The sequence below is a fragment of the Accumulibacter sp. genome (assembly GCF_023806625.1).
Lineage (GTDB): Bacteria > Pseudomonadota > Gammaproteobacteria > Burkholderiales > Rhodocyclaceae > Accumulibacter.
Genome location: NZ_JAMTDX010000072.1, coordinates 7,687 through 65,357 on the forward strand (window position 1 = coordinate 7,687; position 57,671 = coordinate 65,357).

The following is a 57,671-nucleotide window of genomic DNA, read 5'->3' on the forward strand; positions in this document are numbered from 1 at the left end:
TCAATCCCGGCTGGAACGACTCGGCCTACGACTTTACCGGAGTCAACGCCTTGCTGAACATCCCGCACACGGCCAGCTCGGCGATCGTTCGCTTCTTCGCCAGCGGCGCCGGCTGGCAGGGCGGCGCCCCGCTGGTGAACGGCGTGGGCGGCGGCGACGAGTCGTTCGGTCTGGACCAGATCACGATCAGCATCAACACCGCCGACCAGGTTCCGGAACCCGGCACGCTGGCGCTGCTCGGGCTTGGTCTCGCCACGCTCGCAGCGCGCCGGCGCAGCGCGAAGGCCTGAGCTCCGCCGCAGAGCGGTCCCGCCTGGCGCCTTTGCCGGAGCCAGGCGACCGACCCGCGAGGCACTGGCGAGTCGATGCCGCTTGCCGGAATCCCCGGGTCGGTCGGCCTGAAGAGCCCGTCAGGCGGGCGACGGCGCTCCGCCTGACGGTCCTTCGGCCAAGCGGAGCACGATCCCCTCGTCGGGTCCGAGTTGCAACCGGTCGACCACGACCGCTTCCTCGGGCAGACGGCAGGTGGTCGACAGGAGAATCCGCGAGTCACCGAGGCCCCGCGGCAGCGTCAGGCGACGCGTGCCGCCGGCAAAGTTGAGAACGACCAGCAGGCGACTCTCGCCATCGCTGCGCAGATACGCGTAGACGTCGTCGGCAACGGCGTCGATCGACCGATAGGCACCGACGCCGAGCGCCGGCTCGGACCGACGCAGCGCGGTCAGTGCCCGGAAGAAGCTCAAGATCGATTGGGGATCCGCCGACTCGGCAGCGACATTGACCGTCCGGTGGTCGCCCGCGACCGGCAGCCAGGGGAGTACGCCGGCTGCGGCGAAACCCGCGTTCGCCGACGAGTCCCACTGCATCGGCGTGCGTTCGGGGTCGCGGCCGAGAAGGTGGGCGATCTGCGGCTGGTTGATCGCCACCGGGTCACGCCAGCACTCGCGCGGCAGCGCCACGTCGCGCAGGCCGATTTCGTCGCCGTAATAGCAGGTCGGCGTACCGCGCAGCGTCAGCAGCAGCATCGTGGCGACGCGCGCCTGCGCCAGGCCGACGCGCGTCGCCAGCCGATGCTGGTCGTGATTGCCGAGCACCCAGTTCGGCCAGGCACCGGGCGGCAGCGCCGCCTCGTAGGCGTCCACCTTCGCCCTGACCTCCCCGGCCTGCCAGGGAGTCGAGATCAGCTGGAAGTTGAACGGCAGATGGCACTCGGGAGCTTCCGGGCCGCCATAGAAGCGCATCAGTTCGGCATTCGGCAGATAGACCTCGCCGACCATCATCCGCGCGTCGCGCGAATCGAGCAGCGCGCGCATCCGGCGGATCAGCCCGTGTACTTCGGGCAGGTTGCCAGTGTGAATGTGTCTCAGGCTGGCGTACTGGCGCACGCCATCCCAGGCGGGATTCGGCGGCTCATCGCGAAAGAGCGGATCCTTGAGGAGCAGCGAGATCACGTCGACGCGGAAGCCATCGACGCCGCGGTCGAGCCAGAAGCGCATCACCTCGAGCAGCGCTTCGAACACCTCGGGGTTGCGGTAGTTGAGCTCGGGCTGCTGGCGGGCGAACTGGTGCATGTAGTACTGGCCGCGGCGCTCGTCGAAGGTCCACGCCGGACCGCCGAAATGGCTCAGCCAGTTGTTCGGCAGTCCTCCCCCGGGCGCCGGATCGCGCCAGATGTACCAGTCGCTCTTCGCATTGTCGCCGTCGCGGCGGCTCTCGACGAACCACGGATGCTCGTCCGAGGTGTGGTTCGGGACGAGGTCGACGATCAGGCGCATTCCTCGCCGATGGATCTCGACGAGCAGTTCGTTGAAGTCGGCCATCGTCCCGAAGCGCGGATCGATCGCACAGTAGTCGGCGACGTCGTAACCGAAGTCGTGCATCGGGGACGGGTAGATCGGCGACAGCCAGATCGCGCCGACGTTGAGGCTGGTGAGGTAGTCGACGCGAGAAAGGATGCCGCGCAGGTCGCCGACTCCGTCGCCGTTGCTGTCCTGGAACGAACGCGGGTAGATCTGGTAGATGATCTCACGCTGCCACCAGGCGTACGCTCGGCTCATCGCCGGGATCCTTCTTCGGCTTGCCCGCTCCCGCTGCCAACGACGTCCATCAGGGGCAGCGCCCGCCCCGGCTGCCCCAACCTGAAGCGCTCCCGGCCGCGCTGGCGATTTCCCGCGAGCCGCTCAGCGGCGATTCGAGCCGCCGAGGATCGAGCCAAGAACGCCACGGATGATCTCGCGCCCGACCTGCGAACCAATCGCCCGGGCGGCGCTCTTGGCCGCCGTTTCGAGGACCGAATCGCCCCGCCCGACGCGCCGCTCCCCGCCGCCACCACCGAGCAGGTCTCCCAGCGAGCCTAGCCATCCGCCGCCGGTTGCCTCCCGAGTCGGCGCGCCGGCTCCCGGCTGGCTGCCAGCGGGGTGCGCGGCGGCCGGTGCTCCCTTGAGCCGCTCGTACGCCGATTCGCGATCGACGGCGGCCTCGTAATGCCCGTAGATCGGCGAACTGCGGATCACTGCCTGCCTCTCCTCGGCGGTCTGCGGTCCGATTCGCGAACTCGGTGGCAGGATCGAGGCACGCTCGACGACCGTCGGCCGGCCCTTTTCGTCGAGGAAAGAGACCAGCGCCTCGCCGACGCCGAGTTCGGTGATCGCCGCCTCCGCGTCGAACTTCGGGTTGGCGCGCAGCGTCTGCGCAGCCGCCTTGACCGCCTTCTGGTCGCGCGGGGTGAACGCGCGCAGCGCATGCTGGACGCGATTGCCGAGCTGCCCGAGCACGGTGTCGGGAATGTCCAGAGGGTTCTGGGTGACGAAATAGATCCCGACGCCCTTCGAGCGGATCAGCCGGACGACCTGCTCGATTTTTTCGAGCAGCGCGGGCGGCGCCTCGTTGAACAGCAGGTGGGCCTCGTCGAAGAAGAAGACGAGCTTCGGCTTGTCCAGGTCGCCGACCTCCGGCAGCTGCTCGAAGAGTTCCGAGAGCAGCCAGAGCAGGAAGGTCGAGTACAGGCGCGGCAGGCCCATCAGCTTCTCGCCGGCCAGGATGTTGACCACCCCCCTGCCCTCGTCGGTCTGCATCAGGTCGGCCATGTCGAGCATCGGTTCGCCGAAGAAGATCTCCCCACCCTGCTCGCCGAGGGTCAGCAGACCGCGCTGGATCGCCCCGATCGACGCCGCCGAAACGTTGCCGTACTCGGTCGTGAAGCTCCGGGCGTTCTCACCGACGTACTGGATCATCGCCCGCAGATCCTTGAGGTCGAGCAGCAGCAGCCCATTGTCGTCGGCAATCCGGAAGACCAGTTGCAGCACCCCCGCCTGCGTCTCGTTGAGGTTGAGCAGTCGGGCGAGCAGCACCGGACCCATGTCCGAGATCGTCGCGCGTACCGGGTGACCCTGGGCGCCGAAGACGTCCCAGAAGACGACCGGACACTTCGCCGGCGCGAAATCGTGTACGCCGAGCGCCTCGAGGCGCTGCTGCAGCTTCGGCGTCAGCGTACCGGGAGCGGCGAGCCCCGAGAGGTCGCCCTTGACGTCGGCCATGAACACCGGAACGCCGATCGCCGAGAAACGCTCGGCGAGAAGCTGCAAGGTGACCGTCTTGCCGGTTCCGGTCGCCCCGGCGATCAGCCCATGCCGGTTAGCGAGCGCCGGCAGCAAGGCGAGTTCGACGTCTTCATGTCTGGCGATCACGAGCGGTTCGACCATCTTCGACTCCGGGAAACGGCAAAGGGCAGAAACGGACGAAATGTTACAATGCGCGGCTCGATTATCGACCATCCGGGGCGAATTTTGTTTCCCCGCGGGTCGGCTTGGCAGGCAGAGCAACGACGAGAGGCAGAGCATGGCAGGACACTCGAAATGGGCAAACATCCAGCACCGCAAGGGCAAGCAGGATGAGAAGCGCGGCTTATCCTTCTCCAAGGTCGCCCGGGAAATCACCGTCGCGGCGAAGGCCGGCGGCGGCGACCCTTCGTTCAACCCGCGCCTGCGCCTGGCGATCGATCGGGCCAAGGGCGTCAACATGCCCAAGGACAAGATCGACAACGCGATCAAGAAGGGAACCGGCGAACTCGAAGGCGTCGATTACGTCGAGGTCCGCTACGAGGGCTATGGCATCGGGGGGGCGGCGGTGATCGTCGACTGCCTGACCGACAACCGCACGCGGACGGTCGCCGACGTCCGCCACGCGTTCAACAAGTACGGCGGAAACCTCGGCACCGACGGCTGTGTCGCCTTCCAGTTCCGGCATTGCGGGCAGATCGTCTTCGCCCCCGGGATCGACGAGGCCGCGCTGATCGACGCGGCGATAGAGGCCGGCGCCGACGACGTGCTGGCCAACGACGACGGCTCGGTCGAAGTAATCACCGCGCCGAACGACTACATGACGGTCAAGGAAGCGCTCGAGGCCGCCGGATTCCGGAGCGAGTTCGGGGCGGTGACGATGAAGCCCGAAAACGAGACGCCGCTGACCGGAGACGACGCCCAGCGGATGCAGAAGCTGATCGACGTACTCGAAGGTCTCGACGACGTCCAGGAAGTCCATACGAGCGCGGTGTTCGATGACTGACGCCGGGGCTGATCGCTTGTCGGAATTCTTTACAGGGCTGGGCGCGCGGCCCTCGTCAATGCCCTGCAAAAGGTTGTTCTCCAAGGCCTTTTCTTTCCTGGCACGCGACGTGCTTGGTGGTCTGAAACAGGTGCCGCCGGAACGACGATCGATGGTCGCCACGGGCCTGCTGAAACTGAACCTGGAGACCCTGACATGCTCAAGACGATCAAGCAAAGCCTGGCTGCTGTCATGACCGTCGGACTGGCCGCTTCGGCAGCCGCGACGACGATCGGCGTTCCCGGAACGGCCGACCCATGGCTCGCCGGAATGCCGAACGGTTCGACGGCGTCGTCCGGAGATGTTGCCCCGGGACAGTCGCCGGCCCTGGTCACGGGACTGTCTTTTGCCGCCGGAGATCTGCTCGTCTTCTCGGCGTCTGGATCGACCGATCACTGCACCTCGGGAGGCTGCGGACTCGCCGGCGCCGAAGGCGATGCGAACGAAGGACCGACCGGCCACAGCGGGGGCGCCGAGAACGGCATCGGCAACGTCGTCTCGCCGATCGACGCGCTGATCGGCGTGTTCCTCGACGGCTCGCAACCGAGCCTGACAGCGGCGCCCTCGACGGTCCTCGACTTCAGCACCGCCTTGGCACGGGATTTCGCCTCGCTGGCCCCCCTGCTCAAGCAACCGTTCTTCATCGGCGACGGCCGGCGCAACGACGGCGTCACGGTCCAGACCTTTGCCGTCCCGACCGGAGCCACCCGGCTCTATCTGGGTACGATGGATGGTTACGGCTGGTACAACAATGTCGGCAGCCTGACGGTCAGCGTGGACATCCAGAATGCGGTTCCCGAACCGGCGACCCTGCCAATCGTTGCCGCCTCGGTGCTCGGACTCCTGCTCAGGCGACGTCGCCCGCTCGCCGGCTAGGGAATCTTCGCAGCGCCGCCCACTTCGTTGGCCGGCGCGTCGCCTCGCCCGCAGCCGCCAAGCGCAGCCCCGGTTCCGGCACGCGCGACTCCCCGGCGTCGCGCGTGCCCAGGATTGCTCCACCCCGCGGCAGCGTGCGCCGGCACGGCATTTGGGGGATAATGCGTCCTCGACGAATTCGCAGCACAGGACGCCCCCATGGAAGCCGAACAGATCAACGCCATCGAAAACCGCCTGGCCGACCTTGCGGGGCGCGCCGCCGCATTGCGGAGGTATCTTTGACTACGATCAGAAGGCTGATCAGCTAAAGACCGTCGCCCGCGAGCTGGAAGACCCGAAGGTCTGGGACGACGCCGAGCGCGCGCAGGAACTCGGCCGGCAAAGGCGATCGCTCGAGAACGTCGTCCTGACCCTCGATCGCGTCGGCAATTCTCTGAGCGACTCCGGCGAACTCTTCGCGATGGCCCGTGAAGAGGACGACGACGAGACGCTCGCCGCGCTCGCCGGCGACCTCGACGACACCGACAAGGAACTCGCCGCGCTCGAGTTCCGCCGGATGTTCAACAATCCAGCCGACCCGCTGAACTGCTTCCTCGACATCCAGGCCGGTGCCGGCGGCACCGAAGCACAGGACTGGGCAGCGATGCTGCTGCGCATGTACCTGCGCTACGCCGAGCGCAAGGGCTTCTCCGTCGAAGTGCTCGAGGAGTCCGAGGGCGAGGTCGCCGGCATCAAGACGGCGAGCGTCAAGATCTCCGGGGACTACGCGTACGGGATGCTGCGCTCCGAAACCGGCGTCCATCGCCTGGTCCGCAAGTCGCCGTTCGACTCGAACGCGCGGCGGCACACGAGCTTCTGCTCGGTTCAGGCGTACCCCGAGATCGACGACTCGTTCGAGGTCGAGATCAACCCGGGCGACCTGCGCATCGACACCTATCGAGCTTCGGGCGCCGGCGGCCAGCACATCAACAAGACCGACTCGGCCGTGCGCATCACCCACCTGCCGACGAACATCGTCGTCCAGTGCCAGAACGACCGCTCGCAGCACCGCAACCGCGCCGAAGCGATGGCCATGCTCAAGTCGCGGATCTACGAAGCCGAGATGCGCAAGCGCCAGGCCGAACAGCAGAAGCTCGAGGACGCCAAGTCGGACATCGGCTGGGGTCACCAGATCCGTTCCTACGTCCTCGATCAGTCGCGGATCAAGGACCTGCGCACCAACGTCGAGATCGGCAACACCCAGGCCGTGCTCGACGGCGACCTCGACCCGTTCATCGAAGCCAGCCTCAAGCAGGGTGTCTGAGCACCCTAGGCCGTTCCCGCCCGCGCAGAGTTCGTCGAAAAGTCCCCGATCATGTCAGACAGAGAAAACCAGTTCGAATCGTCAGCCGTGCAGGACGAGAACCACATCATCGCCGAACGCCGGGCCAAACTCGCCGAGTGGCGGCGGAGCGGCCAGGCGTATCCCAACGACTTCGCCCGCCAGAACACCGCAGGCAAGATCGCCGACCTCTACGACGCCAGGACGCGCGACGAACTCGCCGATTCGCCGGTCGAAGTGAGCGTCGCCGGGCGAATCATGCTCAAGCGGGTGATGGGCAAGGCTTCGTTCATCACCATCCAGGACCTCTCGGGCAGACTGCAGGTCTATGTCAGCCGCGATCAGGTCGACGAGACGACGTACGACGCGTTCAGGCGCTGGGACATCGGCGACATCGTCGGCGCGGTCGGGACGCTCTTTCGCACGCGCACCGACGAGCTGACCGTCCGGTGCACGGAAATCCGCCTGCTCGCCAAGTCGCTGCGCCCGCTGCCGGAGAAGTTCCACGGGCTGACCGACCAGGAACAGAAGTACCGGATGCGCTACCTCGACCTGATCACCAACGAGCAGACGCGGTTCACCTTCGCCGTGCGCAGCCGGATCGTCCAGTCGATACGCAGCCACATGGTCGCCCACGGCTTCCTCGAGGTCGAGACGCCGATGATGCACCCGATCCCCGGCGGAGCGACGGCACGGCCCTTCGCGACGCACCACAACGCGCTGGACATGAACCTGTTCCTGCGCATCGCCCCCGAGCTGTACCTCAAACGACTCGTCGTCGGCGGTCTCGAAAAGGTCTTCGAGATCAACCGCAACTTCCGCAACGAGGGAATCAGCCCGCGGCACAACCCCGAATTCACGATGATGGAGTTCTACGAGGCGTACTCGGACTACCGCCAGTTGATGGACTTCACCGAAGGACTGATCCGCCACAGCGCCCGCGAGGCGCTGGCCAGCGAGTGCTTCGAATACCAGGGGCGTACGCTCGACCTCGGCCGGCCGTTCGCCCGGCTGACGATCGTCGAGGCGATCCGGCGTTCCCACCCGGGCTATGGCGTCGCCCAGCTCGGCGACCCCGAGTGGCTGCGCGACAGGCTGCGCGCGCTGGCCGTCGATCCTCCGCACGGTGCCGGCCTCGGAGCCCTGCAACTGCTGCTCTTCGAGGAGACGACCGAGGCCGACCTCTGGGACCCGACGTTCATCGTCGATTACCCGGCCGAGGTCAGCCCGCTCGCGCGACGCAGTGACCGCGATCCCGAAATCGCCGAGCGCTTCGAGCTGTACATCGCCGGACGCGAGATCGCCAACGGCTTCTCGGAGCTCAACGACCCTGAGGACCAGGCTGCGCGCTTCCTCGAACAGGCCAGGGCCAAGGAGGCCGGGGACGAGGAGGCGATGTACTACGACGCCGACTACCTCCGCGCGCTCGAATACGGCCTGCCGCCGACCGGCGGCTGCGGCATCGGCATCGACCGGCTGGTCATGCTGCTCACTGACTCGCCGAACATCCGCGACGTGATCCTCTTCCCGCAGATGCGGCCGGAGTAAGCGGCAGCCGGCGCAGGCGCTTCGATGGACCGCCGGGCGATCGTCGTCGGTGCCGGACTCGCCGGGACCGCCGCTGCCGCGGCACTCGCCGCGCGCGGCTGGCGAATTTCGCTGATCGACGCCGAGCCAGGACCGGGCCAGGGCGCCTCGGGCAACCGTGCGGGCGTCCTCCGGCCGCTGCCCTCGGTCGACGACAACCGGCTCGCCCGGCTGACCCGGGCGGCCTTTCGCCAGGCCGTCGATCACCTGCACGCGCTGGCGCGAAGCGGCGCGCCCGTGCGCTGGCAGCAGACCGGCGTGCTCCACCTGGCGCGCGACGCGCGCCACGAGGCGACCCAGCAGCGCGTCGTCGCCGAACAGCGCCCAGCCCCGGGCGAGTTCTGCTTCGTCGACCGCGAGCCGGCCAGCCGTCTGACCGGCTGGCCGGTGAGCAGCGGCGGCTGGTGGTTTCCGGGTGGCGGCTGGGTCGATCCGGCCTCGCTCTGCCGCGCGAACCTCGCGCGGCACGCATCGGCGATCGCCACCCACTTTTCCCGACCGGTCGACACGATCGCCTTCGACGCCGGTCTCTGGCGGGCCTGTGATGCCGCCGGGCAGCCGATCGGCGAAGCGCCGGTGCTGGTCCTCGCCAACGCGGCCGCTGCGCGGCGCTTCGCCGTCGCCAGCCATCTGCCGCTGCGCGAGGCGCGCGGACAGGTCACGCACCTGCCCGCCGCACCTGGCTCGCCCCCCCCAATCGTCGTCTGCCGGCTCGGCTACGTCACGCCACCGGTCGACGACCTGCGCTGCGCCGGCGCAACCTTCGCGATAGGCGACCGCGATTCCGGGCTGCGTGAAGCCGATCAGCGCGAGAACCTCGCCCGGCTGGAGCTGATGCTTCCGGGGTTCAGGAGCGACGTCGACCCTGATCGCCTCGGCGGCCGGGTCGGCTTCCGTCCGCTCTCGCCCGACCGGCTGCCGATGATCGGACAGATCGCCGACGCTCGGGAAGCCACCGCCGGCAGGCCGGCGCGCACGCTCGACCAATTGCCGCGCGTTCCCGGCCTGTACGTCGTCGACGGTTTCGGCGCCCGGGGCATCGTCTGGTCGGCGCTCGCCGGCGAGCTGCTCGCCTGCCAGATCACGGGCGAACGCCTCCCGCTGGCCGACGAACTCGTCGCCGCCGTCGACCCCGGCCGCTTCGTCCTGCGCCCAAGGCCGGTACCACCAGGAGGCCAGAATGGAAGGAAGACTTGCGGGAACTGAGAGCCTTTTTCGCCGGCCCGTCCTTAGCACCGCTGGTACCCCGCGGACTATCGAGCGCCGGACCCCGCCAGCAGCGGTTGGCAATTCGGCTGCCACGCGCGCGAGGCACTCGTCGACCGCGTACGCTCTCCCTGGCCCGACGGGGCTCAGCACCGTCCGGCCCGCGAGCACTGCGATGACCGCCACGGAATCGAGGCACCTCAAAGCCCGGCCATGATTCGCTACCCCTCTCGCAGATTCTCCAGCCCGGAACGCATTGGCCTTTGCCCGCAGTGCTCTGCCCGTCGGCCATGCCCAGAGCGAGCCGGATGCGCATCTGCGACGCAACGGGGATTCTCGGGTTCACGGAGTCTCCAAGAGAATCCTGGCAGTCCTTAGCAGATCCTGGCGCTGGCCACTGTCCAGCCTTCCAATGACCAGGATCAGCTCGGCCAGCGTCTCGTCGGACGTGTAAAGATACCCAACGGGTACGCCCAGAACCTCGGCGAGACGCTCTGCGGTGGCGAAATCCGGATGGTGCTTGCCTCGTTCGTACTGATTCACTCGCGCGCTCGCCGAATACTCGTCTATTTTGGCCATGACGCCCAGCTGCATCTGCGTCAGCCCCGAACGCACCCGCGCTGCCCTGAGGCGAGAGCCAAACACGGAAGCGTTGGACATAAAGCAAACATTTTGAAGAGCCAGCTAAGAGAATCTGAGTTTTCTGTTGACCGCGAATTAAGGAGTTCTTAGTATCTAGCCCACGCTGATCCCGGCCTAGGGGGGCCGGACACGGCGAGACCAACCATCACGGAGGATTCGATGAAGACGTTCTTGCTGGGCGCGCTCGTTGTAGCCGTCGGTGGCCTGTCGGCATGCGCCTCGCGTTACGCCGACGCGCCTGCCCCAACGCGATTCGCGAATGCGACGCAGCAGAAAGTTCAGGCGGCAAGCCACTGGCAGATGATCGCCGAGCACGTAGCCGGGCAGCTCAACCGTGATCTGAGCGCGAAGCTGAACGGTCGCTCGCTTTTCGTTCCTCAGCCGGGTGGAGAACAACCCTTCGTCGAAGGATTCAGGGAACTGCTGATCACGGCTCTGGTTGCACAGGGACTTCCGGTGGCGATCGATCCGCGCGGCGCTCTGGCGGTGGACGTCCGCTACTCGATCTACCGGTTCCGGCCTGACCGACTGAAGGATACGTACTACTTTGGCGAAGCGACCGCGCTCGCGGCGGGCCTTTGGGCCGTAGGTGGAGTCGTCGCCGCAACAGCCAACGCGTCCCCGCCGGGAGTGGCCGTCGGCGCCACGCTGCTGACCGTGGCCGCCGCAGCCGACGGTTTTGGCTGGGCATGGACCGAAGCTCATGGCTCAGGGAAGTATGCGTCGGGCCCGGCTCCCCGATCGGAGATTCTGCTGACTGCGACGGTTGCCGATGGCGGCCGTATCGTCAGCCGGGCGAGCAACATCTATTACACGGCTGACGAAGACGATGCCCTGTACTGGAACCGGGCATCGTCAGCCTACTCGGGCGGAGGCCTGGTTTCGGTAGTCGGCGATTGTGGCGGAGGGAGAACGACGTGCGGCCGGTGACATTTCCCCTGTTGGTTCTTTCAGCCGTCCTGCTGACTGCTTGCGAGACCACCTCGAGGAGTTCTTCCTATCAGGCGACGCAGTCTCCCGAGCCGACCTATGAACAGGCGCAGAACAGCGCTTTCAATGCCGCCAACTACAATGCGGTAGCGGAGCTCATGCGGCGCTATCAGGTCCCAGTTTCGGCAAACAATCTGCCTGGCGCTGGGGGAGCTGGAGCGCCCCTGATCGTCACCACACTGGTCAACATTGATCAGCTGGAACAGTCGTCGACGTTTGGCCGACTGATTTCTGAGCAGATTTCCTCGCGCCTCGCGCAGATGGGTTATGGCGTTGTGGAGTTGAAAGTTCGCAACGGCGTGTATATGAAGCGCAACGAGGGTGAGTTCATGCTGACCCGAGAGATCAAGGAGGTTGCTTCAGCGCACCGTGCGCAGGCCGTGATCGTCGGCACCTACGCCGAGAGCTCGACGCTGATCTACGTCAGCCTCAAAGTCGTCGATCCTGGCCGGAGCATGATTCTCGCGGCCTACGACTACGCGCTGCCGATGGACAAGCAGGTTCGTAGCCTCCTCAGGAAATCGCCGCAATGAGCTCAGGCTTGGCCGTGCGCCCGGAGAGCGTCTCGGGGAATCTGTTCAGTTGCGGCACGGATCGAAATAGTCGCCGACCTCGGTACCTATAGCCCACCATCGACTGCTCCGCAATGCGTTTCGGAGAAGGTCTCAGACCTTCTCGGCAACCGGGCTACGGACGAGAACTCCCGCTGCCTGACCGGACGCATCGGGACTGATAAGCGCGCCCGCCCGGGGCTCTGCGGGCCGTAAGTATGAGCCCGAGACCCGAGGGCAACGTCAAGCGTTGCATTCGCCCGAGTGTCGGCGCGTGACCCGCAAGCGCAGCGGTCGCTGGTCCGCGCATACAAGCGACCGTCACCACGGCCCGGCCGTAGCCGGGTCAGCGCTCGGGGATCGGAATCGCCGTCTTGTTGATCACGCGGCGCAGGACGAAGCTCGAATGGACTCCGGTCACCCCGCGGATTCCGGTGATGCGATTGAGCAGCAGATCCTGATACGCGTCCATGTCCCTGACGATCACCTTGAGCTGGTAGTCGGCGGCCTGCCCGGTGATCAGCAGACACTCCATGACCTCGGGGATCTCGCCGATCGCGGCCTCGAGCTGGCTGAAGCGCTCGGGAGTGTGCTGGTCCATCGAGATCTGGATCAGCGCCATCAGCGACAGGCCGAGCGGCTTCGGATCGACGAGCGCGCGGTAGCCGATGATCAGCCCGGCCTCCTCGAGCACGCGCACCCGCCGCAGGCACGGTGAAGGCGACAGGCCGATGCGCTCGGCGAGTTCCTGATTGCTGATCCGGCCGTCCTTCTGCAGTTCCCTGAGGATCTGGCGGTCGTAGCGGTCGAGCTGCATGGGTGCGCACCCTTGTCCAGGGAAAAAGCAGATTATGCTGTTTCAACATGATCCTGCGCAAGATCATCGCTCAACACCGTCGTTCGGCGGTCGACAACGCAAGCACCTGCCGGACCATTGCCGGTACCATGGACTCATTGCAAACACCCGACCACTCTCAGGAGAGCACAGCGATGTTGAAAGACCCTTCGACCAAGTATCGAGCGTTCCCGGCCGTCGGGCTCGTCGACCGGCAGTGGCCCAGCCGCACGATCGGCGCAGCGCCGATCTGGATGAGTACCGACCTGCGCGACGGCAATCAGGCACTCTTCGAGCCGATGAACGCCGAACGCAAGCTGCGCCTGTTCCACACGCTCTGCGAGATCGGCTTCAAGGAAATCGAGGTCGCCTTCCCGTCGGCGTCGAAAACCGATTTCGACTTCGTCCGCGAACTGATCGACGGGCGCCACATCCCCGACGACGTGACCATCGAGGTGCTGACCCAGGCGCGCGAGCACCTGATCCGGCGCACGATCGAGTCGCTCGCCGGCGCCCGCCGGGCGATCGTCCACGTCTACAACGCCACCTCCCGACCGTTCCGCGAGCACGTTTTCGGAATGAGCAAAGCCGAGGTCATCGACATGGCCGTCGCCGCGGTCAGACTGATCCGTGAGCTGACCGCCGAGCACCCGGAAACCCGGTGGGTACTCGAGTACAGCCCCGAGACCTTCACGGCCACCGAACTCGACTTCGCCCTTGAAGTCTGCGACGCGGTGACCGCAGCGTGGGGAGCGACTCCCGACGACAAGGTGATCCTCAACCTGCCGACGACCGTCGAAGTGACGACGCCGAACGTCTACGCCGACCAGATCGAATGGATGCATCGGCGTCTCGCGCGCCGCGACAGCGTGATCCTCAGCATCCATCCGCACAACGACCGCGGAACGGCCGTCGCCTCGGCTGAGCTCGCTCTGATGGCCGGGGCCGAGCGCGTCGAAGGCTGCCTGTTCGGCAACGGCGAGCGCACCGGCAACGTCGACCTGGTCACCCTGGCGCTGAATCTGTACACCCAGGGCATCTCGCCCAGCCTCGATTTCTCGGACATCAACGCCGTCGCGCGGACCGTCGAACACTGCAGCCGACTGCCGATCCACCCGCGCCATCCGTATGTCGGCGACCTCGTGTTCACCGCTTTTTCGGGTTCGCACCAAGACGCGATCCGCAAGGGCCTTGCGGTGCAGCCGGCCGACGGACCGTGGAGCGTCCCGTACCTGCCGATCGACCCGGCCGACGTCGGGCGCAGCTACGATTCGGTGATCCGCGTCAACAGCCAGTCCGGGAAGGGAGGAATCGCCTTCCTGCTCGAGTCCGAATACGGGGTCGTCCTGCCTCGCCGCCTGCAGGTCGAGTTCTCGAGAGCCGTTCAGGAGCACACCGACACGCACGGCGGGGAAATGACCGCCGCCGAGATCTGGCAGCTCTTCGCGCGCACCTATCTCGAGATCGACAGGCCGATCCGCTACCTCGAGCACCACCTGTACGAGCACGGCGCGGCGCAGGGGATTCGCCTGAAGCTCGAGATCGGCGGCCGGGTCCATCTGCTGAGCGGTGAAGGGAACGGCCCGATCGACGCCACGGTCCATGCCCTGCGCGGCATCGGACTGATCGTCGAAGTGCGCAGCTACGAAGAGCGGTCGATGGCCGGCCGCGGCAGCGACGCCAGCGCGTGTGCGTTCCTCGAACTGGCCAGCGCGGGCCACGCCGGAGAATGTTACGGCGTGGGAATCGACGGCAACATCGTCACCGCCTCGGTTCGCGCGCTGATCAACGGCGTCAATCGACTGCCGATGGTCGCCATCGACGACCTCGACGTCCAGGCCGCCTGACGGGAAGCGAGCTCGCTGCCGTTGGCCAGCGGCTCGCACCCCTCCGACGCCGGCGGTCGGGAATGCTAAGATGCGCGCTTCGCCGCACCGTCCCAACCCGCTACGGAGACCCCAGATGAAGCTCGAGACCCTCGCTGTCCACGCCGGCTACAGCCCGGAACCGACGACCAAGGCAGTGGCCGTGCCGATCTATCAGACGACCTCGTATTCGTTCGACAGCACCCAGCACGGAGCCGACCTCTTCGACCTCAAGGTCGCCGGCAACATCTACACCCGGATCATGAACCCGACCCAGGACGTGCTCGAAAAGCGCGTGGCGGCGATGGAGGGCGGCGTCGGCGGACTCGCGCTGGCTTCGGGGCAGGCGGCGATCACCTACGCGATCATGACCATCGCCGAAGCCGGCGACAACGTCGTCTCGGCCTCGACGCTCTATGGCGGAACCTACAACCTGTTCGCGCACACACTGCCCCAGTACGGAATCGAGGTCCGCTTCGCCAATCATGCCGATCCTTCGAGCTTCGAACGGCTGATCAACGGCAAGACCAAGGCGCTGTACTGCGAGTCGGTCGGCAACCCGCTCGGCAACGTCACCGACTTCGAGGAGCTCGCCGCGATCGCCCACCGCCACGGCGTCCCGTTGATCGTCGACAACACGGTGCCGTCGCCCTATCTCTGCCGACCCTTCGAGCACGGCGCGGACATCGTCGTGCATTCACTGACCAAGTACATCGGAGGTCACGGCAACTCGATCGGCGGGATGATCGTCGATAGCGGGCGTTTTCCGTGGGCCGAGCACAAGCTCAAGTTCCGGCGGCTCAACGAGCCCGACGTCTCGTATCACGGCGTGGTGTATACGGAAGCGCTCGGCCCCGCCGCGTACATCGGACGCGCGCGCGTCGTGCCGCTGCGCAACATGGGCGCGGCGATCTCGCCGCTGAACAGCTTCCTGATCCTTCAGGGGCTCGAGACTCTGCCGCTGCGCATGGACCGCATCTGCGCAAACAGCGAAGCAGTCGCCGCCTACCTCAAGGGTCATCCGAAGGTCGCCTGGGTCAGTTACGCCGGCCTGCCCGAACACCCCGACCACGCGCTCGTCGAAAAGTACATGGGCGGCAAGGCTTCCGGAATCCTCACCTTTGGCGTCAAGGGCTCCGACTGTAGCGGCGTCGAGTCCGGCGCGCGCTTCCAGGATGCCCTGCAGCTATTCACCCGCCTGGTCAACATCGGCGACGCGAAGTCGCTCGCCTGCCATCCGGCGTCGACGACGCACCGCCAGCTCGCGCCGGCCGAACTCGCCAAGGCCGGTGTCTCCGAGGAAATGATCCGCCTGTCGATCGGCATCGAGCATATCGACGACCTGATCGCCGATCTCGAACAGGCGCTGGCCGCCGCCTGAACTCCCGGCCAGCGGGCGGGAGCCGCTGCTCGGTCAGACGCTTCCGCCGCCCCGGGCGCCTCCCGGGAACAACTGCGGGGCGCCGGGCCCGCCGAGGGGTTCCCTGAACGGCTCAGGGCAGTTCGTCGACCCTCAGCCAGACGCTCCGGGAATCGCTGCTCTGCGCGCGCAACGACGAGAGATTGCCCGAGCTGCCGAACTGGCTGCTCTGGCTGCTGCCGCCGAGCTCGATCCACTGGCCGAGCCGCCCGGTGATCGTCGTCACCAGGCGCTGCGTGCTGGCGCTGCCGTATCCCTGGTCGCCCGGGGTATCGAACTGCGGGCTGATCTCGAGCGTCACCCGATCGCCCGAGACGCGCGGCGCGGCGTAGAAGCCCTGGCCCAGATCGCGATAGACGATACCCTCGCTGACCACTGCCCCCTGTGGTCCGTAGGCGACCTGGCGCAGCGCGACGGGCAGCGACTGGCCGATCTGAATCGACGCACGCCCGCCTTCGATCACCTGCACCCTTTGCGTGCCGCCGATCGCCTGGCGTCCCTGCCAGTCACCGCCCTGCGCCGTGACCACCGACGCACCGCGCCGGATTTCGATCCTGTTTCCCCCGGCCATTCCCCCTGGCGGCTGCGCCACGCGTCCCTCTTGCTCGATGACGACCCTCCCCGAGAGTTCGGCCCCCTGCTCTGCTGCCCGAACGTCGCGGTTCTGGCTGACGAGAATCAGTAGGCGCCTCGGTGGCGTATCGATCGCTGCCAGCGCCTGCCTGATCTGCTCGCGGTTGCGCCGTGAAGCGCGCACGATCAGCTGGTCGTTCATCCCCGAGAGCGCGCCGCCGGGCTCGAGCAACGGCTGCAACGCCGGCAGCACCTGGTCGAGCGTGCGGTGGCGAAGCGCGATGACCTCGATCTCCTGCTCGGCGAAGCCGGCCAGCGGAAAAGCCACGAGCAGCGCCAGCAGCCAGCGCCGCACCGCCGACACCGCCGGTCGGGCGACTTCCCTGCACGGGGCAGGCAGCGACATGCCTGCGCCGTGGCCTAGGAGAGGTGCGGCAGGCCGAGGTACTCGCGGGAGCGCATCTCGGTCAGTCGACTCGCCGTGCGGAAGAACTCGCTGGCCTGCGTCCCCTGCGTATACAGCGCATCGGGAGCACAATCGGCAGTGGCGATCAGCTTGACCTTGTGGTCGTAGAGGATGTCGACCAGCCAGGTGAAGCGACGCGCCTCCGAAGCCATGCTCGGCGACATCCGCGGAATCGCCGAGAGCAGGATCGTGTGGTAACCGCGCGCGAGTTCGAGGTAGTCGTTCTGCGACCGCGGCCCGCCACACAGCGACCTGAAGTCGAACCAGATGACTCCGTGGCCACGGCGCCGGGTGGGAATTTCGCGACCGAGAATCTCCACGCTGCCGCCACTGTCTCCTTCGCTGCCGTCGATTCTGCCGAAGTACTCGGCCATCTTGAGCTCGGCGGCGGCGTCGGCAGGGTAGTGGAAAATCTCCACCTGTTCGAGCGCACGCAGCCGGTAGTCGACGCCGGCGTCGATTTCGAGCACGTCGAGGCGCGACTTGAGCAGGGCGATCGTCGGCAGGAAGTTCTCGCGCTGCAAGCCGTGCGGATAGAGCCCGTCCGGCGGGTAATTCGAGGTCATCACGAAGATCACCCCGCGCTTGAACAGCGCATCGAGCAGGCGACCGAGGATCATCGCGTCGGCGATGTCGGAGACGTGAAACTCGTCGAAGCAGAGCAGGCGCACTTCGCTGGCGATGCGCTCGGCGACGCGCAACAGCGGGTCGCTCTCGCCCTTGAGCTCGTTGAGCTGCCGGTGCACGCCGTGCATGAAGGCGTGGAAGTGGATCCGCCGCTTGCGCCGATACGGTACCGCGTCGAAGAAGCAGTCCATCAGGAAGCTCTTGCCGCGCCCGACGCCGCCCCAGAAGTAGACGCCCCGCGGCAGTTCGGGCGGCGCGAAGACCCGTCGCAGCGCGTTGCGCCGCCCGACCTTGAACGAGAGCAGGTCGTAGTAGAGCCGCTGCAGCCGCTCGGCGGCGGCCCGCTGCGCAGGATCCGCCCGGAACTTGCGCACCGCGAGCATCCGCTCGTAGGCTTCGATCATTCCCCGCTCGGGGACTTTCAGGACTCGGTGAGGCATCGGCGTCTATCCGCTAGCCAGGCAGCCGGCTGGCCCGGGGTCGTTCGACGGTGCGCCAGGCCGACACCCGTCCGCACGCCGGGGCCACCTCGCACAGCTCCGCCATTCTAAACCATCGCCGGCGAAGCGTCAGACCGCCGCGCCGGCCAGTGCCTCGGGCAGCGGTACGAGCTCGACGCCAAGCGCTTCGAGCGCGGCGCGAACGGCAGTCGCGACGGCGAGCGCCCGCGGCCCGTCGCCATGGACGCAGATGCTCTGGAACGTCGTCCGGATCCGCCGGCCGCTGACGCTGACCAGGCCGCCCGTCTCGAGCATGCGCTCGACCTGCGCGACGCACTCGGCGACGTCGTCGAGGACGGCACCGGCCTGACCTCGCGGAAGCAACTGGCCGCCATCGTCGTACGCGCGGTCGGCGAAGACCTCGGCGGCGACCGCCAGGCCGGCGTCCTCTCCGGCGATCGCCAGTTGCGACATCGCCGGCGCGAGCAGGATCAGCGACCGGTCGAAACTGCCGATCGCGGCGACCACGCACGCGGCCAGCGCCGCGTCGCGGCAGGCCATGTTGCTCAGCGCGCCGTGCGGCTTGACGTGCGTCAGCCTGGCGCCCTCGGCCTGCGCGATTCCGGCGAGAGCGCCGATCTGGTAGAGGAGCATCGCTTCGAGTTCGGCGGGAGGGATATGCATCGCCCGCCGCCCAAAGCCCTGCAGGTCGGGGAACGACGGATGCGCGCCGACGCTGACCCCGGCAGCGAGCGCGTCGCGAACCGTCCGCCGCATGACCAGCGGGTCTCCGGCATGAAAGCCGCAGGCGATGTTCGCCGTGCCGACGACGCGCAGCAGTTCGGCGTCGCAGCCCATCTGCCAGGCGCCAAAGCTTTCGCCGAGGTCGACGTTGAGGTTGATCCTTCGCGGCTTCATGGCTGCTCCTGCGCAGCGCCGCGTGCGCCGCCAGCCCGCCCCGGGCAGGCATCGACGACCCCGCTGATCAGATTGGCCCCGCCGTAGAGCGCCTGGAGGTCGGCTTCTCCGCGGTGGGGGAGTTCGACGATCGCACTGATCGCCGCGCGCAGCGCCGCCTCGCGAGCGCGCGCCAGATTCTCGGCAGCCGAAACGGCGACGGCCGTAAAGCGAACCGTCTGACCCGGCGCCAAGACTGCGAGCCGTGGCAGATCGGCCGAAATCACCGTGGCGATCTTCGGGTAGCCGCCGATCGTCTGGCCGTCGGCAAGCAGGACGATCGGCAGCCCGTGGCCGGGAACCTGGATCGACCCGGGCACCGTCGCGTCCGAGACGATCTCCGCGCCCTTCCCCGCGGCGTGCCTGAGCCGCGGACCTTCGAGACGGAGGCCCATCCGGTCGGCATCGCCCGAAACCCGATACGCGGTGTCGAGGAAGCGGGCCAGCGACCGTCGCTCGAAGTGGTCGTCCTGCGGACCGAGGACGACGCGAATCGGCTCCGCTTCGCTTTCCGGCGCTGCCGCGAGCCGGCGTTCGCTGCCGTCGATCAGTGCACCCGGGATGCGGTCTCCGGGACCGAGCAGCTGGCCGTCGAGGCCCCCGAGCGCAGCCCGCGGACAGGTCGAGGCGCTACCCAGGCGGCGCGGCACGTCGATCCCGGCGAGCGCCAGATAGCCGACGCGCGCACCGGAGAGCATCACGCAGCGCAGCGTCTCGCCCGGTGCCAGCGTCAGGCTGCGCCACGACGGCAGGCGACGCCGGCTGCCGGTGCCACCGACCTCGGCCGAGAGCCTGCCGGCCAGCGCCACCTGAAGCGGCTCGCCGAGCGCCCTGACGACGAGCCCGCCGCCGATCATCTCGATCGCCGGACAGTCTTCGGCATTGCCGAGCAGCGCGTTGGCCAGTCGCAGCCAGCCCGGCTCGAGCGCGCCGGACCTCGGCACGCCGATCCGCCGCAGGCCCGGCCGGCCGAGATCCTGCAGCGAAGCCCAGGCTCCCGGATGGACGATTTCCAGCAGGCCAGCAGTGCGAGAACTCACCGCCGCCTGCCTGCGGCGCCGGCGGCCCGGAACTCGCGCTCGAGTCGATCGATGCTCTGACCATCGCCGATCCGGGTGATCAGTGAATGGTACTCGCCGACCCCGACGGCACGAAAACGGACGCGGTCACCGGGCTGCAAGAGCGCCGCCCGCGCCCAGTCAGCCGAGAACAGCGGAACCGGGCAGCGTCCGATCAGGTGCCAGCCGCCGGGGCTGTCCCACGGATAGATCCCGGTCAAGGCGCCCGCCGTCGCTACGCTGCCGGCCGGAACGCGCACGCGCGGCTCGACGCGGCGTGGCCGCGCGAGTCGCGTGGACAGGTCGCCCATGAACGGGAAGCCGGGCAGGAAGCCGATCAGGTGGACCTCGTAAGCGACTCCCGAGTGCAGTTCGACGACCTCGGCCGGCGTCAGACCGCAGTGCTCCGCGAGGTCAGCGAGGTCGGGCCCGGCCTCGGGCAGCTGGTCGCCGTAGCACACCGGGAACTCCCACAGCGCGCCCTGCCGCGCGACGGCTGACGCCGCCTGCTCGAGCGCCGAGCGGATCAACGGCTCGAGCGCCGAGCGGCTGGTACGCAGCGGATCGTAGATCACGGTCAGTGAGCGAAAGGTCGGCACGGTTTCGACGACGCCGGCCAGCCGGCCAGCGGCGACGCGCTGCGCCAGGATCTCTTCGGCGGCAGCCACGCGGGCGAGCAGGCGCCGGTCGACCGTCTCGCCGAACTCGATGGTCAGCGCCGTATCGCCCGCGTCGAGCAGCCGGAAGTCCATCGGCATTGTCCGGACGGGTCCGCCGCAGGCAGCAGTCGCGCCGGCGTCAGTCACGCGACGCGTCGGCCCAGCAGTTCGGCGTCTCGTAGAGCCGCACGCGCTCGAGCCGCAACCGGTTCCCGTAGGTATCGCGGTAGACGCCGTCGAGAATCCGGAAGGCCTCCCTGGCGAGGTTTTCGGCCGTCGGAACGCAGTCGAGGACGACCGTCCGGTGCTCCGGCAGCGAGGCCAGGAAACGGACGACCGGCAGATCGCCCGCATGCACGAGAAAGGCGTGATCCCAGGCGTCGACGAGGTGCTGCCTGGCCAGCGCGCGGACTTCCGCAAAGTCCATCACCATGCCGTTCGCGGCGTCGCCGGGTCGGCTGATGATCTCTCCGGCCAGCGTGATCTCGATCGCGTAGCGGTGTCCGTGCAGGTGGCGGCACTGACTCCGGTGATCGGGAATCCGGTGTCCGGCGTCGAACTCTAGGCGACGGGTAATGAGCATCGTCGGGACGGGCGACTGGGGCCGCTGATTATAGCATCGGCACCCGCCGCACCTGCGGCGCGGCTCCGGCCGGCCTGCCGTCGTTTCAGGCCTCGGCCAGGCGCTCGTATTCGGCGATCACCTGCGCCCCGAGGAGGATCACCGTCGCCGCGATCTCCAGGCTGAACAGCGCGACGACCGCGGTGGCCAGTGGCCCGTAAACGACACTCGCCTTGGACAGCGTGGAAAAGAACCAGACCAGCACGTGGCGGATCACCTCCCAGATCGCAGTCGCCGTGAACCCGCCGAACAGCGCATGGCGAAGCTGCAGATGGCCGACCGGCATGACCAGATAGATCGCCGTCAGGATCAGGCCCTCGGCGCCGAGGCCGAGCAGGTAGAGCAATTCACCCGAGAAGCCGCGCAGCGACCATTCGTAGCCGAAGACGACGACGCTCTCGCGGGTGATCGCCTCGAGGGCGATCGAGGCGATCGTCACGCCGAGCAGCGCGACTCCGAGCAGCAGGACGAAACAGTAGGGGAGCAGCGCCGAGGTCAGAAAGTGGCGTTGCTGGGTCTCGGCGCGGTGCGCGAAGATCACTGCCATCGCCTTTTCGAGCACCGAAAAGGCCAGCGAGCTGAAGAAGAGCATCGTCGCCAGCAACACCGCGCCGACCGCCGTCCGGTTCTCGAGGAACACCGATATCTCGCGCAGGAAGGTCGCCGACTGGCTCGGCACCAGCCATTCGAGATAGCGCTCGATCGTCGCCAGCAGTTCCGCTTCGCTGACCAGGTGCGAGAGCGCGACCACCGACAGGATCAGCAGCGGAACGACCGAGAGCAGCGCGTAATAGGCGATCGCCGCGGCGAGCAGCAGACCCTGATTCCTGCTGAAGCTGCGCAGCGTCTGCAGGGCAAAGGCGGCCGGGTGCTTGATGACCCGCTCGGTCGACGGGCTGATGACGCGCATGCTGGACGAGAATGGTCTGACTGAGGCCTGTTGCCGGGGCGGGCGAGCCGGAACGTCCGGCAGTATGCCTCATTCCCGGCCAGCCCGTCAGCCCCGACCGCCTCCGCCCCCGGAAGGTGCAGGCGACTGGCGACGCAGGCTGCCGCAGATCGACTACACTCGACCCCCGAAAGGAGTCCAGGCGATGAGCAACCGGGATCTCGAGATCATCGAACGCAGGGTCTGCTACCAGGGCTTTTACCGGCTCGAGAGCCTGCGCCTGAGTCACCGCCTGTTTGGCGGCGGAATGAGCCCGCCGATCGTCCGCGAGGTGATCGAGAAAAGCGACGTCGCCGCCGTTCTGCTCTACGACCCGGCACGCGATGAAGTGGTGATGATCGAACAGTTCCGCGTCGGTGCCCGCTCCGACCCGCGCGGCCCGTGGCTGATCGAGGTCGTCGCCGGGCTTATCGAAACCGGTGAGACACCCGAAGACGTGGCCCGGCGCGAAGCGATCGAGGAGGCAGGGTGCACGGTCAGCGAACTCCTGCCGATAAGCACCTTCTATACCAGCCCGGCGAAGACCTCGCAGCGCATCCATCTCTTCCTCGGCAGGACCGACAGCGCTGGCGCCGGAGGGATCCACGGACTCGCCGAAGAGGGGGAGGACATCCGCGTCCTCTGCCTGCCCGCCGAAGAGGCGCTGGCCCTCGTCGAACAGGGACGAGCCGATTCGGCGTGGCCGCTGATCGCGCTGCTCTGGTTTGCCGGTCACCGCGAACGGACTCGGCAGCTCTGGCTCGGGACGGCCGCGTCGCCCGCCGGCTAGGCCGGAATCAGAACCTCCCGACGCCGCCGCGGGCGAGTTCGGTGATCAGCCCCGCGGCGGCGAGCTCGCAGAGATCGACGACGCGATCGAAGCCCGACTCGGCGCCGTAATAGGGATCCGGGATATCGGTGAGCCCAAGCCCGGCGGCGTAGGGCAGGAAAAGGGCGAGCTTCGGCCGATGCGCTTCGGCCGAGCGACGACGCAGATCGGCGAGATTCGACTCGTCCATCGCCAGGATCCGGTCGAAGCGTTCGAAATCGGTGTCCGAGACGGCCCGGGCGCGCAGCCTCGACAGGTCGTAGCCGCGCCTCGCCGCGACGCGGCGCGCCCGTGGGTCGGGTGCCTCGCCGGCGTGATAGTGGCCGTGCGTGCCGGCCGAGTCGAAAGCGAACAGCGACGAGAGACCCTGACGCTGCGCCATCGTCCGGGTGACGACCTCGGCGATTGGCGACCGACAGATGTTGCCCATGCACACGAAGAGGATCCGGACCATGCCGACGGCGCTCTGTGGCCTGCGCTGACGCTCACTCGGCGACACCGGCGCCTCCGGCTGGAAACAGTTCGTCGACGAAACCGAAGCGCGTGAAGTCGCGGATGCGCATCGGGTAGAGGATGCCGTCGAGGTGGTCGCATTCGTGCTGCACGACCCGCGCGTGGAAGCCGGCTACCGTGCGCTCGATCGGCTGGCCGAGGGCATCGCGGCCGACGTAGTGCACCCGGCTCCAGCGTGGGACCCAGCCACGCAGGCCGGGAACCGACAGGCAGCCCTCCCAGCCCTCCTCGGTCTCCGGCGAGAGCGGCGAGAGGCGCGGGTTGATCAGCACCGTGCGCGGAACGACCTCGGCGTCGGGATAGCGCGGATTGCCCTCGACGGCGAAGATCACCACGCGCAGATCGACGCCGATCTGCGGCGCGGCGAGCCCGGCACCCGCGAGATCGCGCATCGTGTCCTCCATGTCGGCGATCAGCGCGTCGAGTTCCGGCGTGTCGAAGTGCTCGACTTCCCTCGCCCTGCGCCACAGGCGCGGGTCCCCCATGCGCAGCACCGGCCTAATCATCGCCGGTCACCAGCGCTTCGATGATCGCCCGGACGCGCCCCATCGCGGCATCGAGGACGGCGTGGATGTCGTCGATGCGGATCGCCTGGCGGCTGCCACCCCGACCGGCGGCACGGTTGGCGACGACGTTGATCGCCGCGTAAGGAAGCGCCAGCTCCCTGGCCAGCGCGGCTTCGGGCATCCCGGTCATGCCGACGACGTCGGCGCCCTCGCGTTCGAGTCGGTCGATCTCCGCCGCCGTCTCGAGTCGCGGCCCCTGGGTCGCCGCGTAGACCGCCGAATCGCTGACTGCCAGACCGAGCGTTGCGGCGACCTGGCCGATCCTGCTGCGCAGACGCTGGTCGTAGGGCTCGGTGAAATCGACATGCGCGACGGGCCGCTCCGGCCACTCGTGGTAGGTCGACTCGCGTCCCCAGGTGTAGTCGATGATCTGGTGCGGAATGACCAGATCGCCGGGCTCGAGGTCCGCCCGGATGCTGCCGACGGCAGCGACGGCGACGATGCCCGCCGGCGCACAGCCGGCAATCGCCCAGAGGTTCGCCCGGTAATTCACCTGATGCGGCGGGATGCGGTGCTCGTCTCCGTGTCGCGCGAGGAAGACGGCCGGCCGGCCGGCGATCCGGCCGAAGGTCAGCGCCGCCGATGGCTCCCCGTACGGGGTTTCGGGCAGCTGTCGGTGCGACACCTCGAGACTGTCCAGGCGGGAGAGCCCGCTACCACCGATGATCGCCAACATCCCCCGCTCCCTCAATTCTCGCGCAGCGCATAGATCGCCGGCAGGTTGCGCCACGCGCCGCGAACGTCCATCCCGTAACCGAAGAGAAAGCGGTCGGGTACCGTCAGGGCGACGAAATCGGCCTCGATCGGTTTCTTCCTGCCGATCATCTTGTCGGCGAGAACCGCCGTGTAGCAGGCCCGCGCGCCGCGCTGCAGCAGGCGGTCGCGGATCGCGGCGAGCGTCAGCCCTTCGTCGAGGATGTCGTCGACGAGCAGAACCGTCCGCCCGGCGACCGGGAGCATCGGCTCGACGCGCCACGAGATCTCGCCGCCGGCCGTCCGCTGGCCGTAACGGCTGACCTGGACGTAGTCGAAATCGAGCGGGAAGGTGAGCAGGGTCATCAGCTGACCGGCAAGCGGCAGGCCGCCGTTCATCACGCAGAGCAACAGCGGGTTGCTCTCGCGCAGCCGCTCGCTGATCTCGCGCGCGACGCGGCCGACCGCCGCGGCGACCGTCTCCGCCGAGTGGATCATGTCGGCCGCCGCGAGGATGGCCAGCGACTGTCTCGGGTCGGTCATCGCTGTGGACGCCCCGCCCGGCGCGCCGCGCTGGCCGGCACCGGCCGCGCCCGCGTGGTCGACCGGTGCACCGGGTGCGGCCTCATCGGCGAAGCTCCCCGGTGGCCAGCAGCTCGCGCAGCTGCGCCTCGTCGATCACCGGGACGCCGAGGGCGAGCGCCTTGTCGAGCTTGCTCCCTGGATCGCTGCCGGCGACCACGTAGTCGGTCTTCTTCGACGCCGCGGCGCTCACCCGGCCGCCAGCTGCCTCGATCCGCTGCTTCGCTGCATCGCGACCGATCGTCGGCAGCGTTCCGGTGAGCACGAAGGTCCGGCCGGCCACCGCTCCGCCGGGTCGAGCTTGCGGCTCGCCTTCCGCCCAGCTCACGCCAGCGGCGCGCAACTGGGCGATCACCTCGAGGTTGTGCGGCTCGCTGCAGAACTGACGAATCGACTCGGCGACGACGGGGCCGACGTCGGGAACGTGCCGCAGCTCGTCGTCGCCAGCAGCCAGCAGCCGGTCGAGGCTGCCGAAATGGCCCGCCAGGTCGCGCGCCGTCGCTTCACCAACGTTGCGGATGCCGAGCGCGTAGATGAAGCGCGTGAGCGTCGTCTGCTTGCTCCGCTCGATGGCCATCAGCAGGTTGCCGGCCGACTTCTCGGCGAGGCGCTCGAGCTGCACCAGCGCCACCAGACCGAGCCGGTAGAGGTCGGCCGGCGTGCGCACGATCCGGCCGTCGACGAGCTGTTCGACGAGCCTGTCACCGAGGCCCTCGATGTCCATCGCCCGTCGCGACGCAAAATGCAGCAGCGCCTGCTTGCGCTGCGCCGGGCAGTAGAGGCCGCCGCTGCAGCGCGCCACCGCCTCGTCGGCGTTGCGCACGACCCTCGAACCGCAGACCGGGCAGTTCGCCGGCATCGTGAACTCGCGCGCGCCATCCGGCCGGCGGTCGGCGAGCACGCCGACGACCTCGGGGATCACGTCGCCGGCCCGACGGACGACCACCGTGTCGCCGATGCGCACGTCCTTGCGGCGGATCTCGTCCTCGTTGTGCAGCGTCGCGCTGGTCACCGTCACGCCACCGACGAAGACCGGCGCGAGGCGCGCGACCGGAGTCAGCGCGCCAGTCCGCCCGACCTGCAGCGAAATGTCGAGCAGTCCGGTGATCGCTTCCTCGGCCGGAAACTTGTGGGCGATCGCAAAGCGCGGAGCGCGCGAGACGAAGCCCAGGCGCTCCTGTCCAGCGAGGTCGTCGAGCTTGTAGACGACGCCGTCGATGTCGTAAGGCAGCGACTCGCGCATCTGACCGATTTCCGCGTAGTAAGCGAGCAGCCCACCGAGGCCGCTGACCCGGCGCCGTTCGGAGGCGGTCGCGAAGCCCCACTCGACCAGCCGGTCGAGCAGCTCCGAATGCATCGCCGGCAGGGCCGCGCGGGAGACCGCGCCGACGCCGTAGGCGATGAAACGCAGCGGCCGTGCCGCGGTCACCCGCGGGTCGAGCTGGCGCAGGCTGCCGGCAGCGGCATTGCGCGGGTTGACGAACTCCCTTTCGCCCCTGTCGCGCTGGCGGGCGTTCAGCGTCTCGAAATCGCGGCGCCAGAGCATCACCTCGCCGCGCACTTCGAGGCGCGACGGCCAGCCCGCTCCGCGCAGATGCAGCGGCACGCTGCGCAGCGTGCGCAGGTTGGCGGTCACGTCTTCGCCGGTGAAGCCGTCACCGCGCGTCGCGCCGCGGGTCAGCCGGCCTTCCTCGTAGAGTAGGCTGACCGCCAGCCCGTCGAACTTCGGCTCGGCCGAGTATTCGACTCCCTGCCGGCCGTCGAGCGCTTCGCGGACACGCCGGTCGAAAGCCTCGACCTCACCGTCGGAAAAGGCATTGTTCAGCGAGAGCATCGGCAGCGCATGGGTCACCGGAGCGAAGTCGGCGAGCGGTGCGGCGCCGACCCGCTGCGTCGGCGAATCCTCGGTGAGCAGCTCGGGATGTTCGGCCTCGATCTGCTGCAGCTCGCGAAACAGCCGGTCGTACTCGGCATCGCTGATCGAGGGCGCGTCGAGTACGTAGTAACGGTAGTTGTGCTGCTCGATCTCGGCGCGCAAGGCCGAAGCGCGATCGGCCGGAGTCATCGCCCGTACGATGCTCTTTCAGGCAAACAGGCGCTGCGCCAGCGCCCGGCCCGCCGGCAGGTGCCGCAAGGCCATCGACGCCTGGAACTGCGCCACCTGGCGGCGGATCGGCTCGATCGCCGCGTCGGACAGCGGACGGCGGTTGTCGTCGACGACCGCACCGTGCAGCGCGTCGGCGAAGCGCCGCGCCTGCTCGACCATCTGGATGAGCACGCGATCACCGTTGCCGACCCGGGGCACGTCGAGCAGGAAGGTCACCCCGTGGGTCGCCAGGCTGCGCATCGTCTCGGTCGAAAAAGGCTGGTCTTCCTGATTGAGGAGCACATAGAGGACGTTGCCTTCGTCGTCGCAGCGCGCGAAGCGCCCTTCCCCGTCGAGAACCATGCCGGCCGACTCGGCCAGGCCGCGCAGCTTGGTTCCCGCGAAGACCTGTCCCTGGCTGACCACGTTGATGCCGATCTGGATATCGACGCCGGCGCAGAACTCGTCGAGTTCGGCGGCCATCGCCAGCGCCGGTTCGCGCAGGGGCAGCTCGACGACCCCGAGCAGTTCATCGGCGAGTTCCTGCATCGCCACGTGAAAGACCGACAGGTCACCGTCACGAACCGGACCCTTGCGGTCGACGAGCTGCAGGCCGACGCGAATGTGCCGATACGCACAGTCGCTGTCCTCGGCGATCGGCTCCCACTCGTGCGACTCCTCATTGAAACCGATCCAGTTGACCGGTTTGCCGAGCCGGGCAATCGCCGCCCGCTGCGCCTCGAAGATCTGGTACGCTCCCGCGGACTCGGACAGTTCGATCGCCGCGATGTAGTCGATCGCCGGCGACAGCAGGTACAGCGGCGCCGTTCCGGACCTCGGGTCCGGCCGCTCTTCGCCGCCCGGTTTCCGCGCCGGCTCGCGCCTGGCCGACTGAGAAACGACCGGCCTTTCGGCTGGCGACTGGAATGGCGGGGTCTGCAGGGTCGCCGCCGTCTCGCCTTCTGCGCCGTCCTCTGCGAAGTCTGCCTCGCCACGCAGCAAGGGTTCGACGCGCTGCTCACCCGGGCGCCTGGCCGCGCCGCCAACGGCCGAGCGCGCCCCGGCGTCGCCGGGCGACTCGTCAGCCGCGGCACCGCTGTCGAACCCGTCGTCGAGCAGGACGTCGGTCTGCCTCGAGCTGAGCAGTTCGTCCGCCAGCTTGCGATGCCGGCGCTCCTGCCACTTGTTGTAGATCACGACGCCGATCACTGCGGCGGCGCCGAGGCCGATCATCCCCATCTGCAAATCGGTCATCCTGATTCCTAAACGAGTTGCTCGCGCATGCGTAGCGCTTCTTCCATGTCGACTTCGACGATCCGCGACACTCCGGACTCCTGCATCGTCACGCCGACGAGCTGTTGCGCCATCTCCATGGTGATCTTGTTGTGGCTGATGAACACGAACTGCGTATTGGCCGACATCCGCCGGACCATGTCGCAGAAGCGTTCGGTATTCGTATCGTCGAGCGGCGCGTCGACTTCGTCAAGCAGGCAGAAGGGCGCCGGATTGAGCTGGAACATCGAAAAGACCAGGGCAATCGCGCTCAACGCCTTCTCTCCGCCGGAAAGCAGCTGAATCGTCGAGTTCTTTTTGCCCGGCGGCTGCGCCATGACCTGCACGCCGGCGTCGAGGATCTCGTCGCCGGTCATGATCAGGCGCGCCTCCCCGCCGCCGAACAGCGAGGGAAACAGCTCGCCGAAGTGGCGGTTTACCGAATCGTACGTACTCTGCAACAGGTCACGCGTCTCGCGATCGATGCGCCGGATCGCGTTCTCGAGCGTCTCCATCGCCTGCGTCAGATCCTCTGACTGCTCGTCGAGGTAGCCCTTGCGCTCACGGGCCGCATCGAGCTCGTCGAGCGCCGCGAGGTTGACCGCGCCGAGCGCATCGATCGACCTCTGCAGCGCAGCAATCGCGTTCTGCAGACCGCCCGGGCGCGTCGCTCCGAGTTCGGCGGCGAGGCTCTGCTCGTCGGCACCGACCGCGGCGAGCTGAGCGGCAAACTGCTCGAAGCCGAGCAACGCCGCCTGCTCCTTGAGCCGCAGTTCGCCGATCCGCTCGCGCAACGGTTCGAGGCTCTGCTCGACGACCAGACGCTGCTCGTCGAGCGTGCGCAGACCAGCCGCCGCTGCTTCGAGTGCGTCGCGCGCCTCGGCCAGCGCGTGCTCGGCGGCGACGCGCTGCGCCAGCGCAGCCTGCAGCCTCGGCTCGAGGTCTTCGGCCTGGAGCGCCAAGGCGTGCTCCTCGCAGCGCGCCAGCTCGTCAGCGATCCGCTCGAGTTGCTGGCTGGCCAGAGTGCGGTTGCCGGCCAGTTCGTGCAGCTTGTTCCGGCATTCGCGCTGCGAGAACTCGGCCTCGCGCAGCGCGCGTTCCGCGCCGCTCGCCTGTTCGCGTTCGCCGCGCAACTCGCGCTCCGCCTCCTCGTGCTGCTCGCGCAGCGAAAGCATGACGCCGCGCAGTTCGCCCAGCTGGAGGTCGATCGCTTCGATCGCCTCTTCGGCGATGACCAGACGCTCCCTTTCGGCTTCCTGCTCGGCGACCATTTCGGCGAGGCTTTCGTCGATCTGTGCCTGCCGCTCGCGGAAGCGCTCCTGCGCCTGGGCCAGCTTGAGCGCCTCGACTTGCAGACCATGAGCCCTGTCCTGGAGTTCGCCGACGCGCTGCCGGGAATCGTGCACCGCGCGCTGGGCGTCGGCCAGTTGCTGCTCGGTCGCCGCAAGGCTCTGCTGGGCGTGCGCGACGGTCGCCTCGCGCTCGGCGATCACGCCGACCAGCGAGTCGATTTCGCGCTGGCGCTCGAGCAGTCCGTGCGCGCTGCTGTCCGGCGCGAAGAAAGTGATGCTCTGCCGCGTGACGATGTCGCCTCCAGGCGTCACACAGCATCCGCCGGAAGGCAAGTGCCGGCGCCGGGCGAGCGCAGTCGAGAGATCCGGGGCGGTGAACACGGATTCGAGCCATTCGGCGACGACCGAGGCCCACTGGGGGTGAGCGCAACGGATGCGCGCGAGCAACCGCTCGGCTCCGGCCGGCGTCGCTCCGGCCGGCGTCTCTCCGGCCGCCCCAGCGGCTTCGGCAATCAGCAGCGTCAATCGCGCCCCCGGCCGCTCGCGACTCCACGCGGCGTCGGCTGCCGCTGCGGGCAGCGCCGCCAGCCTCTCACGGAGCAGTGCTTCGACCGCGTCTTCCCAGCCTGCCTCGACGTGCAGCGACCGCCACAGCGGCTGCGCGTCATCGAGCCGGTGCCGGCGCAGCCAGTCGCCGAGTTTGCCGTCGTTCTGCAGGCGCTGCTGCAGCTGCTGCAGCGCCAGGCGCCGGGCATTGGCCTCGGCGCGCTCCTTCTGTGCGTGCTGGACTTCCGCGAGCACTTCCCGCCGCCGCTGCTCGAGACGTGGCAGCTCATCCTGCAGGCGCTTCTGGCTCGCCTGAGCCTCGCCGATGCGCATGCGGAGTTCGCCGAGTTCCTCGTGCCGGTCGGCCAGAGCGGCCGCGTCGGGAACCGGCATCGCCTGGCGCTCGTGCGCCAGGCGATCCTTGCGGCTGACGATGATCTGCAGCGAACGCTGGGCATGCCCGCGGTTGGCCTGCTCGACGTGCAGACGCTGTTCGGAACGGGCGATCTCCGCGCGCTGACGATTGAGCGCTTCGAGCGCCTTGGCGTGTCGGTCCTCGGCGAGCGGCAGGCGCTCCTGGCGGGCTTCCCAGCGCAGCCTTCCGTCCTCGACGCGAGCATCGGCGAGCGCCTGCAACTCCAGCCAGCGCTCCTCGTCGGCGGACAGCCTCGTCGCCTGCGCCTGCCAGTGCGCCTGGTCGTCGGCGAGTTGGGCCAGCCGAGTCTCGTACTCGCGACGCGACTCTCGGCGATGGCGGATCTCGGCCTCGAGTCGCGCGACTTCGGCGTTCGCCGTGAACAGCGCGGCCTGCGCCGAATGCACGCCGTCGCTCGCCGAAAAGTGCGCCTCGCGAGCTTCCTCGACGACCCGCTCGAGGTGACGCAAGCGCGCGTTGCTCGCCTCCAGGTCGGCGCTGGCCTGTCCGACCTCGCTGGCCAGCCGATCAGCTTCGCTGCGCGCCTCGTTGCGCCGGATCAGCCAGAGCAGCTGCTGTTTGCGCGCGAGCTGGTCGCTATACTCGCGATACTGCCGAGCGACGCCGGCCTGTTCCTCGAGGCGCTCCATCTGCGCGGCGAGTTCGAGGCGGATGTCCTCGACGCGAGCCAGGTTCTCGCGCGTGTCGGCCAGCCGGTTCTCGGTCTCCTTGCGCCTTTCCTTGTAGCGGGTCACCCCGGCGGCCTCCTCGAGGAATACCCGCAGTTCGTCGGGACGCGCCTCGATGATCCGCGAGATCGTCCCCTGGCCGATGATCGCGTAGGCCCGCGGGCCGAGACCGGTGCCGAGGAAGAGATCGGTCACGTCCTTCCGCCGGACGTGGAGGTTGTTGATGTAGTACTCGGACTGGCCGTTGCGGGTAAGCAACCGCCTGACCGAGAGTTCGCCGTACTGCGACCATTGGCCGCCGAGCCGGCCGAGCGAGTTGTCGAAGACCAGTTCGACCGAGGCCCGCGAGACCGGCTTGCGCGTCCCCGAGCCGTTGAAGATCACGTCCTGCATCGACTCTCCGCGCAGTTCGGAGGCCTTCGACTCGCCGAGCACCCAGCGAACCGAATCGATCACGTTCGACTTGCCGCAGCCGTTCGGACCGACGACGCCGACGAGCTGACCGGGAAAGGCGAGCGTCGTCGGATCGACGAAGGACTTGAAGCCGGCGAGTTTGAGCTTGGTCAGGCGCATGAGCACGATAGCGGCAGGGCGAGCCGCGCCCGGAGAGAAGCCGGGCGGTTTCCGCATGGACGACCCGCCCCACTGCCCGGAACCGGCCGACGCCAACCCGAGCCGCGGAATGCGGCCATCGCGAATTATAATATCATCCTCGTCGCAGGCTTCGCCCGTCAGAGAATACCCTTGAAAAATCAATGAGCACCACGCCGTCCACGAGGCTCGACACGTTCCCCAACCCGGCGCCGCACCGGGATTTCCACATTCACATGGAGATTCCCGAGTTCACCTGCCTGTGCCCGAAGACCGGACAACCCGATTTTGCCACGCTGCTCCTCGACTACATTCCCGAGGCGACGTGCATCGAACTGAAGAGCCTCAAGCTGTACATCTGGTCCTTCCGTGACGTAGGCTGCTTCCACGAAGACGTCACCAACCGCATCCTCGACGAACTCGCTGCAGCGACCCGGCCCCGCTACATGCGCCTCACCGCCCGGTTCTACGTGCGCGGCGGCATCTACACCACGGTCGTCGCCGAGCATCGCCAGGAAGGCTGGACACCGGCTCCGGCGGTCGACCTCGGCGCATTTCCGCACCAAAAAACCGGGACAGACCACGTTTTCTGATAGACTGATCGCTCTCCGCGGCCCGTTCGACACCTCGACCATGCCCCGCCGTGCGCGCATCGCGCCCCCCGGCTTTCCGTTGCACATCATTCAACGCGGCAATAACCGTCAGGCGTGTTTTCGTGCCGACGAGGACCGCAGCCGCTACCTGAGCTGGTTTGGCGAATGCGCCGAGAGGGCCGGTTGCCGGATCCACGCCTTCGTGCTGATGAACAACCACGTTCATCTGCTTTGCTCGGCTGACGCTGCACAGGCCCCGGCACAACTCATGAAGGCGGTTGCCCAACGCTATGCCCAGTACTTCAACCGGCGCTACGATCGCAGCGGAACGCTCTGGGAGGGCCGCTTCCGGTCCTGTGTCGTGCAGACCGAGCGCTACCTCCTCGTCTGCCAGCGGTACATCGAGTTGAATCCGGTCCGTGCCGGCCTGGTCACCAACCCCGCCGATTACCGCTGGTCGAGCTATCGTGCGAACGCTCTCGGCGAGACAAGTGACCTCCTGACACCCCACGAGACTTATCTGGCGCTCGGCGCAGACGGTCCGAATCGACGAAGCGCCTATCGGGAGTTGTTCCGCGACGAGTTGGGTGCGGCGATCGTCGATGAGATCCGCAAGGCGACCAATGGCAACTACGCGCTCGGCGACGCAAGCTTCACCAACGAAATCGTTCGCGCGACCGGACACCGGGCGACACCAGGCACGCCCGGGCGACCGCGCAAGGTCGACCAACCCGAACCTGGCGGACCCGGCTGAAAAATAGGGACAGACCCCGTTTTTTTAAAAAAACGGGGTCTGTCCCCATTTTTCGATGCACACTGTCTTCGCTTATAATCGCGCTACGTCAAGAGACGCAGAAGGCCGTGAATCCTTTTCTCCGCAAGCTGCAGCCCTACCCTTTCGAGAAGCTGCGTCGGCTATTTGCCGGGGTGATTCCATCCGCGGGGCAGCGCGAGATTCGACTGTCGATAGGCGAGCCGCAACACGCCACTCCGGCAGTGATCAGCGACGCGTTGACTGCCGCGATCGGCGGTCTGGCGACCTATCCGGCGACACTCGGCAGCCCGGAGTTGCGGCTGGCCATCGCCGGCTGGCTCGAGCGGCGCTACGGTCTCGAGGGGATCGACCCCGATACCGAGATCCTCCCGGTCAATGGCTCGCGCGAAGCTCTGTTCGCGTTCGCCCAGACGGTCGTCGATCCGTCGCGCGGCGATTCCCCGCTGGTCGTCAGCCCGAATCCGTTCTACCAGATCTACGAAGGCGCGGCTTTCCTCGCCGGAGCCGAACCGCGCTTCCTCAACACTCTGCCCGAAAACGACTTCCGCCTCGATCTGTCGGCGCTCGACGAGTCCGAATGGCAGCGCGTCCAGTTGCTCTACGTCTGCTCGCCGGGAAACCCGACCGGCAAGGTCCTGACGCTCGACGACTGGCGGGAGATCTTCGCGCTGGCCGATCGCCACGGCTTCGCGATCGCCTCTGACGAGTGCTACTCGGAGATCTACCCCGACGAGGCCGCGCCCCCGCTCGGCTGTCTGCAGGCCGCTCGGCTCCTCGGCCGCGACTTTGAGCGCCTGGTGATGTTCTCGAGTCTGTCGAAGCGATCGAACGTCCCGGGGATGCGCTCGGGTTTCGTCGCCGGCGACGCGCGGATCCTCGCCTCGTTCCTGCTCTACCGGACCTATCACGGCAGCGCGATGAACCCGGCGGTGCAGGCAGCGAGCGTCGCCGCCTGGAACGACGAAGCGCACGTGATCGACAATCGCCGGCAGTATCGCGCGAAGTTCACCGCGGTGATCGACCGCCTTGCCGAAGTGCTGCCGGTGACCCAACCCGACGCCGGCTTCTATCTCTGGGTCAGAACGCCGATCAGCGACACCGATTTCGCGCGCCGGCTGCTCGCCGAGAGCAACGTCGTCGTCCTGCCGGGCAGTTACCTCGCGCGCACGGCACAGGGCGTCAACCCCGGCGCCGGCTTCGTACGCATAGCGCTCGTCGCACCGCTCGCCGACTGTCTCGAGGCAGCCGGAAGAATCCGTTCCTTCAGCTCAGCACTCCAGGAAAGACAGGCATGAAAGCCATTCAGCAGATCATCGACGAGGCATGGGAAGACCGGGCTTCGCTGCAACCCGGAAAGGTTTCGGCAACGGTCAATGAGGCCGTCGCCGAGGTTCTCGCTCAGCTCGACGAGGGCAGGCTGCGCGTCGCCGAGCAGATCGATGGCCAGTGGTTCACCCATCAGTGGCTCAAGAAAGCCGTCCTGCTGTCGTTCCGGATCCACGACAACCGTCTGATCGATGGCGGCGAGATGCGCTATTTCGACAAGGTTCCAGGCAAGTTCGCCGACTACGACGGCGAGCGATTCGCCCGCGGCGGCTTTCGCGTCGTCCCGCCGGCAGCCGTGCGACGCGGCGCGTTCATCGCCCGCAACGTCGTGCTGATGCCCTCGTACGTCAACATCGGCGCCTACGTCGACGAGGGAACGATGGTCGACACCTGGGCGACCGTCGGCTCGTGCGCACAGATCGGCAGGAATGTCCATCTTTCGGGTGGCGTGGGCATCGGCGGCGTACTCGAACCGTTGCAGGCCAACCCGACGATCATCGAGGACGACTGCTTCATCGGGGCACGCTCCGAAGTCGTCGAAGGGGTCATCGTCGGCGCGGGGTCGGTGCTCTCGATGGGCGTATACATCGGCCAATCGACGAAGATCCTCGATCGCGAGACCGGCGAGATCAGTTACGGGCGGATTCCTCCGGGGTCGGTCGTCGTCTCCGGCAACCTGCCGGCCGCGGATGGCCGCTACAGTCTGTACTGCGCGGTGATCGTCAAGAAGGTCGACGCCAGGACGCGGGCCAAGACGAGCATCAACGACCTGCTGCGCGGAGACTGAAAGCTTGTCAGGCAATCGTCACGAGGAGGCAACACCGCAGATCGGTTGCTGCAGCTCCATCCGCGAGTTCTGACCGGTCGTTCCGTCGGGAACCCGCGACGGCCCCCGGTACCTTTCACCATCCGGCGGAGAGAACATGGTCCTCGACAAACTCTTTCAGGCGATGGCCGACCGGCAGGCGTCGGACATCTTCATCTGCGCCGGCGCACCGATTCACATCAAGATTCTCGGCCAGGTGATGCCGATCAATCAGCAGGTCATGGACCGGGCGATGATCGAGAAGATCGCCCACGAGCTGCTGAGCCCCGAGCAGATGGACGCCTTCATCTCCGGCAAGGAAATGAACCTGTCGTACGGCGTCGCCAATCTCGGCAACTTCCGGATCAACCTCTTCCGCCAGCGGGCGTCGGTCTCGATCGTCGTGCGCTATGTGATGGGCAACATCCCCGCGCTCGATTCACTCGGCCTGCCAGCGGTGCTCGCCGACCTGGTCATGGAAAGAAGAGGGCTGATCCTGATCGTCGGCTCGACAGGCTCAGGCAAGTCGACGACGCTCGCCTCGATGCTCGATTACCGGAACGAGAACTGCACCGGGCACATTCTGACCATCGAGGATCCGATCGAGTACCTGTTCCGGCACAAGAAATCGATCGTCAATCAGCGCGAGATCGGCATGGACACGCTTGGCTGGGAGAATGCGCTGAAGAACGCGATGCGCCAGGCTCCCGACTGCATCCTGATCGGCGAGATCCGCGACCGCGAGACGATGCAGGCGGCGATCGCCTACGCGCAGACCGGCCACCTCTGCCTCGGCACGTTGCACGCGAACAACAGCTACCATGCGCTGAACCGGATGATCAACTTCTTTCCGATCGAGAGCCGCAACGCGCTGTACATGGACCTCTCGGTCAGCCTCAAGGCGATCGTTTCGCAGCGGCTGGTCAAGAAGAAGGACGGCAAGCGCGCCCCGGCCGCCGAAGTGCTGCTGAACAGCTACCACGTCCAGGAACTCATCGAGCAAGGCGACATCCCGGCGCTCAAGGAGGCGATGGAGCAGAGCCTCGCCCCCGGTTCGAGGACCTTCGAGCAGGACCTCTACCGCCTCTATCGCGCCGACGTCATCACCCTCGAGGAAGCGCTGCTCAACGCCGACTCGCCGACCAACCTGTCGTGGCTGATCAACAACAAGCAGGCGCCGCTCGCACCGGCTCCTTCCGAAAAGCCCCACGACGCCGTCTACGACCTCGTCGCGTCGAACCCCGGCGGCCCCTCGTACAAGGAATTCACGATCAGCCTTGAAGACAGCGCCGAAAAATGAATCGCCTGCGGCCGGCGCGATCGATCGCGTCGACTTGCTGGCCAGCGATCCCACTCTCGCGCTGGCCGGGCAACTCGTCTCGCGGCCCTCGATCACCCCGGACGATGCCGGCTGCCAGACGATCATCGCCGAGCGCCTGCAGGCGATCGGCTTCGTCGCTGAGCGCTTCGACCGTGGCGGGGTGAGCAATCTCTGGCTCCGCCGCGGCAGCGGCCGCCCGCTGCTCTGCCTCGCCGGGCACACCGACGTCGTGCCGAGTGGCCCGCGCGACGAATGGCTCAGCGACCCGTTCGTTCCCCAATGCCGCAACGGCCTGCTCTACGGGCGCGGTTCGGCGGACATGAAAGGCTCGCTGGCCGCTTTCGTGACCGCGATCGAAGCGTTCGTCGCCGCACGACCCGCGCATCGCGGGTCGATCGCCCTGCTGCTGACCGCCGACGAGGAAGGCGAGGCGATCGACGGCACGGTGACGGTCACCGAGGCGCTGCACGAGCGCGGCCAACGGATCGACTACTGCATCGTCGGCGAACCGACCGCGACGCACCGCCTCGGCGACACGATCAAGAACGGCCGGCGTGGCTCGCTCTCGGGCCGGCTGACGGTTCGCGGAATCCAGGGCCACGTCGCCTACCCGCATCTGGCGCGCAACCCCGTCCATCTCGTCGCTCCGGCGATCACGACGCTGGCGACGACGACCTGGGACGAGGGCGACGCCTGTTTCCCTCCGACGACCTGGCAGATCTCGAACATCCACGCCGGCACCGGCGCCGGCAACGTCATCCCGGGTAGCGTGGTCATCGACTTCAACTTCCGTTTCGGCACCGCGAACACCCCCGAAGCGCTGCAGCGCAGGCTCAGCACGCTGCTCGACGATCACCGGCTCGACCACGAGATCGTCTGGACGCTTGGCGCACGGCCTTTCCTGACCGCCGAGGGCACCCTGGTCGGCGCGGCCCGACGCGCGATCCGTGACGAGTTGGGCATCGAGACCGAGCTGTCGACGACTGGCGGCACCTCGGATGGCCGCTTCATCGCCGCAGTCTGCGACGAGGTCGTCGAGATCGGCCCGGTCAATGCGACGATCCACAAGGTCAATGAATGCGTCGAGGTCGCCGCGCTGACACAGCTCTCGGGAATCTACCGGCGAATTCTCGAACAACTGCTGCCCGCCGATGTCTGACGCGGCCCGCGACGAACTGCTCACGCTGCGCGACCTGCTGCGCTTCGCGGTCAGTCGCTTCGGCGAGGCGCAACTGTTCTTCGGCCATGGATCCGACAATGCCTGGGACGAAGCCGCGTACCTGCTGCTGCACGGCCTGCACCTGCCGCTCGACCGGCTCGAACCCTTCCTCGACGCCAGACTGACGAGCAGCGAGCGCGCCAGGTTGCTGGCGATCATCGAGCGCCGGGTCGGCGAGCGCCTGCCCGCGGCGTACCTGACTCAGGAAGCCTGGCTCGGCGACTACCGCTTCCACGTCGATCAACGGGTGATCGTTCCGCGCTCGTTCATCGCCGAGTTGCTCCGCGAGCAGTTCGCCCCGTGGATCGACGACCCTGAAGCGGTCGGCGCCGTCCTCGACCTGTGCACCGGCTCGGGGTGCCTGGCGATCATCGCCGCGCACGCTTTCCCCCGGGCGATCGTCGATGCCGTCGACGTCTCGCCCGACGCGCTTGCCGTCGCCCGGCGAAACGTCGCCGAGCACGAGCTCGCCGGGCGCGTCCACCTCTGCGAAGGCGACCTCTTCGAGCCGCTCGGCCGCCGCCGTTACGACCTGATCGTCGCCAATCCGCCGTATGTCGCCGCCGATTCGCTGGCCGCATTGCCCGCCGAGTACCGGCACGAGCCGCGGCTCGCGCTGGCTGGCGGCGAGGACGGTCTCGAGGTGACCCGCGCGATCCTCGCCGGCGCACGCCGGCACCTGACCACGAAAGGCCTGCTCGTCGTCGAGATCGGCCACAACCGGGAGGCTCTCGAGGCGGCCTTTCCGGATCTCGCGTTCACCTGGCTCGAGACGAGCGCCGGCGACCAGTACGTCTTCCTGCTCCACCGCGACGACCTGCCGTGAGCCGCAGCCCCCGGCATCGGAAGACCTGGGGCCTGCTCGCGCGGCTCCTGCTGGTCATCGCGCTGCTCCCCGGCTGCCGCCAATCGACTCGCCACGCGCCGCTGCCCGAAGGCAGCACGGTGCTCGCCTTCGGCGACAGCATCACCTGGGGCACCGGCGCGGAACCCGGAGAGGACTACCCGAGCCGGCTCGCAGCGGGGAGCGGCTGGCGGGTGGTCAACGCGGGGATTCCCGGAGACACCGCCGAACGGGCTCGCGGCCGGATCGCCGAGACGCTGGCGGTGACCCGCCCCGCGCTCGTGCTCGTCGAACTCGGCGGCAACGACTTCCTCGGACGACGACCCGAGGCCGCGGTCAAGGACGACCTGCGGCAGATCGTCGCTGCGATCCGGCAGAGCGGAGCGCAGGTCGTGCTGATCGCCGTTCCCCGCTTCTCGGTCGTCGGAGTGATCAGCGGCAGGCTGCCCGATTCGCCGATCTACGCCGAACTGGCCGGCGAGGAGAAGCTCCTGGTCATCGAAGCCCTGCTCGGCAGGATCCTCGCCGACGCCGAGCTGCGCGCCGACCCGATCCACCCGAACGCCCTCGGCTACCGGAAGATGGCCGAGGGCATCGCCAACGAGCTCGGCCGCGTCGGCCTGCTCGTCAGGCGCTGAACCGCCCCGCCGCACCAGTCGGCGGGGATCCCCCTTCCCAGCCTGGAGTTGCCGATGAATCCCGAGACCCCGGCGAGAATCCATCGCCAAGACTACACGCCACCCGCGTTCCTCGTCGACGAGGTCGATCTCGACGTGCACTTCCTCGCCGGTGAGGTTCGCGTCAACAGCCGGCTGGCGATCCGCCGCAACCCGGCGGTGCGCTCCGCCGAGCCATTGCGCCTCGATGGCCATGGCCTCGAGACGATCGGCGTCGCGCTCGACGGCGTGCCGCTCGCGCGCGACGGCTACCGGTGCACCGACTCGCTGCTGACCATCGACGCCGTACCCGAGCGCTTCACGCTGGCCACCGAGGTGCGCGTCGATGCCGATCACAACACCAGTCTGACCGGCCTGTACCGGGCGAAGGACGGCTATTTCACGCAGTGCGAAGCGCAGGGCTTCCGGCGGATCACCTGGTTTCCCGATCGCCCCGACGTCATGTCGCGCTACGTCGTGACGATCCACGCCGAGCGGGCCAGCCTGCCTGTCCTGCTCGCCAACGGCAACCCGACCGGGAGCGGCAGCGAAGGCGCCGACCGGCACTGGGCGCGCTGGGAGGATCCCTTCCCCAAGCCCTGCTACCTGTTCGCGCTCGTCGCCGCACGGCTCGAAGTGCTCCGCGACCAGCTGACCACCGGTAGCGGCCGGCGCGTCGAGCTGTCGGTCCATGTCGAGCCCGGCAAGCTCGACCAGTGCGCGCACGCGATGGACGCGCTGAAGCGCGCGATGCGCTGGGACGAGCAGGTCTTCGGACTCGAATGCGACCTCGACCACTACATGATCGTCGCCGTCGGCGACTTCAACATGGGGGCGATGGAGAACAAGGGCCTGAACGTCTTCAACACGAAGTACGTGCTTGCCCGTGCCGACACGGCGACCGACGGCGATTACCAGAGCATCGACCGCGTCGTCGCCCACGAATACTTCCACAACTGGACCGGCAATCGCGTGACCTGCCGCGACTGGTTCCAGCTCTCGCTCAAGGAAGGGCTGACCGTCTTCCGCGACCAGGAATTCGGAGCCGACCAGCACAGCCGGGCGGTCACCCGGATTCGCGAGGTGCGCGACCTGCGCGCGACCCAGTTTCCCGAGGACGCGGGCCCGATGGCGCACCCGGTGCGCCCCGACTCGTACATCGAGATCAACAACTTCTACACCAGCACCGTGTACGAAAAGGGCGCCGAGGTGGTGCGGATGATCCGCACGCTGATCGGCCGCGACGCGTTCCGGCGCGGCATGGACCTCTACTTCGCGCGCCATGACGGTCAGGCGGTGACCTGCGACGACTTCTTGGAGGCGATGGCCGACGCCTCGGGAGTCGATCTCGTGCAGTTCAGCCGCTGGTACGACCGCCCCGGAACGCCGCATCTGCGCGCCCGCGGCGAGTACTCACCGGAAACGCGGCGCTACCTGCTGGTGCTCGCGCAGTCGCGACCGTCCGACCCCGAACAGCCAGCCGAGCCCCTGCACATTCCGGTCGCTGTCGGCCTGATCACCCGGCAAGGGACCGAACTGCCGCTGCGCCTCGCCGGCGAAACGACCGCCTTGGGAGACGCGCCGACGACCCGCGTGCTGTCGCTGACCCGGCACGAGCAGCAGTTCGTCTTCGAGGACATCCCCGAAGCGCCCGTGCCGTCGCTGCTCCGCGACTTCTCGGCGCCGGTGCTGCTCGACTGCGACTGGCACGACGACGAACTCGCCGACCTGCTCGCCAGCGACAGCGATCCGTTCAACCGCTGGGAGGCCGGACAGCGGCTGACCGGTCGGCTGATCCTCGCGGCGGCCAGCGAGATCGCCGCCGGACGCGCACCGCACTGGCCGGCGAGCGCGAGCGCGGCTGCGGCGCAGGTCCTCGCCACGGCGGTCGCCGACCCGGCGTTCGCCGCCGAAGCGTTGACGCCGCCCGGCGAAGCGACTCTCGCCGAACAACTCGATTGCGTCGACCCCGATGCGCTGCACGCCGCCCGAGTCGGGCTTCTGCGCCATCTCGCCGAGGCGCTCGACGCGCAGTGGCGAAGACTCCACGACACACTGGCCAGCGCAGGCCCCTATCGCCCGACGCCCGAAGCCGCCGGCCGGCGCGCGCTGCGCAACCTCTGCCTGGCTTATCTCGCCGAACTCGATACGCCCGATACGCGCCGCCTGGCGATGCACCAGTTCACCACCGCGGACAACATGACCGATCAGTTCGCGGCACTCGCGACGCTCGCCCAGCACGACTGCGCCGAACGCGGCGAGGCGCTCGCCGCTTTCCGGCGCCGCTGGCAGAACGAGGCGCTGGTCATCGACAAGTGGCTCGCCGTTCAGGCTGGCAGCCGTCTGCCGGGCACCCTGGCGATCGTCGAAGGGCTGCTCGACCACCCGGCTTTCGACCTGCGCAACCCGAACAAGGTGTATGCGCTGCTGAACACCTTCGGCAACAACCACGTCCGCTTCCACGCCGCCGACGGCGCCGGCTACCGCTTCCTCGCCACGCAGATCGCCACGATCGACGCGCTGAACCCGCAGGTCGCGGCACGCCTCGCGCGCCGCTTCGACCGCTGGCGAAAATTCGACGCGGTCCGCCAGGGGCACGCCCGCGCCGCGCTCGAGGCACTTGCCGCGCGGCCAGGCGTGTCACCCGACGTCTCGGAGATCGTCGGCCGGGCGCTCGGCTAGCCTTCCTCTGGCGCGCGATTCCCGACGATCGCGCGCCCTGACGCGGACGAGCAGGGTCGTCAGCGGATGGCGGCTTACCGGAGCGCCCGCGCTGCCCTAAACTGCAGGTTTACGATGCCCCGGCGCCGGGGCGTCCTCCCGAGGGTGATCAGCAATGGAAGCATCCGCGCCCGAACCGCCAGGCGTCCTCGCAAGCTTCAAGGGCTTTCTGCTCTGGGTCGGCGGCTCGCTGGCCGGGATCACCGCGCTGCTCTACGCGACCGGCTATCTGGTGACCCGTGCGCACCTGTCGATGCTCGGCCTTCACGGGCTCGTGGAGGTGAGCAGCGACCAGTTCCTCCAGGAAGGCGCCAAGCTGATCCTCGCCGCCGGCTACACGGTCCTCAGGACGACCCTCGCGCTGGGCGCTCTCGCCGGCGTCGTCGTCTTCGTTGCGATGCTCCTCGGACGGCTGCTCGACCGCGTCGCCGCCGGTCGGCGTTGCGTCGACTGCGCGACGCGAGTCGCCAGTTCGAAGGGGCTGCGCCATCTCCTCTTCGCCGGGCTCTTTGTCGCGCTCGCGCTGCACGCCGATCACTATCTGCGCGTGGCCGAGCAGCCGCTCGCGGCGATCGATCTGCTCTACGTCGATCCGGCGAGCCTCAGCGTCGAGCCGGGAACGGGCAACCGCGTCGCCGTGTGGATCCTCGGCGGCGACAGCCAGCAAATGGATCGCGATTTCGACGATCTGCTGCTCGGCGCGATCCTCGCCGGCCTGCTGGCGTTCGGCGCGTGGCGGGTCGTGGCGCCCTGGCCGCTGCGCCCGTGGCTCGTCGCCCCCTTCGTCGCCGCGCTCGGGATCTCCCTGGTCACGCTGCCGATGGCCTACGGCGTCCTGCAGCGGCCGGCTCACTACCCAATCGTCTCGCTGACCCTCGACCACGACGAACCGGCGGCGCGCGGATCGCTGTTCCTGCTCTCGCGCACGCCGGACGCTTTCGTCCTGTGGAACCCCGAGGCGCGTCGCGTGCTCTGGCTGCCCGCAGGAGCCGTCCGACGCGCCGAGATCGGCGCGGTGAAGAACCTTTTCGCGGCAAGCCGCTTACCCCATACGGAGAACGCCAGATGAACCCCTTCGCCAGAGTGCTGAGCCTCGTCGCGCTGCTCGCCGTCGCCGCCTGCACGCCCTTGCCGCACTTCCAGAGCGGCCAGGAACACATCGGGACGGTTGCCACGGCCGGTCCGAACGTCTTGCTCAACGGCGCGCGACCGCGCGACGGCGACCGCGTCTTCGACGGCGATACGCTGACCACCGGTGCCGGCACGAGCGTTCGCGTCTACCTGCGCGAGGGCGGCTACGTCCAGCTCGACGAGAACACCGACCCCGAGTTCCGGATCTTCCGCGAGGGCGGCTGCATCCTGATCCGGATGCTCACCGGCCAGATTTTCGTCGACGCCAGGCGGGTGTGCATCTCCGACCCGAACATCGAGGTCGCACTGAACAGCCGGGTCAATGTCCAGGTCGCCGACCAGCAGACGACGCTGACGGTGATCGAGGGCGAGGTGACGATGAGCCGGCCGGTTCGCCGCAACCTCGACGCGCTGCACCGGTACTCGGTGCTCCGCGGAGCGATCGCTAGCGCTGTCCGCCTGTCGCCGGCCCAGGCGGAGAGGACGGCGAGCTGGACGACCCGTTACTTCGGCACCAGCGACCAGGCCTACGGGATCTCGGGCTGGTGCTGCACGGCGAGTGGGCTGTCGCGCGCGACCGAAGACGTCTGCGAACAGGCCGAGGGCCGTTTTTCGCTCGACGAGCGGACCGCCCGCCGCAGCTGCGCTACGCCACCGTCCGAGCCGGTCTGGTGCTGTGCGCGCGGCAGGGTCGCCCAGCTCACGGCCGAACGCTGCGCGGCAGCCCGCGGCCAGGCCTTCGACGAACGCGACGCCGCGCTCGACGCCTGCAGCCGGCGGGGAACGCCCTCGGCGGTGCTCGGCTGGTGCTGCCGCGACGGAGGACTGGCCCGGCTGACCGAAGAGATCTGCCGCCAGGCCGGGGGCAGCTTCACGATCGACGAACGGATCGCTCGCCGCAGCTGCGTTCCACCCGCACCCGACCTCGTCTGGTGCTGCGCGCGCGGCAAGGTCGCCCAGACGACGCCCGAGGGCTGCGCCGCGCGCCAGGGCCTGCTCTTCGATGACCCCGACGCCGCCTGGGCTGCGTGCGCCCAGCGGCCCCCGCCGACGCCATCCGGGGAAGTGATCGGCTGGTGCTGCGCGGGCGGCAGACTCGCGCGAACGACAGCCGAAGACTGTCGCCAGACCCGGGGCCGCTTTTCGCTCGACGAGAGCAGCGCGAGGCGCAGTTGCGTCGCCCATCCGCTCGAACCCGGCTGGTGCTGCATCAGAGGCCAGGTCTCGAGCTTGCCCGCCGAGCGCTGTCGCGCCATGGGCGGGCGGGACTTCGCCGACGAAACGAGCGCGCACAACGCCTGCCCGGCGCCCGCGCCTTCCGGCCAGTCCGGCACTGGCAGTAGCGCGCCGATATATCAGGTGCTGCCGCTGATCCTGCCGCCGCCGGCGAAGAGCGGCGTAACAGGCGCCGACCCGGCGCCGACCGTCGCGCCCGGGTGGTGCTGCATCGGCGAATCGCTCTCGCCGGAAACCGCCGCCCGCTGCCGGGCCGCCGGGGGACGCTACTACGACTCCGAACGGGAGGCACGCCGTGCGTGCACACTGCGCTGACTCCCTGAGCGCAGCGCGCCCGAGAGAGGCCGCCCGCGCCAGGCGGCGGTCTTCGCCGCCCCCTGGCTGCCCTCGGCAAGGGCAAGCTGAACCGCTGGGCGCAAAATTCCGCTTGAGCCGATCCTGGGACATCGGTACAATTGCTGCCTCGTCAGTGGCACTGCGCCCGTAGCTCAGCTGGATAGAGTACTTGGCTACGAACCAAGGGGTCGGGCGTTCGAATCGCTCCGGGCGTGCCAGTTGGAACAAGGGCTTGGATATCCTCATCCAGGCCCTTGTGCCGTTTACGGGCGAAGACGGGGAATGTGGGAATGTGCCTCAAGCGGGCGCTGGTTGACCCGCATCCTCGACGTCGAGCCTGCCGCCACTGCCTGTTCTCGACCTCCCGGAATCGGGTAAGATTCTGCCCAGGCGACAATGGCTTGCGCGGGCCTTGAGCAGTGGGGAAAGCCATCACCGTCGCCTCGCCCCGGGACCGTCCCCCACCGGCGAAGAGGGGTGGTCCATCGCTCGCTCGCGCGACTTTCACGGGAAGGCAAGACGAAAATGGTCGGAACTCGCGAGACATCGGCGAAATCGGTGGACAGCGCCTGGTGGCACGGCCAGGCGGCAACCACCGCGCGCTCGATGTGGACCAGTTATCGAAGCGCCTTCCGCAACATCACTCGGCAGTATCGGCGAAGTGCCATGGGAATGGCTGCGGTCACCTTTGGCGTGGTCGCCCTGATCCTTGCCGAAGGCTTCGTCGAATGGATGTTCTGGGCGGCTCGAGAAGGGGCGATCCAGAGCGGGCTCGGCCACATTCACGTGGTGCGCGCGGGCTACCTCGAGAACGGTCAGGCCGATCCTGTGCGCTATCTGTTGCCGGACGACCGCGTCGAACGGGAAGCATTACGGAGCTTCCCGACGGTCCGCACACTCGCGCCGCGGCTGGCTTTCACCGGAATGGTCAGTCACGGCGAGGCAAGCGTGTCCTTCCTCGGCGAGGGAATGGACCCGGAAGCCGAGAAGATCGTCAGCTACGTCATGAGTCTGACCTCGGCCGGCGAGGTGCTGTCGAGCGACGATCCGACGGGGATCACTCTCGGACGCGGTCTCGCCGAGAACCTCGGCGTCGGGGTCGGTGACAAGGTCGTGCTCCTGGCAACGACGGGCTCGGGCGGGATCAACGCCGTCGAGGCCACGGTACGGGGCTTGTTCGTCTCGGCGAGCAAGGCCTACGACGACTCGGCCTTGCGCGTGCCGATGCCTCTGGCACAGCGCTTGTTGCGTCTGTCGGGCAGTCACCGCTGGATTCTCGCGCTGAACGACACGAGCCAGACGACCGGCACTCTCCTCGCCCTACGCGAAGGCTTCCGCGATCACGGCCTGCAGTTCGTGCCGTGGTACGATCTTGCCGACTACTATCGCAAGACGGTCGCCTTGCTGAGCAGGCAGGTCTCGGTCGTCGAACTGATCATCGCCACGATCATCATCCTGAGCATCTCCAACACAATAATGATGAACGTTCTCGAACGGACGGCGGAGATCGGGACCTGCATGGCCATCGGGCGGCGCAGGAAGCAGATTCTCCTCGAGTTCGTCTGCGAAGGCATGACGATCGGAATGATCGGCGGTCTCCTCGGTCTGGTCTTCGGTGGTCTGCTGAGCCAGCTGATCTCCTATGTCGGCATCCCGATGCCGGCACCGCCCGGGATGTCGCAGGGTTACCCTGGGCAAATCCGGCTGACAGCGGCGCTGCTCGTCAGGGCGTTCCTGCTCGCCATGGGCACGGCCACCCTCGCCAGCATTTATCCGGCCTGGAAAGCCTCCCGTCTCGAGATCGTCAACGCCTTGCGCCACAACCGCTAGCGCGGAGATTCGACCGTGCTCAAACTCGCCCTGCGCAACCTCTTCCGCAACCCTGGCCGGACCTTGATGACGCTGGCTTCGATTGTCTTCGGCGTCGTCAGCCTGATCCTCAGTGGCGGCTTCGTTCAGGACGTCTACGAGCAGCTCGCCGAGGCACTCATCCACTCGCAGTCGGGACACATTCAGGTATCGCGGGCTGGGTTTCATGCCCGGGGAACGCGGAACCCGGAAAACTTCCTGATCGAAGACCCGGAAGGAATCCGGCGCACGATCCGTCAGCAGCCGGGCGTCGCAGGTGTGATGGCGCGAATCAGCTTTTCGGGCCTGCTCAGCAACGGGCGAACCGACTGGCCGATCGTCGGCGAAGGGGTCGAGCCAGAGAAGGAGGCCGCGCTCGGCAGCCAACTGCGGATCACTTCGGGAGAACAGCTTGCCGCCGACCAGCCAAATCAGATTCTGGTGGGCGACGGCGTCGCGAGGACGCTGGGCCTGCACACTGGAGATCAGGTCACGGTGCTGCTGAGCACGGCCGAAGGCGCGCTGAACAGCATCGACCTGCGCGTCGTCGGGACGTTCCAGAGCTTCTCTTCGGATTTCGACGCCCGCGCGGTGAGGATTCCGCTCGTCGCCGCGCAGGAATCGCTCGGAACGCGCGGCGCCAATTCCCTGGTCGTAGCGCTGCAGCAGACCGATCAGACCAACGAAGCCCTGCGCGGTCTGCGCCAGCGAATCGACACGAGAATCTTCGAGGTCCTCGCCTGGCCGGAACTGAATCCGTTCTACGAAGGCGTCGTCGCAGTCTATGAGAGACAGTTTGGCGTCTTGCAGGTGATCATCCTGCTGCTCGTCCTGATCAGCGTGGCCAACAGCGTGAATATGAGCGCATTCGAGCGAGTTGGCGAGTTCGGCACGATGATGGCACTCGGCGACCGGGGAGGAGCGCTTTTTCGGCTGCTGGTGGTCGAGAACGTCCTGCTCGGGAGTGGCGGCGCACTGGTCGGAGTCGTCCTGGCGGTCCTGCTTGCCCTGGCCATTTCGGCAATCGGCATCCCGATGCCTCCGCCGCCGGACGCCAACGTCGGCTACACGGCGCATATCCGCATCGTCCCCAGGGTGCTGGTCGAGGCTTGCCTCGTCGGGTTCAGCGCGACCGTTGTCGCTGCGCTGCTCCCCGCCTGGCGGATCGCCAGGATTCCGGTCGCCGAGGCACTGCGGCAGAATCAGTAACTATCGTTATTCCGCGTCAGCGCAGAAGGAGCCCGCCGCGCCACTTTCGATAGGGTGCACGGGAAGCGCAGGGACGGGTCGGTGCACCGTGCCACGAGTGTGCCGTTCAAGAAAGCCCGCGAGCGTAATTGCGAGACGACACACTAGACCGAACCGCAGGCCGTTGCTACCCCTTGCTCCGCGCGGTGGCCGATTCGCCGCGCCGGAACGCCAGCCCAGATCTCGCCCGGACCGATCCGGGTGCCCTTGGTGACGATTGCTCCGCAGGAGACAATCGCTCCATCGGCGACCTCGACGCCGGGCATGATGATCGCGTGGCCGCCGATGGTCACGTCGTTTCCGATCTTCACGGTCAGCAGCTCGAAGCGGCCCCCTTCGATGACGTGCGCAGCGACAATCGCGTCGTGCCCGATGACGCAGCGGTCACCGATAGAGGTCAGCGCGGGATCCATCAGCGCGCCGGCAGTGTAACTGTCTTGCCCCATACGCGCTCCGAGCCCCAGGTAAACGAAACGCATCAGCGGTACCGGCAGAACGTGTCCCCACACCAGGTGGTTGAAGATCATCAGGTAAAAGAGAATATTGATCTGTGCGAGAAACTCGGCACGCGAACCGGGGCGCACCTCGCCGAGCTCGAGCGGCAGGATCCAGAAGAAGACGCGATAGACGAGGATCGCATAGACGTGGATCAGCACCAACGCGATCAGGAAAATCGTGACTCCCCGGAAATCGCCGAGCTCGGCATTGCCAAAGCAGAGCCAAGTAGTGGCGATCGCCAAGGTCAGGATTACCATTGACAGAAGCAGGAAGCAGAAGATCTGCCACGTCTTGATCTTGCGCATTTTCTTTCCCTCCAGGGCGTAGCGATCGTCCGACCGTACTGCAGCGCGGCACGATCGAAACTGCCGCGGCGGGGCAGTCAGCGACTGGTTCGCGATCTCGCGCACGGCCTAATGCTACCTAACGGCGAGCCTGCCGGCAATCACCTTCCCGGCGTCAGAGTGGTTCGCACGCGGATAGGCTGTGGAACCTGAGGGCAAGAAGGCGGCGGCAATGATACCAGATACGCTCAGGCGCTCAAGGATCGGGTGGTGGCGAAGCTACTGCTAACGGGGTGTGCGGCGGTAGAGAAGCCATCCCGGCAAGTCGGAATCTCGCTGGCGGCGCCAGAGCGTCGTCGGGCGGACGCGCGCTCCTGGCCAACTCCAGACCCGGCTACCCTCGAAATCCTTCCAATATGTTCCACCAACGCCATTCCGAGATCCGCTCGCTTGATCATACCCCGGAGCCGCTGACTTCCTTTCGCCTCACCGGATTCATCATCACCGCACCGCCGGCTGCCTCGACAAACTCATAGCCTTCTCCCGCGAACCCCGGTCGCGCAAGGCGTGACCTCGCGCAATGCCGCGTCATTGTCTTCCTTCACGATATGTCGCGCCACCCGGAGCGCGTTGGCGGCAACCGTGAGTGCCGGATTGGTTCCTCCACTCGACGGGAAGAACGAGGCATCGACAATATAGAGGTTGGACATCCCATGTGCCCGATTATAGCTGTCCACTACACTTCCCGTCGGGTCGATACCCATTCGGCACGTCCCGCAGACATGCGCCAGCCGCCTGTTGTTTTCCGCCTGTTCGACACAGATGTATTTGCATCGTCCGAGAATCTTGGCCATCGATCGCCGGAACAGCGCAATCCGCTCTGCTTCCTCTTTCCGCACCCGGTATCGGAAGACAATCTTCCCCCCGCCGATAATCGACGATGCCTCTGATACCAGGACCTGATTCTCCTCGAACGGCGCATCCTCCAATATGCTGGCCAACACCACCCCACCCGCAAATCTTCGGGAAATTGCTCGCCTCAGTATCGGCTTGATCATCCTAAGCCCATTCTTCAAGACTTTCCCGATCCGCCCGGTCATCATCCCTTCCAGCTCTGCGATCATCACCTCGAACGGCGGCAGACCTCCGAATGACTGGATCGTCCCCAGCTTTTGCCCATCCGACAGGTACAGGTCATTGCAGCCAATTTCCTTCCGCTCTCCTCCCTCGCACCGCCGAGGATACACCACGTACAAATCCACATAGTGCCGCATGAGATTCTTTCCCACCTGTCCTGATCGGTTCGCCAATCCCTCGGGCCATTCCTCCGATTTTGATTGCAACAGGATCCGCGGGGTCTCCAGAGCTCCGGCCGCGAGAACGACTTTCCTGGCCGACACTACCGCTCTTTGTCCCGCTCGCTCACATACCACCTCTGTCACTCTGTCTCGGCTCGCGTTTAGCTTGAGCACAGTACATTCCGCCCACAACTCCGCCCCATACTCTTCGAGCGCTGGCCTCAAACACACCTCCGCGCTATCCCCCTTCCCATGGGTGGGGCAGAGAACACCTTGGCAACCGGGACAGGTATCCCTGCTCTTATGGGCCACGGGCAGTCGGTAGGGATGCAGGCCCTTCTGGGTAAGCAAGTCCCAGATTTCCTTTGACGCCGGGCTCAGCGGCGGGAGCGACATTTGGCCGTTGCTCACACCATACAACTCCTCGGCGTCCCTGTAATAAGGAACAAGCTCCTCGTAGCCGATGGGCCAGTGCGCCGGAAGCGTCGTTTGTTGGGGAGCGGGGTGATACTGACGGGGCGAAAAATCTTCCGGATGTAATCGTTCCAGCACCGCGCCATAGAGGGCTGATGATCCCCCACTGCCACACCCGATGAATGGCAAAAATCCCTTGGGCTTGCCCCCCGAAATATCCCAGACAGCTTCCGTGGCCCGGCCCGACGCTCGAAAGACATCGCCTCTCCGGTCATCGGGAGATTGCCCGGCCAGCGTTTCGGGATACTGGCCGCGTAAAGCGTCTGCCGCGGACAGATGCGACCGGCCTTTCTCTAGGAACAGAACTCGCTGCCCCGCTTTGGCGAGTTCATAGCCCATCGTCGCCCCGCCCATCCCGGTACCAATCACGACCACATCCCAATTCTCAGCTGAAGGCCGTGAGCCGATCGGCAACGCCCCAGCGCGATTTTCCAGATCTGTCATAATCAACCTACCCAGCAATGAACGATGATCCTCGAGACGCTTTGGGCGCACTCGGGACGCCCAAAGAACCCTCGCACGATCTCTGGCAAGCCCTGCAGACGTTGCAGCGCCGCCTGAATCAGGCGGCGCATGCTGGACGTGTCGACCGGCTCTTTTTCGGCCACCCGCTCGTTGACGTTCTCCCACACCGGCTCGTCGGGGTTGAACTGGGGCGAGTCGGGCGGCAGGAAGTGCAACTCGAGCATCCCGCTGGTGGACGCGACGTATTCGCGAACCAGTTGGCCTCCATGCATCGAATGACCATCGACGACCATGAATATCGGCTGCGTCGCTCCGAGCTTGAGTTGTCCGAGGAAAATGCGGAATACCGTGGCGTTGACCAGGCCCTGGTGGAGCATGAATTGCAATTGGCCGCCCGCGCCAATCGCCGAGAGCATCTGGAAGGAGACGCGCTGTCCGCCAGCGCCGACGACCGGCGTCTGGCCGCGAGGCGCCCAAGTTGTGCGGGCATGGCAATCCGAGCGCATCCCGGCCTCGTCGGCGAACATGATCCACGCCGCGCGCGCCCTGGCGCGCGCGTGCAGCGCCGGGTACTCTTCCGTGTGCCAGCGCTGCACCAGCGTGCGATCCTGTCGATCGGCACGGTAAAGACGACACTGCGCCGTGAATCCGAGTTGCCGCATCACCTTGGCCAGCGTGCGCCGGCTCAGCGTCATTTGCAACTGTCGCTCGATGAGCCTGCCGATCAAGCGCAAGGACCACGACCCAAACGCGAACCTCACCTGCTCGGGCGTGCGCCCCCGAACCGCATCGGCCGTCCAGCGCGACTGCTCAGGGCTGACTTTCGGCGGCCGACCGGCGCCTTCGCCTGCGCGCAACCCATTCTGACCGCCCCCGCAAAATGCCGCCACCCATTTGCCTACGCCACGCCAGCCCACATGCAAATGGCGCGCCACGTCACTCACGGGCCTGCCCGCGCGAACCATTTTCCCGCTTTCCCTGCCCACCCATTGTTGTTCCATCCGCCGCGCACTGAAAACCGGGCGTCCGGGTATGCGGTAGTCCATGCCCCCTGGCCTACAACAGAGATACGGCGCGCCAATATGCAAATGCACTGCATTTCTCGATTTGCTGGCAACCGCAGATGTCACGCCCGTCGCTTCTCCCCGGGCATTGCCCTATCCCGGCTTGCGCAGTATCACCGCCGGCTCGAAGGCCGATGGCAGGAAATACCCAAAGCAGGCGTAAAACAGCAGCCACGGCCTCTTCAGGATTACCAACCCCGCCGCCGGGCTCATCGCCTGCTCCATATCGTGGCCATGGGCCTTGAGCAACTCATCCAGGAACCGGTAATTTGCAAACGGGCGCAGTGTATCGTGGTACGAACGCTCGAAGGTCTTGATGCATTCCACCCCTTGCTCCCTGCCCAACTCCCTGATCGCCATGTGGCTGGCGATCAGCCGGTGATAAGGCTGATGCAGCTTTGTGATTTGCGCCTCGAGGTTGGCCATGTCGACCATGCGCGTGTCCGGAGTCCCTATGTACAGGTAGCCACCTGGCTTGACAAGCTCAAGAGCCTCCCGCACCATTCCCTGGAAGTCATCGGCATGTTCGATGGTGTCATTCAACACCACCCAATCGTACTCCGCCCCACTCGCCGGTTTGCTTTTGAACGGGTCAACAAACGGGTCGTAGCCGTCGACCCGGGTGAACCCGCGCTCCTTGAGGAAATTCATGAACAGCCCATTCCCACACCCATAATCCAGAACCCGGTGCTGCGTCGCCAAACCAGATCCCTGAAGCCGGCCCAACAAGTTGCTCATCGTGGCTCGGGCGAAAAAATCCGGCTTTCGTTTGTTCAACGGGTAATCCCGGTAGATATCTTCATAGGACACCGGGTCGATATTCTGCAGGCTCAGACATTGCGGGCAACGCCAGATGCGGAAGCGGCTGTCCTTGAAGCGATGGGTGTTACCCTGCACCAGCCCAAAATCCTTTGCCGCGGGATGGCGGTCGCAGAACTTGCAGAACTTGCAGGCGACGGGCTCTTCGAAGTTGGTTGTGCCCCGGTAGAGGTAGTGGAGTGTCTTCTTGACTCCTTCTGCAAAGGCGACGGGGGTCCATCCCAGCTCTCGTTGGGCCTTCAACGATGACGGTCGGCTCTCGAACTGGAAGAACTCATAGATCGACTTGAAGATCAGAGGCGGCCTCTTGGTCCATTTCGAGACAATATCCATCCCCTGGACGCAAATCCTGCCCAGCCAATTCGGAAGAACCCAGGGCACCTTCTCCATACCGAGTTCCTCGGCGACGACTTGGCCCATTTCGGCCCAGGCCATATACCGCTCGTTCAAGATGAATCGCTCGCCGGGGCGTCCCTTCTCTTCCGCAGCCAGACATCCTGCGGCCACGTCTTCGACATACACCAGCGGCAGCCCCCCAGAAGTCAGGGCGGGAATCCTGTTCGCCCGAAAATCCATCAGGAACTTGATGAACCAGGACTCGATTGGATGGGGACCATACATCGCCGTGGGGTGAATGAAGACGGCGGGAAGGCCGCGCTCGAAAGCCCTCCACACCTCCTGATCGGCGAGTTGCTTGGAACGGGCGTAGGCAAACGGCTTTGGCTGCAACATCATGCAGCTTTCGTCCAGGGTGCCGGCCTGCTCGGTTCGAAATGTTTCGATGGTCGAAACATAGACAAATTTCTTGAGTGCTTTCCCCTGGAGAGCGATGAGAAGATTCTGCGTCCCTTGGAAATTGACCTGGTGAAAAAGGTGGGGATCGAGAACCCATTGATCGGGCATTCCCGCCGCGTGATAAACCACGGCCACGTCCTCCGCTGCCTTCTTGAGGCTGGCGACATCGGAAAGGTCCCCTTCACAAACTTCAACCGCAGATGGAAAGAGGCGCCGGGCCTTTGCCATGGAGCGCACCAGAAGGCGAACGCGCCTGCCGTCTCTGAGAAGGCGTTGGACGAGGTGATAGCCCAAGAAGCCGGTTGCGCCAGTAACGAGAGTGATGTCCATGTGTTCCTCCATTCGCATGGGAAGGCGCTGGCCCAAGGTTGGCGAGCACTAATAGACCAGGCGGGCAAGGTTTCGGCCGTCGACATGAATGCCCACTTTCCCCGCCCCGCTTGATGGAGCAGGCACCGCTTCGCCTACCGGAAGTGACTTGGGCATGCGCAGGGAGGTGACGGGGTCGAGGCCCGGTGGCGGTGTTTGGTCATGTCCAGACGTCGTCATGCGCGGCGCGCGGCCGATGCAGCGCCGATTGTCGGCGGCTGCGCCGGCGTCCCCAAACGGTGTCCCCGAGGCCGCAGCCCACCGCCCACCACCGAAAGGCACCACCCGCAATGGGAAGGCGCCCGTCCGACGGACGCCGAGGGCGCGCGGCTGGATGGTTCCCCGCGCGCCCCGTTCCCCCGTCGCCGCATGGCAGCCGTAGCTGTCGCAGGCCCCGTCGGTCGAAACTTGCGAGACGTCCCTGTCGACCTGGCCGAGCGGCCCCGGCAGGACTTTGCTGTCCCCCGAAGCGGCGGTAGTCCCTTCGATGCCGATGATGTTCTTGCCAGCCTCACCGACTGCGAGACGAAGCTTGCGCCAGGTGCAACGTTCGCGCACCCCGTGCTGACCCACTGTCCCACGGTCGGTTGTGCACAGTCGACCGCTTGCAGCGGCGGGAAGCAGTGCTTCCCGAGACCCCGCTTTCGCCCACTGGCCCTCGCCGAAAATCTTCAGCGCCGTCGAATCGACGACCCCATACGTCGGACCCCTGCGCGGGCTCCGCGCAATGTTCACCGAAAGCTGCGCGGCCCGTCGCGACAGGTGCGTGTGGGCCGGCACCGACAAGTCGAGTTGCGCGAGCCGCATCAGCGACTTCGCCAGCCCTTCCGTCGCCCACCAAGGCAACGGCAACAGCTCCTCGATCGTCAGACACGTCAGGATCAAGGTCTTCGAACACGCGGCGGGCTTGCCGACGCCCCCTGGCAGCAGCGCTGTCCACTGCTGCCGAATGCTCGCTTCCTCGAACCAGAGCGTCAGATTGTCCCGATTGACCAGCGCCCGGTGGTAGCCCGACCAACTGTTCACACGATAGCGCTGCCCGACGCCTACCTCGACTCTGTCCGGCTTCACCCGCATCGCCACGTGCCACCTCCTTCAACTGCCAGGCCCGGCCGCACCGGGGATGATGCCAGGATATTACAGCAGCGCCATGGTCGGGAGAACGTGTGCGGACCCGCCGCCGGGTCGATCCTTCCCTTCGCGGTCAATGGCAAGGAGCGGGTTGGGCCGTCGTCGCCTGCGGGGGGAACCTCGCAGCTCCGCCTCTGCGGCTCGTTGCCCGAAGCGGAGCACCAGCCTGGACACCGGCCATGGACCCGCTTTGCGTGATCGTGAACGTTTTCACGAAAACTGTCGAAAAATTTTACACAGTGCCAACGGGGTCATCGGGACAGGCATCGTAAGCCTCTGTTTTTATGCCCTTCGATGCTTTTGGCACGGGGCTTGCTTAGTGTCTGCTGCCAGCACATCGCAGGCTCACTTTTAAGAGGAAACAGACATGAACTCTATCAAGAAACTGGCTGCGGAATTGGGAGCCGTGGGTCTGCTCGCTGTGGCAGCACCGGTTCTTGCCTCACCCCAGCTGACCTTCACGACGGCCAACTACGGTACGCAGAGCGTCGATCCGTTCGGCGGGTTCGACTGGGACTCGGCCGGAACGGCGGTCTCCAGCGGTTACGACGTTACCAAGGACTTCAACGTCATCACGACGTACTACTGGGCTTCCGCGGTTGGGTTGAAGGACAAGCTCGGCAATACCTTCTCGACCCCGGGCATTACCCCTCCCCCTGGATCGCCGACCGGGTGGGAGTTCACGATCCGCGCGACCATCACGGAGACCAACTTCTGCCTGTTCCGTCCGGGCGGTCCGGGCACGCCTTGCGCGGTGGAGTCGTTCTCTCCGCAAGCCGGTTCCTGGGATATCTACTTCGATCCTCTGGCCAATGCCAACCAGGTGACCGGGGCGGGTATCACTAACGGCACGAAGATTCTCTCCGGTAACGTCTCACCCGCACTGATCGGCGGGACTTTCTCCGCGGACGCACTCGGCGGATCTGGCGCGTTCAACTTTTTTGGCAACGTTACCTGGGCGGACCCGGCTTACTTCGACAACACGGGCTATCTGGTCCTGACCAATGCCATTGCAACCCTGCAGAACGGTAACAGGGTGACGGGCTGGAATTCACCGACATCCATGCCGGATGCGAATGGCCAAACGCAGGCCCTGCCGGGAGACGTGAGTGTTTATACCACGTTCCAGGCCGACGGCAACCAGAGCTTCGTTCCCGAGCCCGGTTCGCTGGCGCTCATCGGCCTCGGGCTGATCGGTCTGGTGGGCAGCGCTCGCCGCCGCAGCTGACCGGATAGTCGCATCGGTTCAGAGGGGCCGGCTTCCGCAGCCGGCCCCTCGTTGTTCGTTTACGGACGTGCGACCGGGATTCGTGGGGATCGGACGATCGACAATGCCTCGCGGAATCGCTCGTCGGCCCGGTACACGCTGAACCACTGGCGCACCTTCGCCGCTCCAAGCGCGAACGAGGGCTCGCCAAGCAGTCTCTCCACTTTGCTCCGGACGCGCTGGACCGTCACCTGATCGGCACGCAGCGCCAGACCCGCTCCGGAGCGGGTGATGAAGTGCATGTTGCGCAGTTGATCGAGGTTGGCGGGGATTCCCAGGACTGGCGTGCCCTGCTGCAACGCCTGATGCACCGCCGGACTGCCGCCATTGCAGACGACGACGCGTGAGATCGCCGCCATCCGATCCCCCGGAAGCATCCCAGGAATGCTGAAGTCGCCGGCATGGAGGTCCGCTTCGCGCAGTAGATCTGCCGATCCGGAGGCGACCACCCGGCATCCTGCAGCGACGGCTCCCTTGACCACTTCACCCAGGAGGCGAGAGTCTCCGGAACTGCCGAGCGAGACGAAGGCCAGTGGCCGCTCGTCGTTCGTACCGGTCAGGCCAGAGGGCAAGGGACCATCCGGAGCCCAGGTGACCGGGCCGATGTAGACGTAGCGCCCCGGTTGCCCGGCATCGGCGGTGGGAACGAGTTCCGGCACGTCGGCGAACAGCGTCACGTCTCCCTCGGTGAACACTCGCGTCAGATCGAAGCCGAGCGACGGCATCCCGTGGCGACGACGCAACCGGTGCATCGGCAGGCTGTGCTGCGTGAAAATCAGCGGGCGCAGCAGTTCGAAGACGCGGTTCGAAAAGCCGACCCCGAAGAGTCGGGTCGCCGCATGGACCGGG

At 66.8% G+C, this 57,671-nt stretch carries 48 protein-coding genes, 1 tRNA gene and 1 pseudogene (1 of these 50 running past the window's edge); 26 read left to right on the top strand and 24 right to left on the bottom strand.

Annotation, left to right across the window (positions count from 1 at the left end; genetic code table 11):
- Nucleotides 1-290: PEP-CTERM sorting domain-containing protein (locus NFW05_RS12195; protein ID WP_295307081.1), on the top strand; the 290-nt coding region annotated here is incomplete at its 5' end.
- 120 nt (nt 291-410) lie between these two features.
- Here NFW05_RS12195 and NFW05_RS12200 read toward each other — a convergent pair.
- Nucleotides 411-2,057, bottom strand: coding sequence for an alpha-amylase family glycosyl hydrolase (locus NFW05_RS12200; RefSeq protein ID WP_295307083.1), 1,647 nt, complete (start codon nt 2,055-2,057; stop codon nt 411-413).
- Between the two features lie 123 nt (nt 2,058-2,180).
- Nucleotides 2,181-3,701 carry a helicase HerA-like domain-containing protein gene (locus NFW05_RS12205; protein WP_295307086.1) on the bottom strand — a complete coding sequence of 507 codons (1,521 nt, stop codon included), beginning with the start codon at nt 3,699-3,701 and terminating at the stop codon, nt 2,181-2,183.
- 136 nt (nt 3,702-3,837) lie between these two features.
- On the opposite strand from NFW05_RS12205, the gene NFW05_RS12210 reads away from it, so the two are divergent.
- The 5 genes from NFW05_RS12210 (at nt 3,838) to mnmC (ending at nt 9,592) form a co-directional block, all read left to right on the top strand.
- On the top strand, nt 3,838-4,563 hold the full coding sequence (locus NFW05_RS12210) for a YebC/PmpR family DNA-binding transcriptional regulator (RefSeq protein WP_295307089.1): 726 nt from the start codon (nt 3,838-3,840) through the stop codon (nt 4,561-4,563).
- Between the two features lie 195 nt (nt 4,564-4,758).
- Nucleotides 4,759-5,478, top strand: coding sequence for a PEP-CTERM sorting domain-containing protein (locus tag NFW05_RS12215; protein WP_295307091.1), 720 nt, complete (start codon nt 4,759-4,761; stop codon nt 5,476-5,478).
- A 198-nt stretch (nt 5,479-5,676) separates the two neighbouring features.
- Nucleotides 5,677-6,781 (top strand): peptide chain release factor 2 gene (gene prfB / locus NFW05_RS12220; RefSeq protein WP_295307094.1). Its coding sequence is split into 2 segments (ribosomal slippage): nt 5,677-5,757 and nt 5,759-6,781, totalling 1,104 coding nucleotides; the frame shifts between segments, so codons are not numbered across the junction.
- 51 nt (nt 6,782-6,832) lie between these two features.
- Nucleotides 6,833-8,347, top strand: coding sequence for a lysine--tRNA ligase (lysS, locus tag NFW05_RS12225; protein WP_295307097.1), 1,515 nt, complete (start codon nt 6,833-6,835; stop codon nt 8,345-8,347).
- 24 nt (nt 8,348-8,371) lie between these two features.
- Complete coding sequence (mnmC, locus tag NFW05_RS12230) at nt 8,372-9,592, top strand: FAD-dependent 5-carboxymethylaminomethyl-2-thiouridine(34) oxidoreductase MnmC (protein WP_295307099.1); 1,221 nt, start codon at nt 8,372-8,374, stop codon at nt 9,590-9,592.
- A gap of 342 nt (nt 9,593-9,934) precedes the next feature.
- On the opposite strand, the gene NFW05_RS12235 is transcribed toward mnmC, so the two are convergent.
- Nucleotides 9,935-10,252, bottom strand: coding sequence for a helix-turn-helix transcriptional regulator (locus tag NFW05_RS12235; RefSeq protein WP_295307101.1), 318 nt, complete (start codon nt 10,250-10,252; stop codon nt 9,935-9,937).
- Nucleotides 10,253-10,393: 141 nt separating this feature from the next.
- Here NFW05_RS12235 and NFW05_RS12240 point away from each other — a divergent pair, with 141 nt between their 5' ends.
- Nucleotides 10,394-11,164, top strand: a complete 771-nt coding sequence (locus tag NFW05_RS12240) for a hypothetical protein (RefSeq protein WP_295307104.1) — start codon at nt 10,394-10,396, stop codon at nt 11,162-11,164.
- Nucleotides 11,161-11,757 carry a FlgO family outer membrane protein gene (locus tag NFW05_RS12245; RefSeq protein WP_295307107.1) on the top strand — a complete coding sequence of 199 codons (597 nt, stop codon included), beginning with the start codon at nt 11,161-11,163 and terminating at the stop codon, nt 11,755-11,757. The genes NFW05_RS12240 and NFW05_RS12245 overlap by 4 nt, the downstream gene beginning before the upstream one ends.
- Nucleotides 11,758-12,121: 364 nt before the next feature.
- Here NFW05_RS12245 and NFW05_RS12250 read toward each other — a convergent pair whose 3' ends face one another.
- Nucleotides 12,122-12,592: an Lrp/AsnC family transcriptional regulator gene (locus tag NFW05_RS12250; RefSeq protein WP_295307110.1), complete on the bottom strand. Its 471-nt coding sequence runs from the start codon at nt 12,590-12,592 to the stop codon at nt 12,122-12,124.
- Between the two features lie 173 nt (nt 12,593-12,765).
- Between NFW05_RS12250 and leuA the strand changes: the two genes are divergently transcribed.
- Nucleotides 12,766-14,457, top strand: a complete 1,692-nt coding sequence (gene leuA, locus NFW05_RS12255) for a 2-isopropylmalate synthase (protein ID WP_295307113.1) — start codon at nt 12,766-12,768, stop codon at nt 14,455-14,457.
- A gap of 115 nt (nt 14,458-14,572) precedes the next feature.
- The gene (locus tag NFW05_RS12260; RefSeq protein WP_295307116.1) at nt 14,573-15,856 is read left to right on the top strand and encodes an aminotransferase class I/II-fold pyridoxal phosphate-dependent enzyme; all 1,284 of its coding nucleotides are present in this window, start codon (nt 14,573-14,575) and stop codon (nt 15,854-15,856) included.
- A gap of 112 nt (nt 15,857-15,968) precedes the next feature.
- Here the strand turns inward: NFW05_RS12260 and NFW05_RS12265 are convergent, their stop codons facing one another.
- The 7 genes from NFW05_RS12265 to NFW05_RS12295 form a co-directional block, all read right to left on the bottom strand.
- Nucleotides 15,969-16,874 (bottom strand): hypothetical protein, encoded by a 906-nt coding sequence (locus tag NFW05_RS12265; RefSeq protein WP_295307119.1) that lies wholly within the window; start codon nt 16,872-16,874, stop codon nt 15,969-15,971.
- 14 nt (nt 16,875-16,888) lie between these two features.
- Complete coding sequence (zapE, locus tag NFW05_RS12270; RefSeq protein ID WP_295307122.1) at nt 16,889-18,001, bottom strand: cell division protein ZapE; 1,113 nt, start codon at nt 17,999-18,001, stop codon at nt 16,889-16,891.
- A gap of 129 nt (nt 18,002-18,130) precedes the next feature.
- Nucleotides 18,131-18,919 (bottom strand): 5-oxoprolinase subunit PxpA, encoded by a 789-nt coding sequence (locus tag NFW05_RS12275; RefSeq protein WP_295307125.1) that lies wholly within the window; start codon nt 18,917-18,919, stop codon nt 18,131-18,133.
- A complete protein-coding gene (locus NFW05_RS12280) occupies nt 18,916-19,998 on the bottom strand; it encodes a biotin-dependent carboxyltransferase family protein (RefSeq protein WP_295307128.1) in 1,083 nt (360 codons plus the stop codon). Before NFW05_RS12280 ends, NFW05_RS12275 begins: the two co-directional genes overlap by 4 nt.
- Nucleotides 19,995-20,768: a 5-oxoprolinase subunit PxpB gene (gene pxpB, locus NFW05_RS12285; protein WP_295307130.1), complete on the bottom strand. Its 774-nt coding sequence runs from the start codon at nt 20,766-20,768 to the stop codon at nt 19,995-19,997. Before pxpB ends, NFW05_RS12280 begins: the two co-directional genes overlap by 4 nt.
- Before the next feature lie 46 nt (nt 20,769-20,814).
- Nucleotides 20,815-21,258, bottom strand: coding sequence for a 6-carboxytetrahydropterin synthase QueD (gene queD, locus NFW05_RS12290; protein WP_295307133.1), 444 nt, complete (start codon nt 21,256-21,258; stop codon nt 20,815-20,817).
- Nucleotides 21,259-21,343: 85 nt separating this feature from the next.
- Nucleotides 21,344-22,207 carry a YihY/virulence factor BrkB family protein gene (locus NFW05_RS12295; RefSeq protein WP_295307136.1) on the bottom strand — a complete coding sequence of 288 codons (864 nt, stop codon included), beginning with the start codon at nt 22,205-22,207 and terminating at the stop codon, nt 21,344-21,346.
- A gap of 184 nt (nt 22,208-22,391) precedes the next feature.
- Between NFW05_RS12295 and NFW05_RS12300 the strand changes: the two genes are divergently transcribed.
- Nucleotides 22,392-23,015, top strand: coding sequence for an NUDIX domain-containing protein (locus tag NFW05_RS12300; protein ID WP_295307139.1), 624 nt, complete (start codon nt 22,392-22,394; stop codon nt 23,013-23,015).
- Nucleotides 23,016-23,022: 7 nt separating this feature from the next.
- On the opposite strand, the gene NFW05_RS12305 is transcribed toward NFW05_RS12300, so the two are convergent.
- The 7 genes from NFW05_RS12305 to smc form a co-directional block, all read right to left on the bottom strand.
- A complete protein-coding gene (locus tag NFW05_RS12305) occupies nt 23,023-23,508 on the bottom strand; it encodes a low molecular weight protein-tyrosine-phosphatase (protein ID WP_295307314.1) in 486 nt (161 codons plus the stop codon).
- A 31-nt stretch (nt 23,509-23,539) separates the two neighbouring features.
- Nucleotides 23,540-24,073, bottom strand: a complete 534-nt coding sequence (gene def / locus NFW05_RS12310; RefSeq protein WP_295307141.1) for a peptide deformylase — start codon at nt 24,071-24,073, stop codon at nt 23,540-23,542.
- Complete coding sequence (locus tag NFW05_RS12315) at nt 24,066-24,809, bottom strand: S-methyl-5'-thioinosine phosphorylase (protein WP_295307144.1); 744 nt, start codon at nt 24,807-24,809, stop codon at nt 24,066-24,068. Before NFW05_RS12315 ends, def begins: the two co-directional genes overlap by 8 nt.
- An 11-nt stretch (nt 24,810-24,820) precedes the next feature.
- On the bottom strand, nt 24,821-25,369 hold the full coding sequence (locus NFW05_RS12320; RefSeq protein ID WP_295307147.1) for a hypoxanthine-guanine phosphoribosyltransferase: 549 nt from the start codon (nt 25,367-25,369) through the stop codon (nt 24,821-24,823).
- A gap of 82 nt (nt 25,370-25,451) precedes the next feature.
- Nucleotides 25,452-27,473, bottom strand: coding sequence for an NAD-dependent DNA ligase LigA (gene ligA, locus NFW05_RS12325; RefSeq protein WP_295307149.1), 2,022 nt, complete (start codon nt 27,471-27,473; stop codon nt 25,452-25,454).
- An 18-nt stretch (nt 27,474-27,491) separates the two neighbouring features.
- Nucleotides 27,492-28,748 (bottom strand): cell division protein ZipA C-terminal FtsZ-binding domain-containing protein, encoded by a 1,257-nt coding sequence (locus NFW05_RS12330; protein ID WP_295307152.1) that lies wholly within the window; start codon nt 28,746-28,748, stop codon nt 27,492-27,494.
- A gap of 8 nt (nt 28,749-28,756) precedes the next feature.
- Nucleotides 28,757-32,281: a chromosome segregation protein SMC gene (gene smc / locus NFW05_RS12335; RefSeq protein WP_295307154.1), complete on the bottom strand. Its 3,525-nt coding sequence runs from the start codon at nt 32,279-32,281 to the stop codon at nt 28,757-28,759.
- Nucleotides 32,282-32,463: 182 nt separating this feature from the next.
- Here smc and queF point away from each other — a divergent pair, with 182 nt between their 5' ends.
- From queF to NFW05_RS12405, 14 genes are all read left to right on the top strand, one after another.
- A complete protein-coding gene (queF, locus tag NFW05_RS12340) occupies nt 32,464-32,892 on the top strand; it encodes a preQ(1) synthase (RefSeq protein ID WP_295307158.1) in 429 nt (142 codons plus the stop codon).
- A gap of 40 nt (nt 32,893-32,932) precedes the next feature.
- Nucleotides 32,933-33,646: a transposase gene (locus tag NFW05_RS12345; protein WP_295307160.1), complete on the top strand. Its 714-nt coding sequence runs from the start codon at nt 32,933-32,935 to the stop codon at nt 33,644-33,646.
- 107 nt (nt 33,647-33,753) lie between these two features.
- Nucleotides 33,754-34,962 (top strand): succinyldiaminopimelate transaminase, encoded by a 1,209-nt coding sequence (gene dapC, locus NFW05_RS12350; RefSeq protein WP_295307163.1) that lies wholly within the window; start codon nt 33,754-33,756, stop codon nt 34,960-34,962.
- On the top strand, nt 34,959-35,780 hold the full coding sequence (gene dapD, locus NFW05_RS12355; protein ID WP_295307166.1) for a 2,3,4,5-tetrahydropyridine-2,6-dicarboxylate N-succinyltransferase: 822 nt from the start codon (nt 34,959-34,961) through the stop codon (nt 35,778-35,780). Before dapC ends, dapD begins: the two co-directional genes overlap by 4 nt.
- Nucleotides 35,781-35,916: 136 nt before the next feature.
- The gene (locus tag NFW05_RS12360; protein ID WP_295307169.1) at nt 35,917-37,098 is read left to right on the top strand and encodes a PilT/PilU family type 4a pilus ATPase; all 1,182 of its coding nucleotides are present in this window, start codon (nt 35,917-35,919) and stop codon (nt 37,096-37,098) included.
- A gap of 34 nt (nt 37,099-37,132) precedes the next feature.
- Nucleotides 37,133-38,278, top strand: coding sequence for a succinyl-diaminopimelate desuccinylase (dapE, locus tag NFW05_RS12365; protein ID WP_295307317.1), 1,146 nt, complete (start codon nt 37,133-37,135; stop codon nt 38,276-38,278).
- Complete coding sequence (gene prmB, locus NFW05_RS12370) at nt 38,271-39,164, top strand: 50S ribosomal protein L3 N(5)-glutamine methyltransferase (RefSeq protein WP_295307172.1); 894 nt, start codon at nt 38,271-38,273, stop codon at nt 39,162-39,164. Before dapE ends, prmB begins: the two co-directional genes overlap by 8 nt.
- Entirely contained in the window at nt 39,161-39,820 is a 660-nt protein-coding gene (locus NFW05_RS12375) for a GDSL-type esterase/lipase family protein (RefSeq protein ID WP_295307175.1), read from the top strand. The genes prmB and NFW05_RS12375 overlap by 4 nt, the downstream gene beginning before the upstream one ends.
- Nucleotides 39,821-39,874: 54 nt before the next feature.
- Nucleotides 39,875-42,520, top strand: coding sequence for an aminopeptidase N (gene pepN, locus NFW05_RS12380; RefSeq protein WP_295307177.1), 2,646 nt, complete (start codon nt 39,875-39,877; stop codon nt 42,518-42,520).
- Between the two features lie 154 nt (nt 42,521-42,674).
- Nucleotides 42,675-43,628, top strand: coding sequence for a hypothetical protein (locus NFW05_RS12385; RefSeq protein ID WP_295307180.1), 954 nt, complete (start codon nt 42,675-42,677; stop codon nt 43,626-43,628).
- The gene (locus tag NFW05_RS12390; RefSeq protein WP_295307183.1) at nt 43,625-45,241 is read left to right on the top strand and encodes a hypothetical protein; all 1,617 of its coding nucleotides are present in this window, start codon (nt 43,625-43,627) and stop codon (nt 45,239-45,241) included. The genes NFW05_RS12385 and NFW05_RS12390 overlap by 4 nt, the downstream gene beginning before the upstream one ends.
- A 162-nt stretch (nt 45,242-45,403) precedes the next feature.
- Nucleotides 45,404-45,480: transfer RNA gene (locus NFW05_RS12395), tRNA-Arg, on the top strand.
- A gap of 307 nt (nt 45,481-45,787) precedes the next feature.
- Entirely contained in the window at nt 45,788-47,092 is a 1,305-nt protein-coding gene (locus tag NFW05_RS12400; protein ID WP_295307186.1) for an FtsX-like permease family protein, read from the top strand.
- A gap of 15 nt (nt 47,093-47,107) precedes the next feature.
- Nucleotides 47,108-48,319 (top strand): ABC transporter permease, encoded by a 1,212-nt coding sequence (locus NFW05_RS12405; protein WP_295307189.1) that lies wholly within the window; start codon nt 47,108-47,110, stop codon nt 48,317-48,319.
- 143 nt (nt 48,320-48,462) lie between these two features.
- Here the strand turns inward: NFW05_RS12405 and NFW05_RS12410 are convergent, their stop codons facing one another.
- The 5 genes and pseudogenes from NFW05_RS12410 to NFW05_RS12430 form a co-directional block, all read right to left on the bottom strand.
- The gene (locus NFW05_RS12410; protein WP_295307193.1) at nt 48,463-49,161 is read right to left on the bottom strand and encodes a DapH/DapD/GlmU-related protein; all 699 of its coding nucleotides are present in this window, start codon (nt 49,159-49,161) and stop codon (nt 48,463-48,465) included.
- A gap of 509 nt (nt 49,162-49,670) precedes the next feature.
- A complete protein-coding gene (locus NFW05_RS12415) occupies nt 49,671-51,356 on the bottom strand; it encodes a GMC family oxidoreductase (protein ID WP_295307196.1) in 1,686 nt (561 codons plus the stop codon).
- 2 nt (nt 51,357-51,358) lie between these two features.
- The gene (locus NFW05_RS12420; RefSeq protein ID WP_295307199.1) at nt 51,359-52,507 is read right to left on the bottom strand and encodes an IS630 family transposase; all 1,149 of its coding nucleotides are present in this window, start codon (nt 52,505-52,507) and stop codon (nt 51,359-51,361) included.
- A 27-nt stretch (nt 52,508-52,534) separates the two neighbouring features.
- Nucleotides 52,535-54,385 carry an NAD-dependent epimerase/dehydratase family protein gene (locus tag NFW05_RS12425; RefSeq protein WP_295307202.1) on the bottom strand — a complete coding sequence of 617 codons (1,851 nt, stop codon included), beginning with the start codon at nt 54,383-54,385 and terminating at the stop codon, nt 52,535-52,537.
- Between the two features lie 363 nt (nt 54,386-54,748).
- Nucleotides 54,749-55,507 (bottom strand): annotated as a pseudogene (locus NFW05_RS12430) (transposase); the annotation flags it as partial.
- Between the two features lie 415 nt (nt 55,508-55,922).
- Between NFW05_RS12430 and pepA the strand changes: the two are divergent.
- A complete protein-coding gene (gene pepA / locus NFW05_RS12435; protein WP_295307205.1) occupies nt 55,923-56,783 on the top strand; it encodes a flocculation-associated PEP-CTERM protein PepA in 861 nt (286 codons plus the stop codon).
- Between the two features lie 59 nt (nt 56,784-56,842).
- Here the strand turns inward: pepA and NFW05_RS12440 are convergent, their stop codons facing one another.
- A protein-coding gene (locus NFW05_RS12440; protein WP_295307207.1) for a nucleotide disphospho-sugar-binding domain-containing protein crosses the window boundary here: on the bottom strand, nt 56,843-57,671 show its 3' portion. It continues 416 nt past the right edge of the window; the window shows 829 of its 1,245 coding nt (coding positions 417-1,245); the start codon falls outside the window, past its right edge — the gene reads right to left on this strand; its stop codon occupies nt 56,843-56,845.

Bases quoted from the DNA above. Each gene is read 5' to 3' on its own strand.
- NFW05_RS12235 (WP_295307101.1), bottom strand. From the start codon at position 10,252: ATGTCCAACGCTTCCGTGTTTGGCTCTCGCCTCAGGGCAGCGCGGGTG.
- NFW05_RS12205 (WP_295307086.1), bottom strand. From the start codon at position 3,701: ATGGTCGAACCGCTCGTGATCGCCAGACATGAAGACGTCGAACTCGCC.
- NFW05_RS12295 (WP_295307136.1), bottom strand. From the start codon at position 22,207: ATGCGCGTCATCAGCCCGTCGACCGAGCGGGTCATCAAGCACCCGGCC.
- lysS (WP_295307097.1), top strand. From the start codon at position 6,833: ATGTCAGACAGAGAAAACCAGTTCGAATCGTCAGCCGTGCAGGACGAG.
- pepA (WP_295307205.1), top strand. From the start codon at position 55,923: ATGAACTCTATCAAGAAACTGGCTGCGGAATTGGGAGCCGTGGGTCTG.
- NFW05_RS12410 (WP_295307193.1), bottom strand. From the start codon at position 49,161: ATGCGCAAGATCAAGACGTGGCAGATCTTCTGCTTCCTGCTTCTGTCA.
- zapE (WP_295307122.1), bottom strand. From the start codon at position 18,001: ATGCCTCACCGAGTCCTGAAAGTCCCCGAGCGGGGAATGATCGAAGCC.
- NFW05_RS12415 (WP_295307196.1), bottom strand. From the start codon at position 51,356: ATGACAGATCTGGAAAATCGCGCTGGGGCGTTGCCGATCGGCTCACGG.
- def (WP_295307141.1), bottom strand. From the start codon at position 24,073: ATGATTAGGCCGGTGCTGCGCATGGGGGACCCGCGCCTGTGGCGCAGG.
- NFW05_RS12275 (WP_295307125.1), bottom strand. From the start codon at position 18,919: ATGAAGCCGCGAAGGATCAACCTCAACGTCGACCTCGGCGAAAGCTTT.
- NFW05_RS12425 (WP_295307202.1), bottom strand. From the start codon at position 54,385: ATGGACATCACTCTCGTTACTGGCGCAACCGGCTTCTTGGGCTATCAC.
- NFW05_RS12305 (WP_295307314.1), bottom strand. From the start codon at position 23,508: ATGGTCCGGATCCTCTTCGTGTGCATGGGCAACATCTGTCGGTCGCCA.
- NFW05_RS12390 (WP_295307183.1), top strand. From the start codon at position 43,625: ATGAACCCCTTCGCCAGAGTGCTGAGCCTCGTCGCGCTGCTCGCCGTC.
- dapD (WP_295307166.1), top strand. From the start codon at position 34,959: ATGAAAGCCATTCAGCAGATCATCGACGAGGCATGGGAAGACCGGGCT.
- NFW05_RS12320 (WP_295307147.1), bottom strand. From the start codon at position 25,369: ATGACCGACCCGAGACAGTCGCTGGCCATCCTCGCGGCGGCCGACATG.
- leuA (WP_295307113.1), top strand. From the start codon at position 12,766: ATGTTGAAAGACCCTTCGACCAAGTATCGAGCGTTCCCGGCCGTCGGG.
- NFW05_RS12360 (WP_295307169.1), top strand. From the start codon at position 35,917: ATGGTCCTCGACAAACTCTTTCAGGCGATGGCCGACCGGCAGGCGTCG.
- queF (WP_295307158.1), top strand. From the start codon at position 32,464: ATGAGCACCACGCCGTCCACGAGGCTCGACACGTTCCCCAACCCGGCG.
- NFW05_RS12265 (WP_295307119.1), bottom strand. From the start codon at position 16,874: ATGTCGCTGCCTGCCCCGTGCAGGGAAGTCGCCCGACCGGCGGTGTCG.
- mnmC (WP_295307099.1), top strand. From the start codon at position 8,372: ATGGACCGCCGGGCGATCGTCGTCGGTGCCGGACTCGCCGGGACCGCC.
- NFW05_RS12240 (WP_295307104.1), top strand. From the start codon at position 10,394: ATGAAGACGTTCTTGCTGGGCGCGCTCGTTGTAGCCGTCGGTGGCCTG.
- prmB (WP_295307172.1), top strand. From the start codon at position 38,271: ATGTCTGACGCGGCCCGCGACGAACTGCTCACGCTGCGCGACCTGCTG.
- NFW05_RS12345 (WP_295307160.1), top strand. From the start codon at position 32,933: ATGCCCCGCCGTGCGCGCATCGCGCCCCCCGGCTTTCCGTTGCACATC.
- NFW05_RS12385 (WP_295307180.1), top strand. From the start codon at position 42,675: ATGGAAGCATCCGCGCCCGAACCGCCAGGCGTCCTCGCAAGCTTCAAG.
- NFW05_RS12250 (WP_295307110.1), bottom strand. From the start codon at position 12,592: ATGCAGCTCGACCGCTACGACCGCCAGATCCTCAGGGAACTGCAGAAG.
- NFW05_RS12210 (WP_295307089.1), top strand. From the start codon at position 3,838: ATGGCAGGACACTCGAAATGGGCAAACATCCAGCACCGCAAGGGCAAG.
- NFW05_RS12315 (WP_295307144.1), bottom strand. From the start codon at position 24,809: ATGTTGGCGATCATCGGTGGTAGCGGGCTCTCCCGCCTGGACAGTCTC.
- NFW05_RS12200 (WP_295307083.1), bottom strand. From the start codon at position 2,057: ATGAGCCGAGCGTACGCCTGGTGGCAGCGTGAGATCATCTACCAGATC.
- pxpB (WP_295307130.1), bottom strand. From the start codon at position 20,768: ATGGACTTCCGGCTGCTCGACGCGGGCGATACGGCGCTGACCATCGAG.
- NFW05_RS12215 (WP_295307091.1), top strand. From the start codon at position 4,759: ATGCTCAAGACGATCAAGCAAAGCCTGGCTGCTGTCATGACCGTCGGA.
- NFW05_RS12300 (WP_295307139.1), top strand. From the start codon at position 22,392: ATGAGCAACCGGGATCTCGAGATCATCGAACGCAGGGTCTGCTACCAG.
- NFW05_RS12260 (WP_295307116.1), top strand. From the start codon at position 14,573: ATGAAGCTCGAGACCCTCGCTGTCCACGCCGGCTACAGCCCGGAACCG.
- NFW05_RS12330 (WP_295307152.1), bottom strand. From the start codon at position 28,748: ATGACCGATTTGCAGATGGGGATGATCGGCCTCGGCGCCGCCGCAGTG.
- ligA (WP_295307149.1), bottom strand. From the start codon at position 27,473: ATGACTCCGGCCGATCGCGCTTCGGCCTTGCGCGCCGAGATCGAGCAG.
- queD (WP_295307133.1), bottom strand. From the start codon at position 21,258: ATGCTCATTACCCGTCGCCTAGAGTTCGACGCCGGACACCGGATTCCC.
- NFW05_RS12400 (WP_295307186.1), top strand. From the start codon at position 45,788: ATGGTCGGAACTCGCGAGACATCGGCGAAATCGGTGGACAGCGCCTGG.
- pepN (WP_295307177.1), top strand. From the start codon at position 39,875: ATGAATCCCGAGACCCCGGCGAGAATCCATCGCCAAGACTACACGCCA.
- smc (WP_295307154.1), bottom strand. From the start codon at position 32,281: ATGCGCCTGACCAAGCTCAAACTCGCCGGCTTCAAGTCCTTCGTCGAT.